Source organism: Streptomyces sp. NPDC033221, from assembly GCF_055577005.1.
The window spans coordinates 1-57671 of sequence record NZ_JBVIQN010000018.1 but is presented as its reverse complement, the minus strand read 5'-3'; the positions used below and the strand labels follow the sequence as shown (position 1 = coordinate 57671).

Below are 57671 nucleotides of genomic sequence, written 5' to 3'. Positions count from 1 at the left end.
CACCGCCGACGACGTGGTCTGGTCACTGCGCCGGCTGCGCGGTACGCCCTCCGGGGCGGCCCGGCTGCCCGGCGTCACGGCGGACCACATCACCGCCGACGGCAAACGCACCGTCGTCCTCGTCTCCGACTACCCCAACGCCGAACTCCCCCTGCTCACCCGGCTGTCGACGTTCGTCCTCAAGAAGGACACCCCGGACAAAGAGATACCCAAGGCACCGGGTACCGGCCCCTTCAAGCTGGACTGGTACCGCGGCGGCAACGCCCGGCTGCTGCGCAACGCGGACTGGCACGGCGGCGCGGTCCACCTCGACGCCGTCGAAGTCACCATGTTCCAGAGCCCGCAGGCGATGGCGAACGCGATGCTGTCCGGCCAGCTCGACGTGGCCTCCAACGTCGGCGCCGTCGCCGCCCGTACGGCCAAGGCACGCCGGGACATCCGGATCGTCCGGCGCCCCGACGACATGGCCATGCCCATCGTGATGCGCACATCCAGCGGCCCGTTCGCCGACCCGAAGATCCGCGAGGCGATGAAGCTGCTGGTGGACCGCGAGGCGATGGTCGAACAGGTGCTGTCCGGGTACGGAACGGTCGCGAACGACATCCTCGGCACCGGCGACCCCGCCTACGCCAAGGACCTCCCGCAGCGCAAGCGCGACCTGGGCAAGGCCAAACAGCTGCTGGCCGACGCGGGGTTCGACTTCTCCCGTACGTACCGGCTCGTCACCACCGAGGACGTCGCCGGGCTCGCCGAGTCCGCCACCCTCTTCGCCTCCCAGGCCCGCGAGGCGGGCGTCCGGGTCGAGGTCGTCAAGCAGGAGTCCGGCGCCTTCTACGAGAAGACCTGGCTCAAGGGCGATTTCTACACCAACTACTGGGGCACCAACGACTCCGTGGTGTTCTTCGCCTCCAAGACGCTGACCACCGGGGCCGGGCAGAACGAGGCCGACTGGTCCGACCCGGCGTTCGACGCCGCGTACCGCAAGGTCATGGCCACCGCCGACCGCACGGCCCGCACCGCCGCGCTGCGCGACCTCCAGCGCATCGAACACGACCGGTCCGGCTACCTGCTGTGGGGCATGGCGGACGGCATCGACCTGGCCGCGCCGAAGGTGCACGGCCTGCCGAAGCTGCCCGGTTACGGGCGCGTCCAGCTCGAAAACGTCTGGCTCGCCCCGTGACGCAGACCGGCACCCGGCCCGCCGGAGCCACCACCCGGCCGGTGCCGAAACCCGCCGCGCGGCGCGCCGGAGCCCTGGCCGCGCGGGTGGGGGCCGTACTGGCCAAGCGCGTGCTGATGCTGGTGGCGCTGCTCGCGCTCGTCTTCGCCGCGATCGAGGTGCTGCCGGGGGACGCTGCCACGGCCACCTCGGAGCGCGGCGAGGGCGCCGCGGGCGTCGCCGCACGCCGCCATCTGCTCGGCCTGGACCGGCCGGTGTGGGAGCGCTTCCGGGACTGGATCACCGCGCTGCCCACCGGCGACCTCGGCACCTCGGCCCGCGGGCAGCGCGTCACCGACCTGCTCGCGGCGCCGCTGCCCAACACCGTCCTGCTGGGCGGCACCGCCTTCGTTCTGACCGTCCTCGCCGCGCTGGCCCTGGGCACCTGGGCCGCCGCCCGCCCGAAGGGCCTCGTGGACCGGGCCGTGGACCTCACCTCCACCGCCGCCTTCGCGCTGCCCGAGTTCGTGGTGTCCATCGGCCTGTTGCTGGTGCTGTCGCTGTGGACGGGGTGGCTGCCCGCCGCCACCGTCACTGGCGCCGACGGCACCCCCGCCACCTGGACCATGCTGGTGATGCCGGTGCTGGCGCTGACCGTTCCGCAGACCGGCTGGAACACCCGGATCGTCCGGGGCGCCCTCGCCGACCAGGCCGCGGCCCCGCACGTCGAAGCGGCCCGCCTGGACGGCCTGCCCACCCGGCAGGTGCTCCTCCGGCACGCGCTGCCGGGCGCCTGGCCCGCCATCGCCACCGGCGTCGCCACCTCCACCGGCATGCTGCTCGGCGGCACGGTCGTCGTCGAGACGCTCTTCAACTACCCCGGGATCGGCACCGTGCTGGCCGGGGCCGTCGCCGACCGCGACACCCCGGTCATCGCGGCCGTCGTCGCCTGCTCGGCCGTCCTGATCACCGCCGTCCTCCTGCTGGCCGACCTGGTACGCGCCCGCACCCTGGGAGCCCGCTCATGAGCACCGCCGCACTGTCCGCCGCCCGGTCCCGCGTCCGCCGCCTCCCTCCGCGCGTCCTGGCCCCCGTCGTCCCCGCCGTGCTGCTCGTCCTGGTGGCCCTGACCGGCCCGCTGTTCGCCGCGCATCCGGTCGACAAGCCGGTCACCGCTCCGTACGGCGAGGCGGGCACGGGCGGCGCGGCGCTGGGCGGCGACCAGCTCGGCCGGGACGTGCTCAGCCGACTGCTGCACGGCGGGAGCGCGCTGATCGGCAGCGCGCTCGTGGTGGCCCTTGTGGTGACCTTCCTGGCGACCCTGCTGGGCTGCTTCGCCGTCCTCAGCCCACGGCTGGGGCGGCTGGTCGAACGCGCGGCGGACACCGCGATCCTCCTTCCGCCGGTGCTGGGCATCATGCTGCTCGCGCTGGCCTGGCCCGACGGCGGCCGCCTCGCGATCACGGTGGCCGCCATCGTCCTGGGGACCCCGTACGCGGTACGGATCGTCGCCGGGGCGGCGGCGCCGCTCGCCGCCACCGGATTCGTCGAAGCCGCCCTGGCGAGCGGCGAACGCGCGGGGCATCTGGCGCTGCGCGAGATCCTCCCCAATCTGCGTGCCACCGTCCTCGCCCTGTTCGGCCTGCGCTTCGTCGACGCGGTGTACGTCATCTCCATGGCCGGCTTCCTCCAGCTCGGCCCCCGGCCGCCGGAGGCCGACTGGGCCCTGATGATCCGCGAGAACGGGCCCGGCATCCTGCTGAACCCGTGGGCGGTGGTAGTGCCCGGACTCGCCATCGGCCTGCTCGCCATCAGCGTCAACCTCGCCGCCAACGCCCTGGCACCCGCCACCGCGCGCAGGGCCGCCCTGCGCTGACCACCGGCCGCCCCGCGCCCGCGCGCACGCTCCCCGAGGACTCCGCCTTGACCAACTCCCCCGCGCCCGTCACGGTCACCGACCTCGAAATCGGCCTCGGCACCGGACCCGTACTGCTGCACCGCACCAGCCTCGGCCTGCGCGGCGGCCGGATCACCGCCCTCACCGGGCCATCCGGCTCCGGCAAGACGACGCTGCTGCGCGCCGTGATCGGCGAACTGCCACACGGCGCGCGCGTCACCTCCGGCCGTATCGACGTGCTCGGCCGGGACGTGCTCACCCTCGCGCCGGGCGCGCTGCGCACCCTGCGCCGTCGGCACGTGGCGTACGTCGGCCAGGACCCGGGCTCCGCCCTCAACCCCCGGATGACGGCCCGCCGCCTGATCACCGAACTGGCCGCCGACCCCACGCCCGAGGCCGTCGAACAGCTCATGGCCGAGTGCCATCTGCCCGCGCCGCTCGCCCATCACCGCCCCGGCGCCCTGTCCGGCGGGCAGCAGCGACGGCTCGCGCTGGCCCGCGCCCTCGCCCGGCGCCCCGAAGTCCTGCTGCTCGACGAGCCCACCGCCGGGCTCGACGCCGGTCTGCGTGACGAGATCACCGCGCTGCTGCGCCGGCTCGCCACCGAGCACGGCCTCGCCGTCGTCATGGCCAGCCACGATCCGCACGTCGTCGAGCACTGCGCCGACTCGGTCGTCACCCTGGCCGCCGGGACAACTCCGTACGGGCCCACGGCACTCCCCGCCCCGGGCCGCCCACCACGGAGCCCCGCTGCCACCGCCCCGGCCGAGGAAACCACGGCCGCCCCGGAAGGGCTGCACGTCGAGAACCTGCACGTCGCCTTCACCCACCGCGGCCACACCCATCACGCCTTGGAAGGCGCCGCTCTCCACATACCCGCCGGCGCCGCCACCGGCATCACCGGCCCGTCCGGATGCGGCAAGACGACCCTCCTGCGGACACTCGCCGGACTCCAGGTCCCCCGGGCCGGCACCCTCACCTGGCACGGCGAACCGCTGCCCGCACACGTCCGCAAGCGCAGCCGCGACCAGCAACGCCGCATCCAGTTCGTCCCGCAGAACCCCCTCGGCGCCCTCAACCCCGCACGCACCATCGGCGCCACGCTCACCCGCCCGCTCCGGCTCCACCGCGTCGTCACCGCGCCGGAGCTGCCCGAACGCGTCGGCAGCCTCCTCGACGCCGTCGGCCTGCCCGCCGGCTTCGCCCACCGCTACCCCCACGAACTCTCCGGAGGCCAGCGCCAACGCGCCTCCATAGCCCGCGCCCTCGCCACCGAACCGGACCTCCTGCTGTGCGACGAGGTCACCTCCGCCCTCGACCCGGCCACCGCCACCGCGGTCCTGGACCTGCTCACCCGCCTGCGCACCGAACGCCGGCTGACGCTCGTCCTGGTCAGCCACGAACTGGACCTGGTCACCGCCTACACCGACACGGTGCACCTCGTACGGTCCGGACGCGTCGTCCGTCCCGCGGCCCGCCGCGAGGACGCCGCCTCGGCGTGACAGGCCGCCCGCAGAGGGCTGTTCGGCCCGGCGAAAGGGCTGTTCGGCCCGGCGAAAGGGCTGTTCGGCCCGTGCCGTGGCGCTCCCCGGAGGGCGGATCCTGAGGACAGCCCCGGCCCCGGGGAAGTGCCGGTGCGGTGGCCCGTCCGGTTCGTCCGCGGGCGCCGGGCACCGCGCGGGAAGCGGAGGTGGAGCGGTGAGGACCATGACCGGGCGGCTCGGTGCGCTGCCGGCGGAACACCGTGAGCGGCTGATGGCGCGGGCGCGGGAGGTCTCCTTCCCGGCCGGCGTACGGATCTTCGAGGAGGACCGGCGGGCCGACCGCTTCTGGATCATCCGTACCGGTGCGGTCCAGCTCGACATCCGGGTGCCGGGCCGCCGCGCCGCGGTCGTCGAGACCCTGCACCCGGGCGACCTGCTGGGCTGGTCGTGGCTGTTCCCGCCGTACAGCTGGCACCTGGGCGCGGAGACGCTGAGCCCGGTACGGGCCTGGGAGTTCGACGCGGAGGACGTCCGGGCCCTGTGCCACACGGACCCCGCGCTCGGGCACGCGCTGGTGCTCCGGTACGCCGAGGTGATCGGCGACCGGCTGCGGTGCGCGCGTACCCGGCTGCTCGACCTCTACGGGCCGTACGGGAGCGGCGTGCGCTGACCACCTGTGTCCGGGCTCCGGGCGCCCGGAGCCCTGGCACAGGTCTCGTCCACCGGGGCCGGCGGATCCTCCTCACACCGCCGGCCCCGGTCCCGTCGCCGGCCGCGATGGACGGGTGTGTGGTGCACGGGCCCGGAATGCACAACCCTGGGGGGAGGAGCCCGCGCTGAAGGAGTCCGTGATGCAGGAGCCCGTGACGCCGGCGAACAGCCCCCGCACCGTCGGCGACGTGATGACCCACACCGTGATCAGTATCGGCCGTACCGCCCCGTTCAAGGAGATCGTCCGCACGATGGAGCAGTGGAAGGTCAGCGCCCTGCCCGTCGTCGAGGGGGAAGGCCGGGTGGTCGGGGTGGTGTCCGAGGCCGATCTGCTGCCCAAGGAGGAGTTCCGCGACCACACACCCTCGCGCATCGAGCAGATGCGCGTCCTGGACGCCCTGATCAAGTCCGGTGGCGTCACCGCCGACGAACTGATGACGGCCCCCGCCGTCACCGTGCACGCGGACGCCAGCCTCGCGCAGGCCGCCCGCACCATGGCCTGGTACCACATCAAACGGATGCCGGTGGTGGACGCCTTCGGCCGGCTCGAAGGCGTCGTCAGCCGCAGCGACCTCCTCAAGGTCTTCCTGCGGGAGGACGAGGACATCGCCGAGGAGGTCCGCCGGACGGTCGTCGGCCAGCTCTTCGCCTCCCGGCGGCAGCAGCTGACCGTCGAGGTCTCCGAGGGCATCGTGACCCTCGACGGCACCATCGGCGACACCTCGCTCATACCGGTGGCGGCGCGCCTGGTACGGGCCGTCGAAGGCGTGGTCGACGTCGACATGCGCCTCAGGGGCGACGGCCGGCCCTGACGGGCCCGGGGGCGGGCGGCGGAGGCCGTTCGCCCTACGAGGAGATGCTCGCCGAGCTGCCCGGCATGCAGGGCAGGGCGGGGAACGGCTGACCGGGCGCCACCTCCGGTCAACTCCGTGACCTGATCTCTCATCACTTCGCGGCGTGCCGCGCCGTCGTGCGCTTCGCGTGTCGTCACGCGTCGGTAATGCGGGCGTAGACCGACGCGCGTGCGGGGGTGTGCCCCGCGTGCAGAGAGACCGAGGTGGGCGAATCATGCATGGTGGCGCACGACTTTCACGTCGTCGTACCGCACTGGCCGGTGCCCTTGCGGCCGGGGCACTGGTCCTTGCGGGCTGCGGGAGCGGGGACGGCGGAGGGGCACGGACGGGAGGCGGTTCGGCCGCGGCGTCCCGCAGTGCCTCGGGCTCCCCGGCGGAGGCCGCGCACAACGACTCGGACGTGCGGTTCGTCCAGCGGATGATCCCGCACCACCGGCAGGCCGTGGAGATGGCGGAGCCGGCCGGCGCACGCGCCTCCGACCAGGAGACCAAGGATCTGGCCGCGGCGATCGCGAAGGATCAGGACGCCGAGATCGCCACCATGCGCGGGTGGCTGAAGGCCTGGGGCGAGCCGGAAGCGGGCAGCACGTCCGACCCCGGCGATCCGGGGTCCCCCTCCGCCGAACACAGCCCGCACGGCATGGACCACGGGCAGGTCGGGCGGGACGCGGAAGACATGGACGGGATGGTGTCCGACCGGGACATGGCGGAGCTCAAGGCCGCCGAGGGCGCCGGCTTCGACCGGAAGTTCGCCGACATGATGATCAGCCACCACGAGGGGGCGATCCAGATGGCGCGCAACGAGCGCAAGCTGGGCCGCGACGCGGGCGCGAAGCGGCTCGCCGACTCCATCGTGCGCAGCCAGTCGGCGCAGGTGGCTCGGCTCAAGGAGATCCGCGACCGGATCTCGCGCCGCTGACCTGCGGAATCGGCGTATGGGCCGGGTCTGCCCCGCTGCCGGATCGGCGGGGCCCGGCCCAGAGGGCTCAGGCATCCACCATAAGCAAGTGTGACACGCCAGACACTTTTCAGACATCACTTGCTGTTCATCCCCAGGACACCTTCATACTGCAACCAGTTGTTAGCTTACCGAGAAGTAGTAATCGCCTACATAAGTAGGGAGACGTACTTCATGACCACCGATATCAGCGCCGCCGAGGTGAAATCCTCCACGAGCGACTTCTGCACCTACGCCGAATCCATCCTCGACGTACTGGCGGAAACTCCGGACCGCCCGGTCGTCACCACGGCGGACGGCCGGGAGGTCACCGCCGGGGAATTCCGCGACAGCGTGTACCGCATCGCCCGGGAATTGTCCGGCTGGGGCATCGGGCGCGGCAGCACCGTGTCCCTGCTCTCCGGGAACCGGCCGGAGGCCCTCACCGCGCGGTACGCGGCCAACCTGCTCGGCGCCCGGGCCGTCTTCCTGTACCAGGGCATGGCCCCCGAGACGCTCGCGCACATCGCGGAAAGCGTCGACACCGCGCTGCTGCTGATCGACCCGGACCTGCCGGACGCCGCCGAGAGCCTGCTGGCCCACGTCCGGCCCCCGTACGTCCTCACCTTCGGACCCGGCCCGCACGGACAGGACCTGCTGGCACGCGCCGCGCGGCACGACCCGCTGCCCGTACAGAGCGCTGCACGTCCCGAGGACGACTGGTGCATCCGCCACACCGGCGGGACCACCGGTGTCCCCAAGGGCGTCCGCATGTCCCACGGCCCCTACAAGGACATGCTCGCCTTCGGCTCCATCGGCGCCGGCGCGCCGCCCCGCTTCCTGGCCTGCACCACCCTCGCCCACGTGGCCGGCAACATCGCCGACGCCACCTTGCTGGCCGGCGGCTCCGTGGTCCTCCAGCACTCCTTCGACCCAGGCGAGGTGCTCGCCGCCGTCGAACGCGAGCGGATCAGCCACCTGTGGCTGCTGCCCCCGCTGATCTACCGCCTGCTCGACCACCCCGGGCTGGCCACCACCGACCTGTCCAGCATCCACCGGATCAGCTACGGCGGCTGCGCCGCCTCACCGACCCGGCTGCGGCAGGCGCACGAGACCTTCGGCGCGGTCCTGTTCGGCGGTTACGGCCAGTCCGAGGCGGGCCACGTCACCGTCATCGGCCCGGACGAGCACCGGACCATGCCGCGGGACGGGCAGGCCACGGTCGGCCGGGCCGTCCCGGGCGTCGAGGTCGCCATCCACGACGAGCAGGGCGCGCCCGTACCCGTCGGGGCGGTGGGCGAGATCCGGGTACGCTCCGGCCAGGCCATGACCGGCTACTGGAAGCAGCCCGAACTCACCGCCGAGGTGCTGCGCGACGGCTGGGTGCACACCGGGGACCTGGGCTACCTCGACCACCAGGGCTATCTGTACATCGTCGACCGGCTCAAGGACATGATCATCGTGGTGGGCGGCCATGTGTACACCAGCGAGCTGGAGGACCTGCTGCTCACCCACCCGGCCGTCGCCCACTGCGCGGCGTTCGGCGTACGCCGCGCGGACGCCGGCGAGGAGGTGCACATCGCGGTCGTGCCCACGCCGGAACGCCCGCTGGACCTGGACCAGCTGCGGGACTTCGTCACCCGGCACAAGGGCGAGATGTACGCGCCCACCGGGATGCACCTGGTCACCGAGATCCCGCTGACTCCGGTCGGCAAGCCCGACAAGAAGCGCATCCGGGCCGCACTCGGCGTGTGACCGGGCCGTGCGGGCCCGGGCCGGTCCCGGCCGTCTTTCCAGCGGAGGGCCGGGGCCGGGAAGCGCCGGCCGGAATTGACGCCCTTCAGCACTCCTGTGCATTACCGGGACCGGACTCCGGCTCTGAATTCGCCGCCGTATCCGGCTACGGCTCCGGCTACGGCTCCGCGAGAAAATCAATGATCGCCGCATTCACCGGTTCCGGATTTTCCAGGTACCCGAAATGGCCGCACCCGGGTATCTCGGTGTACCGGGCGCCGGGAATGCACGCGGCCACTTCCTGCACCAGCCGCGGCCGGACGATCCGGTCGTCCCCGAATCCGACGACCAGGCACGGACAGTCGATGTTCCGGTACGCGGGCCGCCGGTCCGCTATCACCTGGAGGCCCAGTTGCCCGCGCATTCCGGCGTGGCCGGCCGTCGCCGTCATCTCGAAGATGTCCAGCCAGCCCCGGAGCCGGTCCGGATCGCCGAGCGTCTCCCCCGAGAGGTACTGCAGGGCCTGGACGTAGGCCAGGTACCGGGGCGGCAGCGCGGTCCCGCTGTCGCACAGCTCGATCTCGGCCGCCGTCATGGCGCGGATCAGCGCGTCCGCCCGGCCGATGGTCGCCATCAGCACGGCCTTGCGCACGAGTCCGGGCCGGGCCACGAGCAGTTCCTGGACGACGATCGAGCCCAGTGAGAAGCCCACGACGGGGCACGGTGCCGGGCTGACGTGGCTGATGAGGCCCGCGAGGTCCGCCGCCATGTCGTCGAGGGTGAAGGGCTGCCCGGAGCGGTCGTTCGGCGGGAGGCCCCGGTTGTCGAACGTGATCACCCGGTACCCGGCCGCCGTCAGGGCGGGCACCTGGTGGGCGCGCCACACCCGCCCCGGCGCGCCGGTCCCCGTGACCATCACGACCGGCTCCCCGGCACCGTACTCGTCGTACGCGAGAGTGATTCCGTTGGTCCGCACCACCGGCATGGGCCCGCCCCTTCGTCCGCCTCATGACGCGTCCCTCCATCAGAGCAGTTCCGGCCCGGGGTGTCCGGCTCTCCGGGCAACCGCCCGGCGGTTTCGCCGGAGCCGCCCGGCATGACGATGCCTCGATGCGCCGGACCGACCTCACGCCGGATGATCGCCCTCGCCGACGGGCACCGGCCTCCCTCCGGCCACGGCACCACGGACTTCGTCGAGGGCGACTTCCTCACCACTGAACTCCCCTCCCCTGCCTACGACTTCATCTGCTCGGTCGCCACGGTCCACCACATGGACTTCGAAGCGGCCCTGGCCCGGATGCGCGAGCTGCTGCGGCCGGGCGGCGTACTGGTGGTGGTCGGCCTGGCCCGGGACGAAACCGTGGCGGAGCGTGCCGTGACCCTGGCTGCCGCACCGGTCGTACGGGGCACGAAGGTGCTGCGCCGGGCGGCCGGGCCCGCCGGCATGCCGATCGCCGACCCGCTGATGTCCTACGGGCAGGTGCGGGACAGGGCGCGGCGGTTGCTGCCCGGTGTGCGCTACCGGCGGCATGTGCTCCGCCGCTACTCCCTCACGTGGGGAAAGCCCGGCCGCTGACGGCCCGTTGGCACCGCGCCGCGCTCCCGTCCGCACCCGCTCTCATCACGCCATTCCGTGGCCGCCCGACCCCTTGTGCCGTGCCGCGCAAGCGCTTCCCATGTCAGCAGACACGAAAAAGCCGTCCTGCTGACCGTCGCCGGTCGAGAGAGGCTGTCGTATGCGGAGCGTGGGTGTGGAAGAAGAGCTTCTCCTGGTGGACCCGCACTCGGGGAAGCCACGTGCCGTCTCCGGGACCGTGCTGGCCTCGACCCCGCCCGATTCGACCTTGGAGAAGGAGCTGCACCGTGAGCAGCTGGAGATCGCCACCCGGCCCAGGCTGCTGATCGAGGATCTGGCCGAGGAGGTCGGACGCTGGCGCGGTGAGGCGGCGCGGCAGGCCCGCCGGGCGGGTACGGAACTGGTGGCCCTGGCCACCTCTCCGCTGCCCGTCGTGCCGTCCCTCAACTTCGACGAGCGGTACCAGCGGCTGGAGGAGGAGTTCGGCCGTACCGCGCAGGAACAGCTCGCCTGCGGCTGCCACATCCATGTGTCCGTCGAGTCGGACGAGGAGGGTGTGGCAGTGCTGGACCGTATCCGCCCGTGGCTGCCGACGCTGCTGGCCCTGAGCGCCAACTCGCCGTTCTGGCAGGGCGAGGACACCCGGTACAGCAGCTACCGGAGCCGGGTGTGGGGCCGCTGGCCGTCCTCCGGTCCGGTGGAGCCGTTCGGCTGCGCGGAGAACTACCACCGGCGGGTGCGGGAGCTGCTCGCGACCGAGACCCTGCTCGACGAAGGCATGATCTACTTCGACGCCCGGCTGTCGCGGCACTACCCCACCGTCGAGATCAGGGTGGCCGACGTCTGTCTGCAGTCCGACGACACGGTGCTGCTCGCCGCCCTGACCCGCGGTCTGGTGGAGACGGCCGCCCGCGCGTGGCGGGCCGGTGAACCGCCGGACCCCGCCGGGATCGGCCTGTTGCGGCTGGCGACCTGGCGGGCCGGCCGGTCCGGGCTGTCCGGCCGTCTCGTCCATCCGCTCACCTGGACACCGGCACCCGCCGAGGCCGTGGTCCGGGCCCTGCTCGACCACGTCGGCGAAGCGCTGGAGGACACCGGCGACCTGGGGCTCGCCAAGGAGCGTCTGGACACCCTGATGGGCCGCGGCAACGGGGCGTACATCCAGCGCGAGTGGCTGCGCCGTACGGGCAGTCTGCGGTCGGTCGTCGCGGAATGTGTGCGGCGTACGACGCTGTGACGTGCGCCGTACGGCCGGGCCTGTACCCGTCCTGTGGTCCGGGCTGCGGTCCCCTTTCCGGTGGCCTGCGGTCGGGTCTTCGGTCACCCCCGTGGTCGTACCGTGAAGACCGCCGCCCGCCCCCGGCCGAGAATCGGGGTGGCCCGTTCCCGCCGACGCCGGAACCGGCAATCATCGAGAGCGACGGAGGCGAGATGCTGACCGGTAGCGACCGGCTGGACCCCGGTACCGCGGCGGGCGCGGACTGGGTGGGCGCGCACATCTTCTACGACACCGGCCAGGACGCGCTGCTGACCGACGGTGTCCGCCCCCTGGTCGCGCGGCTGACCGCCGACGGTCTCGTGCAGCGGTGGTTCTTCCTGCGGTACTGGGAAGGGGGACCGCACGTCCGGCTGCGCCTGCTGCCTGCCCGTACGACCGACCGCGCCGAGATCGAGCACACGGCGGCCCGGCGCATCCGCGCGTTCCTGGCGGCGAATCCGGCCCCGGACGTCGTGGACCGGTCGCGCTTCGCGGAGGTCTCCGAGGGGCTGGCCGGCCTGGAGGGGCGGTCCGGCGAGGAGCGGCCTGAGGAGGTGCGGCCCAACAACACCCTGGAGTTCGTGCCGTACGAGCGGGAGCACGCGGACTTCGGGTACCGCACCGCCATCGCCGCCGTGGAACGGCACTTCCACGACTCCAGTGAACTGGCCCTGTCCGTCGTCGGCACCGGCGCGACCGTCGAACAGCGCGCGATGCTGGCGTTCGACCTGGTGGTGGGGGTGTTCGCGCTCTGCGACGAGGTACGCGACCGGTGGGCCCGGCACGGCGGCCCGCCGCTGCCCTTCGGCAGCGGTCCCGAGGCCGCGGACGTCGAGCCGCGGTACCGCGCCCAGCAGGCGCGGCTCCAGGAACGGGCCCGGCGCGTCTGGCGTCTGGCGACCGCGCCCGAGGACGCGCTGACCGGCCCGGGCGCGGACCATCGCGCGTACTGGATGGCGTCCCTGCGCCGGCTGCGGCACGCACTCCACGAGGTGGAGGACGCGGGCACCTTCACCAACGACTGGCCGGCCTCGCCGCTCGCCGGGCCGCTCGACCTGGCCGCCACCGCGCACCCGGCCACGAGCCTGGTGCTGCTGCGCAGCAGTCACCTGATCAGCAACCGGCTCGGGCTGACCCTGTGGCAGGAGAGCCAGCTGCGGTTCCTCGTCGGCCGGGTGCTCGCCGAACTGCCCGAGGCGTTGACCGTCTCGTGAGCGGGGCGGCCCCCGAGTGGCACAGCGTTCATGTGCACCATCACGACGAGAGCACCGAGCCCGCGCTCGTGCTGCACGCCGTCCGCCCGGCGTTCGACGCCGTACGCGCGTCGGTCAGCGGCGCCTGGTTCGGCCGGCACTGGCTGCGCGGCCCGCACCTGCGGCTGAACTTCCGTACCACGGCGGAGGAGTGGTCCTCCCGCGTACGTCCGCGGGTCGTCGACGTGCTGGAGACGTACATTCGCGAACACCCCTCCACCGCCCGGCCGGACGAGGCGGCGCTCGCCCCGGTGCACGAGCGGCTGGCCGAGCTGGAGATGGAGACCGGGCCGCGGCACCCCTGGGTGCCCGACAACACCGTGCTCGAACAGCCCTACGACCACCGGCTGCCGGTGCTGGGGTCGATGCGGGGCAGCGAGGTGCTGGCCGGGTTCCTGAGCGACACCAACGACCTGGCGTTCGCGATGTACGAGCATGTCCGGGACGGTGGCGCGCTGTCCGTACTGGCGCTGGACCTGATGTGGACCACCGCGTCGGTCGCGGCCGTTCCGTTCGACGAGGACGGCGCGCCGATCGCGCGCGGCTTCCTGTCCCTGCGGTCGCACGCCGACGCGTTCCTGTCCCGCACCCATGATCCGGCCGGCTACCGTGCCGCCTTCGACGAACGCTACCGGCGGCAGGCCGGCGCGCTGTCCGAACGGCTGCGTACGGTGGAATCCGTCCTGTCCGCAGGATCCGGCACGCCCGGCGCTCCCGTGCCCTTCGTAAGGGAGTGGGCCGAGGCCGTACGCCGGTGCCAGCGCATCGCGTATCCGCTGCTGGAGTCGGGCGAGCTGACGCTCAGCGGCGCCGGCCTGGCCCCCCGGCTGCCGACCCGGCAGCTCAGCGACTTCCACCGGCTCCTGCAGACCGACCACGGCCATGCGGGCTTCCTCCGCGACGACCACTGGTTCGCCTCCTTCCGGCTGGTGGTGAACTACCTCTACATCCACCTCAACCGGCTCGGCCTCAAACCCGTGGACCGCGGCCTGCTGTGCCATCTCGCGGCGAGCACGGTCGAATCGGTGCACGGCGTCACCGCGGAAGACGCCTTCCGGCGCCACGTCGTCTCCGCCACCGGAACGGGAACGGACACCCCCGCGTGGTCCCGGCTGAGCAAGGAGTGGGCCGAGGGAGCGGGCGGGGCGGGGTGACGGCGGCGCCCGGCGGGCCGCGCGCAGCTGCCTACGCGCGTTCCTGTGCGTATGCGCTCAATTGCGGTAGTTTCCCGGCGGTTTCCTCGTCGGCGGGCAGACAGGAGACCAAAGTGGCGCCCGGCGTGTCGACCGGCGTGAGCTTGGTGTAGTCGAAGGCCAGCCGCCCCAGGCGCGGATGGTCGAAGACACGGCGGGCGGGGCGGAACTCCGCGATGTCGTGGGTGTCCCACCAGCTGCGGAACTCCTCGCTGCGCTCGCGCAGGTCGGCGGTCAGCCGGGCGAACGCCGGGTCGCCGGCGTGCCGGTCGGCGCTGGCGCGGTACTGCTCCAGCAGCGTACGGGCCTGGCCGGGCCAGTCGGTCAGCAGCGTACGGACCCTGGGCTGGGTGAACACCAGGCGGAGCAGGTTGCGTCCGGGGTCGCTCCAGCGGGCCGGGTCGCCGATCAGGCCCGCCTCGGCGCGGTTCCATGCCAGCAGGTCCCAGTTGGCCGCGACCGCGTAGGCCGGATACGGATCGAGCGCGTCCACCAGCCGCTGCAACGGCCCGGCGCCGGGCCGGGCCGCTTCGGGAGCCGGCAGCGGCTGCTCCGCCAGCGCGCACAGATGGCGCGCCTCGGCCGGTGACAGGCGCAGCACCCGGGCCAGCGCGTCCAGCACCTGGCGGCTCACGGTGATGTCCCTGGCCTGTTCAAGCCAGGTGTACCACGTGACACTGACACCCGAGAGCGTCGCGACCTCCTCGCGGCGCAGGCCCGGAGTACGGCGGCGAGGGCCCGCCGGGAGGCCGGCGTCGGCGGGTGCGACGCGGGCGCGGCGGGAGCGGAGGAACGCGGCCAGTACCCGGCGCCGTTCCCGGCCGTCCGCCGTCCCTGGCCCGGTCTGCGTCGCTTCGCGCCCGCCCATGCCCGTCCGTTCCCCGCCCGTTCGGCCTCGCGTGGTCCACCGGCACGCCGCCGGCCGCCGGGGCTCCGGAGCGCAAGGGGGTACCGCGGCCACCAGCATAAGCGGCCTCTGTATCGCTCACCGCGCCCGGACCAGGGTCGGGGGCATGAAGCTCACCGAACCACCGGCCGCGCGGCCCGTAACCGCCGCACCCGCCGCCCCCGCCGGGCCGTCCCCGTGGCGTGCCCTGTCCGTCGTCCTCGTCGGCGTCTTCGTGGCCGTACTGGACACGTTCATCGTGCTCGTGGCCACTCCCGCCATCCAGCGGGATCTGCACGCGTCGGACGCGGACATCCAGCTCGTCCTCGCCGGCTATCAGCTCAGCTACGCCGTCGCCCTGATCACCGGTGCCCGGCTCGGTGACCTGTTCGGCCGCAGACGATGCTTCCTGATCGGCATGGCCCTGTTCACGCTCGCTTCGGTGGCCTGCGCGGCCGCACCCGGCGCCGGTGCGCTGATCGGCGCCCGGCTCGTCCAGGGGCTGGGTGCCGCCGTGATGTCCCCGCAGGTCTTCTCGACGATCCAGGTGCTGCTGCCGCCGGAGCGGCGGGCGCGGGCGTTCGGCGTGCTCGGCGCGGTCATCGGTACGGCGGGGGTGGCCGGGCAGCTGCTCGGCGGTGTGCTCGTCGGCGCCGACCTCTTCGGTACGTCCTGGCGTCCGATCTTCTGGGTCAACGTGCCCGTCGGTCTGCTGACGCTGGTGCTCGCCGCCGTCCTGGTCCCCGAGTCGCGGGCCCCCGAGGGCCGCCGTCTCGACCTGGCGGGCACGGCCGTCCTGACACCCGCGCTCTTCCTCCTCGTCGTGCCGCTGGTCGAGGGCCGCGCGGCCGGCTGGCCCCTGTGGACCTGGCTCAGCTGGGCCGCGGGAGGACTCGCCCTCCTCGGCTTCGCACGCGTCGAACGCCGCGTCGAGGCACGCGGCGGCTCCCCCCTCGTACGGCTGGGCCTGTTGCGCGAGCGTGCCTTCGCCGTCGGGATGGTGCTGGTCCTCCTCGCCTACTTCGGCATCAACTCCTTCTTCCTGGTCCTGTCCGTCACCCTCCAGGACGGACTCGGCCTGGGCACCCTGGCCGCCGGTCTGTGCTACCTGCCGTTCGCGGCCGCCTTCTTCGCGGGCAGCGTCGTCGCCGGGCGGCCGGCCCGCCACGGGCGGCGGCTGTTGCGGGCCGGGGCCGTCGTCCTCGCTCTCGGCCACGCGGCCGCCATCGCCGTCGTCCTGCGCTCCGGGGCGGCGCTGACGGCCGAATCCCTCGTCGTACCGCTGCTGGTGATCGGTACGGGCACCGGTGTGCTGGTCACGCCGCTGCTCAACGCGGTGCTCGCGCGCGTGCGCCCGGCGGAGATCGGCATGGCCTCCGGTGTCCTGTCGACCGGGCAGCAGGTGGGCGGCTCGGTCGGCGTCGCGGCCGTCGGCGTCATCTTCTACGGCACGCTGGGCGGCGCCGCCCGCCACGACCCGGCCGCGTACGGACATGCCCTGGCCGCCGCCCTGTTCTTCAGCCTCGCCTTGGCGGTCGCCATAGCGGTCCTGCTGCGGTTCCTCCCGGCCCGGAACGAGGGCGCGTGAGCCGTGGCCACCCCGGACACACCCTGTGGCAAGATCCGGACGCAGTACGCACCGGTTTCGGCGACGGAGGGACCACCATGTTCGCGATATCCCTGGGTGACGACGGGGCGCAGCTGTGCCCCCTCGAACCGTGGCAGGCCGAGGAGTTCCTGGCCCACATCGACCGGGGGCGGGAGTTCATCGGGCAGTACAACGGACTGCCGGACGTCGTCACCGACCTGGCGTCGTGCCGTGCGTTCCTCCAGACGTACGCGGAGAAGACCGCGGCCGACACCGGCCGGATGTACGGCATCCGGGCCGACGGCACACTGGTCGGCGCGGTCTTCTTCCGCACGATGAACGTGACGCAGGGCAGGGCCGAGGCGGGCTGCTGGCTGGAGCCGTCCGCGGCCGGCCGGGGGCTGGTGACCCGGGCCGTCCGCAAGCTGATCGACTGGGCCGTGGAGGAGCGCGGCATCCACCGCGTGGAGTGGGTGGTGGCGTCGGGCAACGCGCCCAGCATCGCGGTGGCCCGGCGGCTGGGGATGACGAGGGACGGCACGATCCGCGAGAGCTACCTGTACCGGGGCAAGCGGCACGACGAGGAGATCTGGTCGGTGCTCGCGCCGGAGTGGCGGGCGGCCCGCCGGGCGTCGTAGGCGCGTGGGCAGTACCACGGGGGTTGTACACCTGAAGGCCGCGTTCAAGCGGTTCGCCGACAGCCTCTGGTCCCGCGGGCTTCGCGGGTGCACGGCGACTGACGCCGTCGAGCGGCGCGCCCCGGTGGCGTGCCGCTCGTCCGGCTGCGCGGTGGCAGGTCCGGCCGGGGCGTCGTTCAGCCGAGCAGGCGTACCGGTGCGCCCGCCAGGTACGCCTCGATGTCCTCGACCGCCTGGCCGTAGTACGTGCGGTAGTTGTCCCGGGAGACATAGCCGATATGGGGTGTGGCCAGCAGCCGGGGCGCCGTGCGCATCGGGTGGCCGGCGGGCAGCGGCTCGATGTCGAAGACGTCGATGCCCGCGCCGGCGATCCGGCCCTCGTGCAGCGCGGCGAGCAGGGCTTCCTGGTCGACGATGGCCGACCGGGACGTGTTGACCAGGTACGCGGTCGGCTTGAGCAGGGCCAGTTCGGGCGCGCCGAGCAGACCCCGGGTGCGGTCGCCCAGCGCCAGGTGGACCGAGACGAAGTCGCTGGTGGCGAGGAGTTCCTCCATGCTCGCCGCGAGGCCGGTGCCGATTTCGTCGGTCCGTTCCTTGGTCAGGTTCCGGCTCCAGGCCACCACGTCCATGCCGAAGGCCGCACCGATCCTGGCGACCCGGCTGCCGATCTTGCCGAGTCCGAGCAGGCCCAGGCGCCGGCCGTGCAGGTCGGCGCCGACCGTGGACTGCCACGGGCCGCCTGCGCGCAACGCGTTGCTCTCGGCCACCACACCCCGCGCCAGGCCCAGGAGCAGCGCCCAGGTCAGCTCGACGGGCGGCGTGGACGCACTCGCCGTGCCGCACACGGTCACCCCGTGCTCCGCCGCCGCGGCGAAGTCGATCACGGAGTTGCGCATCCCCGAGGCGACGAGCAGCCGGAGCCGGGGCAGCCGGGCGAACAGGGAGGCCGGGAAGGGCACCCGTTCGCGCAGGGTGACGACGATGTCGAAACCGGCCAGTGCCTCGGCCAGTTCGTCCTCGGTGGTGAAGTGCCGGGTGAAGGAGGTGACCTCCACGCGGTCCTGGACGGGGGTCCAGTCGGCGGCCGTCGTGGCGATGTCCTGGAAGTCGTCGAGCACGGCACAGCGCAGGTGCATGGCGGTCGTCTCCGTAGGTGCGGTACATGGCGGCGCCCGGCCCCCGGGAGCACACGGCACGATGATCACACTACGGTGGGCGGCGGCACCTGGGAACGGGGGGCCGATCAGTCCCGTACGACCTTGGCTGCTCGGCGTGGTCCGCTCCCGGTGCCCGGCACGGTCCGGCCCGTACCGACGGGCCCGGGCCGCGGAACCTCGCAGAAGGAGACCATGAACGACATCGCAGACTTCAGCAGCGTCCCTTCCACCACCCTCGCCGATCTCCTCGGCCGCGGGCAGGTCATGGACGCCGGTATCCGCCCTCTGTGGTCCCCGGTCCCGCGCGTCGCCGGACCGGCGTTCACCGTGCGGTGCCCTCCGGGCGACAACCTCATGCTGCACGCGGCCGTCCACCGCGCGGCGCCCGGTTCCGTCATCGTCGTCGAGTCGGGCGACCTGGACTACGCGCTGGCGGGCGGAAACGTCTGTGCGGTGGCGCAGCGCCACGGTGTCGCGGCGATCGTGGCCGACGGGCTGATCCGTGACCTCGCCGAGGTACGGGAAGCGGGCTTTCCCGTGTTCGCCCGTGGTGTCATCCCCATTCCGGGGTCCAAGGCGGCCGTCGAGCCGCTCAACGGCCCGGTGCGGTGCGGTGGCGTGACCGTGCGCGCCGGCGACATCGTGGTGGCCGACGAGGAGGGCGTGGTGGTCACTCCCGGGGACCGCCGCGAGCAGGTGCTGCGCGACGCCCGGGGGAAGCTGGCCAAGGAGGCCGCCGAGACTCTCGACGAGTGGGAGGCGGCCCACCGCGCCCGTATCGACAAGATTCTGAGCGAGCAGGGGTTCACGGGCTGATCGAAGGTGCGGTGAGCCGGGTGCCGGGGTCGGTGTGTGAGGGACCCGGGGCGCTCGGGAAGCCCCGTACCGCCCCGGCCCCCGTCAGCCGCCCGCTCCGCCCGCGGTCTCCTCCTCGCCGACACGCCGGAAGGAGAGGTGCGCCACGGAGAGCCCGCCAGCGGCGAACAGTTCGCGCTCCTGGCTCAGGTACTGGCGGGTCCGCTCGGCCACCGACGTCCCCCAGCGGGCGTCGATGGTCTCGCCGGCGGCTCGGGCGCGCGCGATCCAGACGTCGAGGGTCCGTACCCAGTCCTGGCGGTGGGTCCGTACCGACCACGGTTCCCACAGGCCGTCGGCCGCGGCCAGGACGTTCGGCAGGGCGGGCGGTGACCCGGGCGGCTCCCCCATGTCCGCCAGCTTCTGGCTGCCTGCCTGGACCTGTTCCGCGTCCATGCCCCGCGGGCCCCTGATCACCACTTCGAGAGCGAGTCCCGCGCCCGTTCTGGTCCACCGGTGCGTACGGCGGAAGAAGTCGCGCAGCGCGCGCACCTCCGCCTTCCGTCCCGGCGCCCACACACCGGCGAGGTATTCGATCATGCTGATGCTGACCACCGCGTCGAAGCGGTGGCGCGGCCGGAAATCCGCGTAGTCCAGACAGTCCACGCTGACGCGCGGGGTTCCGCGGCGCCGGATCTCACGGCAGTGCGGTGCGCTGATCTCGATCCCGTGGGCGGACCGTACGCCCTCGTGCCCGACGAGATGATCGAGCATCCCGCCGAAGCCGCACCCGATGTCCAGGACGTCCATTCCGGGCCGTACCCCGGCCAGTTGGGCGATCGTGCGGAGTTTGCGCCCCTGGGCGCGCTCCAAGTCGTCGTGTTCCGCCGCGGGACGGTCCGCGCCGCCGGGCGCGGTGTCCGTGCCGTTCTCCTCGGGGTCCTCCCACAGCGCACAGCTGATCGTGGGCCTGCTGTCGGTCCAGGCCCGGAAGTACTCGGCGTCCACCGGGGCGGCGCCTTCGCCTCCGGGGCTCTCGTGCCCGGATGCCGCGGGCTGCGGGGATGTCATCGTCCGCCCCTCCCTTCGTTGCCGGACACGGGCCCGGCGGGCTCGTCCTCGACCGTCCAGCGGACCGGCACCGCAACCGGCAGCGTGACGGCGTAGTAGCGGTGCCATTCGATCGCGTCGGCGGGCACGGCCAGGCGCAGATCGGCGGTCCGTCCCAGCAGCACGCGCAGCGTCTCGGCGGCCTGCATCCGGGCGACCGGCCCGCCCGGACAGCGGTGCCGGCCGTCGCTGAACCGCAGGTGCGGGCCGGGCGGCCGGTCGATGTCCAGACGGTCCGGATCGGGGAAGACCCGCGGGTCCTGGTTGGCCGCGTCGGTGGAGACCAGGACCAGGTCGCCCTCCCGGACGAGGACGCCGTCCAGCAGCACGTCCTCACGGGCGATGCGGGGCAGCGCGTCCCCCAGGAAGACCGTCCAGCGCAGCAGTTCGTCGACCGCCTGCGGCAGCAGCGCCGGGTCCGCCCGCAGCCGGTCCATCACCTCCGGGTGGCGCATCAGCCCCACGCTCGCCGCGCCGAGGAAGGTGGCCGGGTTGCCGAACTGGGAGATGAGGAGGAAGACGAAGAGGTCGGCGACCTCGTCGTCGCTCAGTACGCCGGACGCGTCGCTGAGCGCGATCAGCCGCCCCAGCAGGCCCTTGCCGCTCGCCCGCAGCCCGGGGAGCTGCTCCAGCATCCATGCGAGGACCAGCAGCCAGCTCTCCGGCACCGCGAGCTGGCTCTCCGGCCCGGTACGGAAGGTCATGAAGATCGTGGCGTTGTCCGGGCAGCCCTCCGGGTCCAGCCCGAGCAGCTCCATGGTGAGCGCGCGGGAGAGCGGCATGATGAACCCCTCGACCAGGTCGCCCGGCTGCTCCCCGGCCAGAAAGGTCCCGAGCAGACCGGCGGCCAGCTCCTGTACGCGGACCGGCGTCAGGAACCGCTGGTGCGGGCCCACGCCCCGGAAGAGTTCCTGGAGGAGTCCCGCGTTCTCGCAGTGGGTGCGGATGTCGGTGACCGTCAGCGGCGGGATGAGGGGGTCCTGCCGGGGCGTCCAGGGGTCGGAGGTCAGGGTGAGGCTGAAGCGGCGGTCCCGGAGCACCGACCGTACTTGCTCATGGCTGCTGACCAGCCAGGCGTCGGTGCCGGTGTTGGTGCGTACGCGCCGGATCGGGCGGTACGCCACCGACTCGGCGAGTTCGGGTGCGAGCTGATCGCCCCGGAAGGAGAAGGGGTAGCGGGCGGGTCTTCCGTCGTCCGGCATGGGTGCTGCTCCTTGTCTCGGCCCGGCGGGTGTGGGGAGGCGGGGTGGCGCCCGGGAAGGCAGGGCGGGGCCCGGGCCCTGCGGAAGGGGGGAACGTCGGCGCGTCAGGTCTGGGCGGGGCCGATCGCGGGGGCCTCCGCGGCCGGGTCCGGCGGCAGGGCGGCCAGCCGCAGCGCGTCGTCCACGGACTTGGCGTGCTGGACGAGCTGCCGGTCGGCGTCGGAGACGAACCCTTCGTCACGGGCGTGGTCCAGCATCCGGCTGAGGGGGGTGAAGAAGCCGCCGCCGTCCAGCAGCACGATGCGCTTGTGGTGCAGCCGCAACTGGGCCCACGCGGTGATCTCGAAGAGCTCCTCCAGCGTGCCGTAGCCGCCGGGGAGGGCGAGGAAGGCGTCGCTCAAGGAGTGCATCAGGGCTTTGCGTTCGTGCATCGAGTCGACGATCCGCAGCTCGGTCAGGTCCCGCCGCCCGTACTCCCGGTCCATCAGGGCCTGCGGAATCACCCCCGTGATGCTGCCGCCCTCGGCCAGGACCGCGTCGGACAGCGCGCCCATCACGCCGACGCCGCCCGCACCGTAGACGACGCGGACACCGCGCCGGGCACACGCCTGCCCCAGCCGTGCGGCGAGCCGGCCATGGGCGGGCCGCACGCCCGCGCCGGCGCCGCAGAACACGCACAGGCTCTTCAGTTCCGGTGTCATGCGATCGTCCTCTTCTCTCCTCCGGTGCGGACCGCCCGCAGCAGCCCCGCCGCCGCGGGCGGGGGCAGCAGACCGGCCAGGCGTGCGGCGGGGTCGACGAGCAGGTCCCCGTCGGCCGGGCCGGTGCCGGCCGCGGCCACTTCGATGCCCAGGAAGTCGGCGATGTAGCGCAGGAAGGCGAGGGCTTCGGGCGGGAGCCGGTCGTAGCGGGTCAGACCGCGGGTGCGGGTGCGCCAGCCGGGCAGCCAGCAGTACAGCGGGCGGCACCGTTCCAGGTACGCGCGGTCCGGTACGAACTCGCCGTACTCCCCGTTCGGCAGGAGGTAGCCCACGCACACGCCGATACGGTCGAAACCGTCCAGGATGTCGAGCTTGGTCACCACCACGCTCGTGTAGCGATTGAAGCCGGCCGCCCAGCGCGCGTGGGCGAGATCCAGCCAGCCGCACCGCCGGGAACGGCCGGTGGTGGTGCCGAACTCCTCCCCGGTACGGCGCAGCCGGTCGCCGAGTTCGCCGGCGTCCTCCGTGACGAAGGGCCCGTTGCCGACCATGGTCTGATACGCCTTCAGCACGCCCACCCGGTGGCCGACCAGCGAACCGTCCAGGCCGGTGCCGCTGGTGACGGAGTAGAAGGCGGTGGGCGAGGTCGTCACGTACGGGTACGTGCCGTGCTCCACGTCGAGCACCGGCCCCTGGGCGCCCTCCAGCAGGACCGAGTAGCCGCCGTCGACCGCGGCGTCGAGCAGCGTGACCGTGTCCGTCGCCAGGGACAGCAGCAGGTCGCGGTGCGGCTCCAGCCAGGCCAGGTCGGCGTCGACGTGGCCGGACGGCAGACCGAAGAAACGTACATTCTGCTCGATCCTGCGCCGCAGCAGATCCGGGTCCCGCAGGTCGCGCACCCGGATGCCGATCCGGTTGGCCTTGCTGACATTGGCCGGGCCGATGCCGCGCCGGGTGGTGCCGATCACGTCCGAGCAGCGTCCGCCGCCGCTCTCCTGGCGGCCGTCGACGAGCCGGTGCAGCGGCAGGACGAGGTGCGCGCGGTCGCTGACCACCAGCCGTCGGCGCAACTCCGGTACGTGCGGGGCGAACGAAGCGATCTCGTCGGCCAGGGTCTGCGGGTTGACCAGGACGCCGTTGCCGATGACGCCGAGCACGCCGGGGTGGCGCAGGCCGGAGGGCAGCAGGTGGTTCTTGAAGGTCCGTACCTCGTCCGCCGTGCTCTTGAAGACCGTGGTGTGCCCGGCGTTGTCACCGCCCTGTACACGGACGGCCAGCTGGTGGGCGGGCGCCAGCCGGTCCGTCATGGCGCCCTTGCCACCGTCGCCCTGCTGCAGGTCTCCCACCCAGGTGATGTGCTGCCGGTGCGGAGGCGGGCCCGCCGTCCGCGTCAGCGGGGCCAGCAGCGCGCCGCGCCGCGCCTGCCGCGAAGCGAAGAGGGCGGGCCACTGGGCCCGCGGGTCACGGGACGGCGCGCGCTCGTCGGCGTCGTCCGGCGGCCGGGAAGGGCGGCCGACCGGCGTCGGGCCGGGGCAGGGTGCTGCCGTCGACTCCTCATCAGGCATACGGGGCCTCCACGGGGTGGTACGAGGACGGGGGTGCGCGAGGGTTCGGCGGGGCGGGGCCGGGCCGGTGCCGGGGCGCTTCGGAGCGGGGAGAGGGGCCGGGGCCGGTACTTGTGGGTGCCGATGCCGGCATGGGCGTAACGTGCGCTACCTGCGGTGACCGGCCGACGGCACATGCCGGTCGGGCAGCGGCGGGTGCGGCGCTGGTCGGCTGCCGGCGTTCCGCCGCCGGTCCGCCTCCCGCACATGGACACGTTCGCCACCATTCCTGCGCATCCAGGGCTGCCCGCAAACCCGTGTCCGGGCCACGCCACCTCCCGCGGCGGGGCGCACGGCGGCGCGGCCGGTGGTACACCGCTCATGATGGGCTCGCGTTTGCTCACCGAAACGTTCCGCATCATCCGCAGGAGTGAACAGCGACGGCGGATTGCTGGGTAACCCGCTAGTACACCCGCTTTCCCCGGGTGGCACGGGGCTCGGCGACGGGGGCGCACGACACGGGACCGGGCCGGCCGCGCCTCGGCGGCTGCCCGCCGGCGCACCGGCCCGGACGCTTCCTCCCGGGCCGGCGCCCGCCCCCCGCATTCCCCGCCCGCGTTCCTCTTCCGTTCCTCCCGTACACGATGGGGTTGATCAGGCATGTCCCTCGCGGAACCGTCCGGCCGGCCGGGCCGGCCCGCGCCGTGGAACGACACGGCGACGCCGTACCCGCGCGACCGCTGCCTGCACGAGCTGTTCGAGGAGCGGGCGCTCGCCGCGCCCGGGGCGCCCGCCGTCCGGCACGGCGCCCGCACTCTGACCTACGGCGACCTGAGCAGGCACTCCGACGCCCTCGCCCGGCGGCTGCTGGCCGCCGGTGTCCGCCCCGGCAGCGCCGTGGGCGTGCTGGGCGGCCGGTGCCCCGAGGCGCTGGTGGCGTTCCTGGCCGCCGTCAAGTGCGGCGCGGCGTACGTGCCGTTGGACGACACGTATCCGCCCGCGCGGTTGCGCGCCATGGCCGAGGAGGCCGAGGTACGGGTCGCCGTCGCCCTGCCGGGCAGCACGAGCCGGGTGCGCAGGCTGCGTGCCCGTATCGAGGGCGATCTCACCCCGGAGGCTCCGGGTGCGGACGACCCGGCCGGGCCTTTCGCGCCGCCGGGCGTCGCCGTCACCCCGGAGGACTGCGCCTATGTCATGTTCACCTCCGGCTCGACCGGCCGTCCGAAGCCGGTGGCGGTCCCGCACCGCGGCGTCGTGCGCCTGGCCGCCTCCGGCTCCTGGCTGTCCCCGCCCCGGGCCGGGGAGCGGGTGCTGCACGCGTACAGCTGCTCCTCCGACGCCTCGACGATCGAGATCTGGACGGCGCTGCTGTCCGGGGCCTGTCTCGTCGTCGCGGAACGCGAGCAGTTGCTGTCCCTGGACGCGCTGGAGCGGCTGCTGCGCGAGGCGGACGTGGCGGTGGCCTTCCTGACCGCGGGGGTACTGCACCACGTGGCCCGGAACCGGCCGGAGGCGCTGCGCGGCCTGCGGTTCGTCTCGGCGGGCGGTGAGGCGCTCGATCCCCGGCTGTGCCGCCGCGTGCTCACCGCCTGCCCGGGGATCACCCTCGTCAACTTCTACGGTCCCACCGAGAACAGCGTCGTCTCCAGCGCGTACGTCGTCCGGGACCTGCCCGCCGACGCGGCCACCGTGCCCATCGGGCGGCCCTTTCCCAACTCGACCTGTTACGTGCTCCGCGACGACGGCACGCCCGTGGGGCCGGGGGAGGAAGGCGAGCTGCTGGTCGGGGGCGACGGCATCGCCCTCGGGTACCTCAACGACCCGGCGCTGACCGCCGAACGCTTCCCCGACGATCCTTTCGACCCCCGGCCCGGCGGGCGCCTGTACCGGACGGGCGACCTCGCCCGGTGGCGGCCGGACGGCACGCTGGAGTACCGGGGCCGCCGCGACCGGCAGGTCAAACTGCGCGGCTTCCGCGTGGAGCTGGACGAGATCGAGACCCGGCTGCGCGCGCACGAGGCCGTCGCCGAAGCCGTCGTGGAGCTCGACGGGGAGGGGGCGCACGCCCAGCCGGTGGCCTTCGTGACACCGGCGCGCCCCGGCGAACGGGTGCCGGTCGAGCAGGTGCGCGCGTACGTGGCGTCCTGGCTGCCCGCGCCCGCCGTACCGGCACGTATCCACGTCCTGGACCGCTTCCCCGTCACCGGCGCGGGCAAGGTCGACCGGCGTGTCCTGGTCGCGCGGACGGTGGTGCCCGCCGCCCGCGACGAGGCCCGCCCGCACGACGCGGTACGCCCCGGACCCGGCCGGGAGGGCTTCGGCCCGTACCCGGCCGAGCGCGCCGGGCAAACGGATGCGACCGGGAACGGCGACGCGAACGCAAACGGGAAACACCCCTCGCACGAGGCGGATACGGAGGCGGCCGGGAGCGGCGTGACCGAGGACGGCTCCGGACTCCAGAGCGTGCCCGGGGGCGGCCCCGGGCTCCTGAACGCGACCGAACACGGCCCCGAACTCCTGAGCCTGCTCGCCGCCGTCTGGGAACACATCCTGCGCGTCCGCCCCACGCCCGCCGACAGCTTCTTCGACCTCGGCGGTGACTCTCTGCTCATCGCCGAAGTGACCACCAGGACGATGACCGCGCTGCGCATGGACGCGGCACACGGCACCTTCCTGGTGCGCAGCCTGCTGCGGGCGCCGACGCTCGGCGCGTACGCGGCGGCGGTGGACCGCGCGCTGCGGGCGGGCCGCGCCGGGTGCCGGGCCGGTCCGGCGCCCGCCTCGGAGGCGGACTTTCTGCACGAGGCGCGCCTCGGACTGCGGCTGCCGCCGGTGTGCGGCCCCCTCCCCCGCTGGCGCGACCCGGCGCGTGTCCTGGTCACCGGAGCCACCGGCTTCGTGGGCGCCTTCCTGCTGGACCGGCTCGCCCGCGTCACCCGCGCCGAACTGCTGTGCCCCGTACGGGCGCGGGACGCGGCGCACGCGCGGCGCCGGGTGTGCTCCAACGCCGCGCGGTACGGCCTGCACACCGCCTCGTACGAACAGCGTCTGATCTGCTTCCCGGCCGATCTGGCCGCCCCGCGCCTGGGCCTGACCGAGGAGCGGTTCGGGCAACTGGGCGAGACCGCCGACCTGATCCTGCACGCCGGGGCGCACGTCAACTTCCTCTACCCGTATGCCGCGCTGCGGCCGGCCAACGTCCACGGCACCAGGGAACTGGTGCGGCTGGCCGCCGTGCGCCGCGTCCCCCTGCACTTCCTGTCCACCATCGCGGTCCTGGCGGGCTTCGGTACCGCCGGAGTGCGGCAGGTGGCCGAGGACACGCCGCTGGCCCACGCCGACCATCTGACCATGGGTTACGCGGAGAGCAAGTGGGTGGCCGAGCGGATGCTCCGGGAGGCGGCCGGGGCGGGACTGCCGGTGGCGGTGCACCGGCCGTACGAGGTCACCGGCGAGCAGCACACCGGCATCTGCAACACCGAGACGGCCATCAGCTCCCTGTTCCGCGTCATCGCGGAGACGGGGGTGGCGCCCGATGTGCCGCTGCCGCTGGACTTCGTACCGGTCGACCACCTGGCCGCCGCCGTGGTGCACCTGGCGACCCATGAGCCGGCCGACGGCCGTACGTACCACCTCACCAATCCGCGGCCGGCCCGCCTCGCCGACATGCTGGCCCGTATGCGGGCGGCGGGTTACGAGATCGGTGAACTCCCTTACGACGCATGGGTAGCGGAACTGGTCCGGCATGTGGCGCGCCATCCCGGCAGTCCCACGACCCCGTTCGTCTCGCTCTGCGTGGACCGCAGCAACAAGTCCGACATCAGCGTGAAGGAGATGTACCTCGATGACGTCTTCCCGCGGCTCGGACGCGCCAACACCGAGCGGGGCCTCCGGGACAGCGGACTGCGCTGCCCGCCCACCGACGCCGCTCTCCTCGACCGTTACCTCGCCTTCTTCCGTTCCAGCGGCTTCCTGCCGCCGCCGCTCCCCCGCGACGGCACCTGAGCCGCCCGGCGCCCGCCACGGTCTCCCGCACGACGTCCTGGCCCGCGACGTGGCCTCCCCGGCGCTGGTGGACCTCTGGTCGCCGGAGCGCAAGGTGGTGCTGGAGCGGCACTTGTGGCTGGCCGTGCTGCGCGCGCAGGCGGCCGAGGGCGTGCCGGTGCCGTCTGCCGCCACGGCCGCGTACGAGCGGGTGGTGGACCAGGTGGACCTGGCCTCCATCACGGAGCGGGAGCGCCGGACGCGGCACGACCTCAAGGCCCGTATCGAGGAGTTCAACGCGCTCGCCGGCCACCAGCACATCCACAAGGGCCTGACATCCTGCGACATCACCGACAATGTCACGCAGGTGCGGGTACGGCTGTCGCTGGAGCATCTGTACGGCCGGGCCGGGGCCGTCGCGGAACTGCTGCACCGGCGAGACCGCGCCGCCCCGGTCGCGCACGAACTCGGTACGGCCGTCCTGCGGCTGCGGGCGCTGGCCACCGGCTATCCGCTGCGGGGCATCAAGGGCCCGGTCGGCACCGCCCAGGACATGCTCGACCTGCTCGGCGGCGACCGGGCGGCACTGGCCCGCGTCGAACGGCGCGTCGCGCACCACCTCGGTTTCGCCCGGGTCGTCGGCTGTACCGGTCAGGTGTACCCACGCTCCCTCGATTACGAGGTGCTGACGGCCCTGCCCGCCCTCGCCACGGCGGCGGCCCGGGGCGGCGACCGGCGCGTGCCGCCGTGGGACCGCGTCCACGAACTGGCCGTACTGCTGCGCGGGTACATCGTCATGGCCGCGGAGGTGACCGGCGAGCAGTGGCACGAGGGCGACGTGTCCTGCTCGGTCGTACGGCGGGTCGCGCTGCCCGGGGCGTTCTTCACCGCCGACGGGGTGCTGTCCGTACTCGAAGGGTGGTGCCGCGAGGGTACGGGCGCGGCGAAGGACACCGATCACCGCGGGACCCAGTCGGTCCACTCGAACCACTCGGATCACCGAACCCGCTCGCCCCACTGAACCCACTGGACCCGCCAGGAGCGCACTGCGCCGACCGGCATCCGGCGTTTCAGAGTCCGTCGGCGCCGACCCAGGTGCGATTTTCGGCCACGCCTGCGACGAAGGTGTCGAGCTCCGCGAGCGAGACGAAGTCGTTGGCGAGGAGGTCGTCATCCGTGATCCGCACCGCGAACTCCCCCTCCAGGAACGACATGAGCTGGATGTAACCGAACGAGTCGATGACGCCCGCCTCGAAAAGGTCGGTCTCGGCCGCCACCTCGCCACCGAATTCGACGAGGAAGCGCTCTTCGATGAACTGCTGGATCTTCTGCGTTCTGTCCATTCTCAACTCCTGTTTCCGTGGGGGGGAAAGCGGGACGACGGCGGCCCGGAACGCGGCGCGAAGGAGGCCGCGGATGCCGTCCGGGCTGCTGCGGCGCCGGGGCCGGCGGCAGGCCGGCCGGGCCGCGCGACCGTGTACGTTCGAAGGCGAACAACGCGTTGCCGGTGCAAAGCGCGGGCTGGGTGGAGTGTGTCTGTGACCGCAGTCCGCCAGGCCGTCACGGCAGGGCGGGACGAGGTCGTACGGCAGGAGGGCGCAGGCGCATGGGGTCGGACCGGGATGCCCTTTCGCGGACATCCGCACCCGTACCGCGGGACTGCGCCCCGTGACCGGGGAAGGGAGTCACGAGGCGCACGGCGCCTCTCAGGCGGTCGCGGGCCGGCGGCGGACCGGCGGGCCGGTGTGGTCCGCGCCGCGGTGTGCCGGGCGGTGGTTGTCGGGTCCTTCTGTGTGCATGGCGTCCCTGTTCGCGAGGTGGTCACCGGTTCGGTGCGACGCACCCGCCCGGGTCCGGCGACGGGGTTCGGCCCGGCCGGTGGGCGGCTGGCGGCCATCGTGCGTCAGCCCCCTTGCGGGCCCCTGGTCCAGACGCTGTTAAACGCTTGCGGACACCCTGCGGCGGCTTTCCGCTTCCTTGTCGTTCGCCTTGCCGATCACTTGCCGATGGCTGGTTGCCGATCTTTTGAACGTCTCGCCACATATGCCATGATCACTTTCCGGATGGACCCGGTTACAGCCCGGCACGCCCCCCTCGCACCACCGCCGGCGTGAGAACGATTGGGACCGACATGACACCCGACACCCCGCCCCCCACCCCCCTCCCGGAACACGCCGATCCGGCCGGGACCGCCGGGCCCCGTCCCGGCACCCCCGAGCCCGTACTGCGCGTCCTCGGCCCGATGTCGGCGCAGCTCGACGGCGCGGACCTGCCCCTCGGCCCGCCACGCCGCCGAGCCCTGCTGGCGCTGCTCCTCATACGCCTGGGCAGAGTCGTGCCCACCGAACTGCTCATCGAGGAGCTCTGGTGCGAGGGACCGCCGCGGCACCCCGTCGCCACCCTCCAGAGCCACCTCTCCCACCTGCGCCGGGTGCTCGCCCCGGCGGCGGGCCAGGGCCCCTCGTCCGTCCTGCGCTACCAGGCACCCGGGTATGTGCTGCAACTCGCCCCGGAGCAGGTGGACGTGTTCCGCTTCGAGCGGATGGTCACCGACGGGCGCCAGCTCCTGGACCAGCGGGACGCGCCCGGCGCCCGCGACCTGCTCACCGAGGCCTTGGAGCTGTGGCGCGGCACGCCCTACACGGAGTTCGGCGCCGAGCCGCCCCTCTCCGACGAGACCGCCCGCCTGGAGCAGGTCCGGCTCAGCGCGCTGGAGTCCTGCGCGGAAGCCCGGCTCACACTCGGGGAGGCCGAGGAGGTGGCGGCCGACCTGGGCCTGGAGGTGCGCCGCCATCCGACCCGGGAACGCCTCGTCGGCCATCTGATGACGGCGCTGTCCCGCCTGGGGAGGCAGGCCGAGGCGCTGGAGGTGTACGAGCGGACGCGCAGTCACCTGCTGGAGGAGTTCGGCGTGGACACCGCCGCCGAACTCCAGCGGGTGCACACCGCCATCCTCCGTCAGGAGCTGGACGACGGCGGCCCCGCGCCCCGCCCCACGCCCGCTGCCACGCCACCCGCCGTCGACTCGCCCGGCTCGCCCGGCCCCTTCGACTCGCTCCGACCGGACGCCCTCCCGGCACAGCGCCCCGCGCCGGACCCAACCACACGTCCGGAGGACTCCGCGGCGGCGCAGGCCCCTGCCACGAGAGCGCACCGGCCCGCCCAGGGCTCCGATACGAGAAGACCGGACCGGACTACGGCAGTGGCAGGGCCGGCCAGAGGCGCGCGGGCGGCAAGTCCGCAGCGGGCGACCGGCATCGGCCGGACGTCAGCCGCCACGGCACCTGCCCCGGCACCCGTCCCGGAAGGCCCCTCGGGCCCCGAAGGGGCAGCGGCCCCCTGGCCGTTCACCGGGCGGGACCAAGAATTGCACCGCCTGGTCACCACATCGGCCGGCGCGGCCACCGGCCAGGGGCACGTGGCCTGCGTACTGGGCGCCGCCGGAGTCGGCAAAACTCGTTTGCTGATGGAACTCGCCCCGGCGCTGGAGGCCTCCGGCGACGCGCTCGACGTGGTGTGGAGCCACTGCTTCCCGGGCGAGGGCGTACCGCCGTACTGGCTGTGGTCACAGGTGCTGCGTCACCTGTCGGCCACCCGGCCGGACGCCTTCCTCGCCGCGACCGCGCCCTTCGACGCACTGCTCGCGCCGGTGATGCCCGAGCGGTCGGCCGGCCCCGGCGGGCAGGCCCCCGAGGACGACTGGGCCCAGGCGCGGTTCCTGACCCACGACGCGGTCTGCGAGGTGCTGCTCACACTGGCCGCCGAACGCCCGCTGGTCCTGCTCCTGGAGGACCTGCACTGGGCGGACGCCGCCTCCCTCGACCTGCTGCGGCTGCTCGGCACCCGCCGTCAGGGGCACCCGATCAGCATCGTGCTGACCGCCCGGGACTTCGAGGCCGACTCCGACGCCACGATCCGCCGGATGCTGGCGGACATCCTCCGCGGCCCCAGGACCGAGACGCTGCGGCTCGGCGGGCTGCCCCGCAGTGCCGTCGCGGCCCTGGTGGAGGCACAGGCCGGGCGCGGGGTGGGCGCGGACGTCGTCGAGGTGCTGCACGAGCGCAGCAAGGGCAACCCGTACTTCGTCATGCAGCTGCTGTCACTGCTCGGCGACGTGCGACGGCTGCACGACACGGACGCCACCGACGTCCTGCTGGCACAGGTGCCGACCGGGGTGCGCGAGGCGCTGCGCCAGCGGTTCGCCGCCCTGCCGGAGCCGGCTCTGCGGGTGCTGCGGCTGTGTGCCGTCATCGGCACCGAGGTCGACACGGACCTGCTGCACCGCACCGCCACCGAGGACGAACCGGTCGCCCCCGCCCTGGAGGCGGCGATCCGGGCGGGCCTGCTCGGCGAGGACCCGCACCACCCCGGGCGGCTGCACTTCGTGCACGCGCTGGTCCGCGAGACGCTCGTCGACGTGCTCGCGCGCGACGAACGCCACCGGCTGCACGCCCGGGTGGCCGAGTCGCTGTCCGGGCGCTGCGGCGGGCAGTCCGGGGACGACGAGTGCGAACGCCTCGCCCACCACACCTGGCACGCACAGCACGCGTTGCCCGCCCGGCAGGCCCTCCCCCGGTTGCTGCGCGCCGCCGAGCAGGCCGAACAGCATCTGGCGTACGAGAAGGTCGAGACGTGGCTGCGCCGGGCCGTGCACCTGGCCGGTCTGCTGCCCCGTGACGACGCGTCGGCCCGTGCGCTGGAGCAGCGTCTGTACATCCAGCTCGGGCAGCTGCTGGCCACGGTCCGCGGTTACGGGGACGCCGAGGCGGAGGCGGCGCTCAGCCGGGGCCGCGCCCTCGGGTCGGTCACCCGCGCGCCGGAGGACCCTTCGGTGCTGTGGGCGCTGTGCTCGGCGTTCCTGGTCACCGGCCGTTACGACGAGTCCCGGCAGTTCTCCCGGCTGCTGCGGGACATCGGCAACCGTACGCGCCATCCCGTGGCCCTGCTCGGCGCGGCGTACGGCAAGGGCGTCGCGCTGCACGTGCGGGGCCGGCTGGCGGAGGCGCTCGCGGAGCTGGAGCGCAGCGTCGGACTGGCGGATCGTTTCGCCCGCGAGGGCCGCACCCTGGCCCGTACCTTCCAGCACGACCCGCGCGTCTCCTGCCGCTCCTACGACACCTTCACCCACTGGATCCTGGGCGACCGCGGCACGGCCGCCTCCCGCCGCTGCCAGCTGCAGAGCCTGACGGCGTACGAGAGCAGGCCCTCCGACCGGTCCTTCGCCCTGTACGTGAACGCGGTCATCGCCGCCTGGGAAGGCGACCCCGACACCGTGCACGCCTCCGCCGCCGAAGGCGCGCGGGTGGCGGAGGAACACGGGCTCCTGTACTGGAAGGCGATGCTGCGCCTGACCGAGGGCTGGGCCCTGACCCACCTGGGCCGCGACGAAGCGGGCCTCGACCTGATGCATGCCTCCCTCGCCGAACTCCGCCCCTCCCGCTCCCATCTGCGGCTCCCCCTCCACCTCGGCCTGCTGGCCCAGGCCCAGCACCACGCCGGCCGCCGCGACGACGCCACGGCCACCCTCCGCAAGATGCTCGCCGTCATCGAACACCGCCGCGAGCACGTCTACCTCAGCCCCGCCCTGCCCACCACCACCCTCCTGCACGACCTCATCGGCCCGCACGTGACGGACACCGTCCTCGGTCACTGAGAGCCTGCCTGTGGCGCGCCGGACTCCCCCGGCCGAGGCGCGTGCCGGGCCGGCACGTGGGGCGGGCGCTGCCGGGCGGCCGCCTCGACACGGCTCCGGCGGCTGGGAGAATGCAGGCACCGCGCGCGCTTGTCAGGGGGATGAGGTGCTCGCAGCGAAGATCCTGGCACGGGCAGGGACGGGGCATCACCTGCCGCGTGGCTGGCTCGTGTACGCCACGGCGGTGCTGTGCGGGGCGGCCGCCGCCGGCCTGGCGAGCATCTGGCTCCCGAACACCTTCGCGGCGAGCATCGGGGTCGCGGTGGTGGCGGTCTCGGGGCGGATGGCCGACCAGATGCTCCCCGAAATCCTCCGCACCGCGGCCCTCCGCGCGTCCTGGCCGGACCACCTGCTGGGCGTACGCAACCAGCGCCTGCCCCGCGTCGCGGACATCACCGACCCGACAGCCGTGGGAGTGCACCCGGCGGGCCCCGCCTCCCGTGACGGCACCGGCCCCGGCGCCCAGCCGGGCTACATCGAGCGGGACACCGACCGGGACCTACGGGACCTCGTGTCCCGCGGCGGATTCCTGCTGCTCATCGGCGAGTCCACGGCCGGCAAGACCCGCTCCGCCTACGAAGCCGTACGCGCCGTCCTGCCCGACCACGCCCTCGTCCGGCCGCTCTCGCGGGCCGCCGTCCCGTGCGCGCTCCAGGCCGCGCGGACACGGAAGCGGTGTGTGGTCTGGCTCGACGACCTGGAGAACTACCTCGGCCCGGACGGGCTCACCGAGGCGGACGTACGCCGGATCACCGGGGTGCCCGGACGTTCCACCGTGCTGGTCGCCACCATGCGCACGGAGGAACACCGGCGGTACGACACCAGGGAGGGCAGCCGGCTGACGGGCGCCGACCGCGACCTGTGGCGCGCCGAGCGGTCGGTGGTCCACCTGGCCGTACCGCTGCGTATCGAACGGCGGTGGTCGCCGGGCGAATGCGCGCGGGGGCGGGAGTTCGCCGCGGACCCCCGGATAGCGGGCGCGCTCACCTCGTGCGACCGGTTCGGTGTGGCGGAGACCCTGGCCGCCGGTCCCGAACTGCTCGACGCCTGGCGGGACGCCTGGTCCCGTGGCGCCAACCCCCGGGGCGCCGCCCTGGTGGCGGCGGCCGTCGACTGCCGGGCGGCCGGAGTGCGCAGACCTGTCCCACTCGCCTGGCTGACCGCCCTGCACCAGCCCTACCTGGACGCCCGCGGCGGAGCCCGTCTGCAACCGGAGACCGTGGACGCCGCGCTGGCCTGGGCGTGCCAGCCGACCCACGCCACGAGCAGCCTGCTCATCGACGAGGCGCCACTGGGTTACAGCGTCTTCGATTACCTCCTCGACGCGCCCCGCCAGGAACCCGTGCCGGATCACGTGTGGCGGTTCGTCATTCCCCGCGCCGCTCCCGACGAGGCGTACGCCCTCGGGCTCACGGCGCACCGCGCCTCCCGTTTCGCCCGCGCCGAGGAGGCGCTGCGCCGGGCCATGGCGCAGGCCGTGCCCGGTGCGGACTTCGCGCTCGCGGTGACCCTCGGCGACTCGGGGCGGCAGGACGCGGCGGTACGGTCGCTGCGCCGCATCCTCGCCCAGCGGGAGCACGCGTCCGGCGTGAGCGCGTCCGACGTGTTCGCGGTGCGGCACCAGATCGCCTACTTCACCGGGGAGAGCGGCGACCAGGCCGCGGCGGCGCACCAGTTCGCGCGACTGGCCCGGGACGCGGACGCCGTCCTCGGCCCCCGCCACGCCGACACCCTGTCCGCCCGGCGCCAGCACGCGCACTTCACCGGCGAGGCCGGGGCGCCCGCCGAAGCCGTACGCCTGCTGCGGCCGCTGCTGGCCGACCACGCGCGGCTCCTGGGGGACGATCATCCGCACACGCTGGCCACGCGGCGCAGCATCGCGTGGTTCACCGGCCTCGCGGGCGCGGTGCCGGCCGCGTCGGCGCAGCTCGGCGCGTTGTTGCGGGACGCCTCGGCGGCGCTGGGGCCGGACGAGCCGCACGTCCTGGCGATCCGCGGCGCGCTGGCCCACTTCACCGGTCGTTCCGGTCGGCCCGAGGAGGCCGCGTGCCAACTCGCCTCCCTGCGCGACGACCGGGAACGCCTGCTGGGCGCGCTCCACCCGCACACCCTGGTGACCCGGCAGCAGCTCGCGCTCTTCACCGCACAGGCGGGACGCCGGGCCGAAGCCGTCGGCCAACTGGAGGGACTGGTTTCCGACATGTCCGGGGTTTTCGACCCGTGCCACACCCACCGCCGGTCCGCTGAAAGCGCCTTGCGACGCCTGCGGGACGGCGGACCGGTCTGGCCGCGCGGTGGCGGCTGGGCGTAGGGGGCTGCCGGGGCTTCCGGCGTTCGACTGTCAGTCATCGGCTGTCATCTGTCAGCTGTCGCCTCCCAGTCGGCTCCGCAGTGGAAGCAGGCCGTCCGTTCCGGGCCAACACGCCGTACATATCCGCGACTTCCAGACATCTGTCCCCATTGGGGGTTGTGAGGCACCCGGGAACCATGACACTCATGTGCACGGGAGTGCTTCGTGGGCTGCCGCACCGGAGTCCGCGCGCCGGTGCACCGCGCGCGCCCGGCGACGCCAACGCGCCGCCGACTCCACGACGTTGCGCAACGCCGGACGCACCGCCGCGCCCGGCAACGGCAGCTGCCCGAGAAAGCCCCCGGAACACACCCGGACGAACTCGGATGAGGAGAACACCATGCACTTGTCCAGACGCTGGAAGACGACGGTCTGCGGCATGGCCGCCGTCACCGGTCTCGCCCTCGGCACGGGAACGGCCCAGGCCGTGCCGATCGGCCAGACCATGACCGGCAAGATGACCTACTACAACGACAAGGGCTACGGCGCCTGCGGCACGTACATCGACGCCACCTCCCAGGACCTGGTCGCCGTCTCCGCCTCCTGGTGGACGTCGCCCAACCCGAACAACGACCCGCTCTGTTCCGGCGTCAAGGTGCAGGTCTCGTACAACGGCAGGACGATCACCGTGCCGGTCAAGGACAAGTGCCCCTCCTGCGCCCCGGGCCACATCGACCTCAGCCAGGCCGCCTTCCGCAAGCTGGTGCCCGCGGGCACCGACATGGTGCCGAGCGTCACCTGGAAGTTCGTCCGCTGAACCGGCCGCGGCCGGCCGTCCCGAGCTGACGGCGCCGACCGGAGCGGAGCGGGCCCGACGGCCACCGGCGCGTCCGTCGTCGGGCCCGCGGCAGGTTCTGCCGACAACGCAAACGGCGGCGTGCCCTGGTCGCGTACCGAGGACGGCCAGTGGTACCTCCACCTGTTCAGCTCCGAGCAGCCGGATCTCGACTGGAGCCACCCGACGGTACGCCAGGAGCACGAGGGCGTGCTGCGCTTCTGGTTCGAGCGCGGCGCCGCGGGCGTACGCATCGACTCCGCCGCACTGCTCGCCAAGGCCGACGGGCTGCCCGACATGCCCCGCGACGGCGGCCCGCACCCCTTCCACGACCGGCCGGAGCTGCACGGCATCTACCGCTCCTGGCGGCGGCTGGCAGAGGAGTACGGAGCCGTGCTGATCGGCGAGATCTGGCTGCCGGACACCGAGCGCTTCGCCCGCTACCTGCGCCCCGACGAGCTGCACACCGCCTTCAACTTCGACTTCCTGACCCGCCCCTGGGACGCGGCCGAGCTGCGCGCGTCCATCGACCTCACGCTGGCCGCGCACGCGCCCGTCGGCGCCCCCGCCACGTGGGTGCTGGCCAACCACGACGTGACCCGTACGGTCACCCGCTACGGGCGGGCCGAGGACACCGGCTTCGCCTTCGAGCGCAAGCGCTTCGGGGTCCCCACCGACCTCGCCCTGGGCACCCGCAGGGCGCGCGCCGCCGCGCTGCTCACCCTGGCTCTGCCCGGCTCCGTCTACCTCTACCAGGGCGAGGAACTGGGTCTGCCGGAGGCGGAGATCCCGCGTGCGCAGATCCAGGACCCGATGCACGCCCGTTCCGGCGGCGTGGCCCCCGGCCGGGACGGCTGCCGGGTGCCGCTGCCCTGGAGGGCAGACGGCGACGGCCCGGCCTGGCTGCCGCGCCCGGCGGACTGGACGCACTACGCCGTCGAACGGCAGGCCGGCGACCCGGAATCGATGCTCGCGCTCTACCGGACCGCGCTGCGCCTGCGCCGCACCTTCCGGGACGCGGGCCCGCTGCGCTGGCTGACCACGGACGCGCCGCACGTGCTGGCCTTCGCGCGGACCGTGCCGGGCGGCGGCACCGTCCTGTGCGTAGTCAACTTCGGCACACCGGCCGTGAAACTCCCCGAGCACTCCGACTTCCTGCTGGCCAGCGGCCCCTTGTCCCCAGGGGGCGCGCTGCCGCAGGACACGGCGGTCTGGCTGCGGGCCTGACCCGGACCCGGCCGCCACCCTCTCCCCACAGAAGGGAACGTCATGGGCACCACATCCATCACCGCGATGCGCGAGCCACAGCGCACCCCATCACGCGCAAGAGCCTGGCGCCCAGCGCTGGCCGTCGTACTCAGCACCGGATTACTGCTCTCCAGCTGGCAGGCAGCCTCCGCCATGCCCCTGCCGGACAGCAGACCGAACACCGGGGCGACCGGCGCAAGCACCACAACCGACCGCGGCAGCACCACAACCGACCTCGGAGCGACCCGCCGCCTGGACCGGATCGAGTTCAAGCTCCCCGGCGCGGCGCGGCAGGTCCAGCTCCAGGGCTCCGCCAACGGCCGCGACTTCGTCGAACTGTCCGACACCCGGGTCCGCAAGGGCAAGGTCACACTGCCGCTGGGCGGTACCCCGCTGCGCTACGTCCGTGTCGTCGGCGCACACCGGGTCGATGACCTCGCCGTCCACAGCGCGACGTCGGGCGACACCACTCCCCCGCCGACCCCGGACGGCATCCGGCTGGACGGCGCGACACTGAGCTGGGACCGCGTACCCGGCGCGTCCGGATACGACGTTTACGCCGACGGCCGACTGCGCGCAGGACTGCCCGCAACAGCTACGCGCTGGAAGGACACCACGGCGCCCGGCGGCACGCAGCAGCACACCGGCTACACCGTGCGGGCCCGGGACGCGGCGGGCAACCAGTCCCCGGACAGCCGTACGGCCACCCGTACCGTCGCAGCAGGCAAGGGCTCCACACGCGCCGCCTTCACACCACCAAGCACAAAACCCCACCCCCAGCCCCAGCACACCAAAGCCACAGCCGGCGCCACCATGCCCTACACCACCGTCGAAGCCGAGTCCGGCACCACCGGCGGCGGCGCGCAGGTGGTCGGCCCCAACCGCAAGATCGGCGACCCGGCGGGCGAGGCATCCGGACGCAAGGCCGTGACGCTCAAGCAGACCGGCCAGTACGTCGAGTTCACCACCCCGGTCGCGACCAATACCCTGGTCACCCGCTTCTCCATCCCGGACGCACCGGGCGGCGGTGGAACCTCCGCGAAACTGAACGTCTACGTCAACGGCCAGAAGACCAGGCCCCTCGACCTGACCTCCAAGTACGCCTGGCTGTACGGACCCGAGGCGGCCCCGGTCAACGACCCGGGCGCCGGCCCCGCCCGGCACATCTACGACGAGGCACACCTCGACCTCGGCCGCACCGTGCCGGCGGGCAGCAAGATCCGGCTCCAGAAGGACGCCGACAACACCTCCTCGTACGCCATCGACTTCGCCGACTTCGAAAAGGTCTCCGCAACACCGAACCCGGACCCCCAGGCGTTCGTCCAACCCGCCGGCTTCGGTCACCAGGACGTGCAGAACGCGCTGGACAGGGCCCGGATGGACACCACCGGCAAGATCAAGGGCGTCTATCTGCCGCCGGGCGACTACCAGACGTCCAGCAAGTTCCAGGTCTACCTCAAGCCGGTGAAGGTGATCGGCGCCGGCCCGTGGTTCACCCGTTTCCACGCCCCGGCCGGCCAGCAGAACACCGACGTGGGATTCCGCGCCGCCGACGGCGCCGACGGCTCGACGTTCGCCGGCTTCGCGTACTTCGGCAACTACACCTCGCGCATCGACGGGCCCGGCAAGGTCTTCGACTTCCGGAACATCTCCGGCATCACCATCGACACCATCTGGGCCGAACACATGGTCTGCCTCTACTGGGGCGCCAACACGGACCGGATGACACTCAGGAACAACCGCATCCGCGACACCTTCGCCGACGGCCTGAACATGACCAACGGCTCCACCGACAACCTGGTGACCAACAACGAGGCCCGGTCCACCGGTGACGACTCCTTCGCCCTGTTCTCCGCGCTCGACTCGGGCGGCGGCGAGCAGACCGGCAACGTCTACGAGAACCTCACCTCCAAACTCACCTGGCGCGCCGCGGGCCTGGCGGTCTACGGCGGCCAGCTCAACACCTTCCGCAACATCCGCGTCACCGACACCCTGGTCTACTCCGGCGTGACCCTCTCCTCCCTCGACTTCAACCTTCCGATGAACGGCTTCGGCCCCGGCCGCACCACGCTCGAAAACCTCAGCATCGAACGCGCGGGCGGCCACTTCTGGAACGGCCAGACCTTCCCCGGCATCTGGCTCTACTCGGCATCGAAGCCCTTCCGGGCGATCCGGGTGAACGGCGCCCGGATCACCGACCCGACGTACCACGGAATCATGTTCCAGACGAACTACGTCGGCCAGCAGCCGCAGCACCCGATCGAGGACACGGAGCTGAACGACGTGACCGTCTCCGGCGCGAAGAAGAGCGGCGATGAGTACGACCACCGTTCCGGCTTCGGCATCTGGGCCAACGAACAGGGCCCGGCCGTGGGCCGGGCGACATTCCACAACCTGACCCTGCGCGACAACGCGGAGAACATCCGCAACACCACGTCCACGTTCAGAATCAGCGTGAACTGACGCGCCCCGCCGGGTGCCGGGCCGCCGCGCATCGGCGGAACGCAAAGAGTGCGGGGCGGCCTTACAGCCGCCCCGCACCGGGCATCGAACGCCGGACCGCCCGAAGGTGGCGACGCGTCAAACGGTCAACGTCAGTCGTTGACGCAGGTGTTGCCGAAGGTCGGGTTGAGCAGCCCGACGACGTTGATGCTGTTGCCGCAGACGTTGACCGGCACGTGGACCGGGACCTGCACGATGTTGCCGGACACGACGCCCGGCGAGTTCAGCGCGGCGCCCTGGGCTCCGGAGTCGGCAGTCGCGAGGCTCGCGCCGCCCAGGAGGACGGCGCAGGTTCCCGCGGCGGCGACGGCAGTCTTGATAACACGCGACATGGAAAGTTGCTCCTCGTACCTTGAGAAAAAGGGGACAGGCGGCCTGGCGGAGGGCACCCGGTGCCCGCCGCCACGGCTGGTGGGCCGCCGACTCCAATCAACCCGATGCGGCGTCGTTTGTCGCGAAGAACGGAAGGTGTTCACTCTATTTAGGGTGAATCGAATCAGCGTATTAATTCCTTGTGCCAGGAGCCCGTCGGGTTTCGGGTAGCCTTTCGCAGGGCCGGTCCCGGATGGGGTCGGGCAGCTGTACGGGCCGGGCCCCGGCACATCCCGCTCACTTTCCCGGTGGCGGCAGCACGATGGGATTCTCGCCGTCGACTATCTGCCGCGCCCGGTGGGTGATGTGCTCCTTGTATTCGGGGCGGGTCAGGACGTGGAAACGTTCCTCGCGAATGGCGCGTACCGCCTCGGCCATGCCGCGGCCGATGCCGCTGGCGGCGCCGGTGATCACGGCGGTCCTGCTCCTCAGCTCGTCCGTGTCGCCTCCGATGCGCGCCGCGCCCTGCCGTGTCAGTCGAGTGTGCGGCGTACGCACTCGGTGACCACGCCCCGCAGGCTGCCGGTGCCGCGCAGCAGCTCCCGCTGCACGCGGGCGCCGTTGCCGGTCTTCAGCAGGGTGGCCAGCGCCTCCTGGGCGTGCATGAGGTCGCCGCTGTCCTCCAGGGCGTCGCGTACGTGGTCGAACAGGGCCCGTACGACGGCCTCGGCCGGTGACGGGTGCATCGTGACGGGGTGGATCAGCTCGCCTTCCAGACCCGACCGGGCGGCCCGCCAAGCCGCCAGGCGCAGCATCGCGACGGTGTGGTGCGTGGGCGGGACGCCGTCGTGCCACTGGCGTACCGACGTCTCCACCAGGCCACGGGTCAAGGTGGCCAGCAGCACGGTGGTCGACGGGTCCAGGCACACGTCGGCGACGCGGGTTTCCACGGTGGGGTACGAGCGGGACAGGCGCGCGTCGAAGTAGACCATGCCCTCGTCCTTCAGTACGCCGCTGGCCGTCATGTCGCGTACCTGCTCGTGGTACCGGTCGGCCGAGCCGAACACCTCGACCGGGCCGGCCGAGGGCCACCGCCCCCAGACCCGGTTGCGGTAGCTGCCGTACCCGCTGTCCTCGCCCTGCCAGAACGGCGAGTTCGCGCTCATCGCCAGCAGGACGGACAACCAGGGCCGCATCCGGTCCAGTACGGCCACGCCTTCTTCGTCGGAGTCCACGGAGACGTGTATGTGGCAGCCGCATGTCAGCTGTTCCTGCGCGGTGAGCCCGAAGTGTTCCGCGAGCCACTGGTGGCGCTCGCCGCTGCCTATGGTCGGGTTCACCTCCAGCGGTGAGGTGGCCAGGGCGGCCACCGACGCCCGGACGCCTTCGGCGTGGCGCGCGGCCTCCGCCCGCCAGCGCCGGATCTCCTTGGCCAGGTCGCCCATGTCGGTCTGCGGCCGGGTGGCGAATTCCAGCTGCTGCCGGTGCAGCTCGCTTTCGAAGACCTCCTCGTTGCCCAGCGGGTCACGCGAGGCCGCCGCGAGGACCGCCGCCGACAGGGCGCGTGGCTCCCCGGTCCGCGCGTCCACCAGCAGCAGTTCCTCCTCCACACCCACACTGCGCACGTCGTCCACCCTTTCTCCGCCTCCGGGGTTCCGCTCGCGTACCCCGGCCCCGGCCGCTCACGCCCCGTGACGTTCCCGGCGCCGGTGATGCGGCCGGGTCGCGGTGGCGGTCAGCCTACGGCCGGGGCCCTCGGTGACGGTGCATGCGGACGACGGCGTACGCGGGTCACGCCGAACGGGCGCCCGTCAGCCCGTCGGCGGTCAGCAGGTCCTCTCCGTAGAGGTCCCGCAGCCAGTTGGTCCGGTAGACCGTGTCGAGGTAGCGCTCGCCCAGGTCGGGGGCGATGGCGACGGCGGTGAGGCGGTGCGGCTGCCGGGCGAGCCAGCCGGTGGCGCCGCTGACGACGGTGCCGGTGGAGCCGCCGAAGAGGAAGCCGCGGCCGGCCAGGCGGTGGCAGGCTCGGATGGTGTCCCGCTCCTCCACCCGGATGACCTCGTCGACGTAGGACGCGTCGAGCAGGTGCGGCGGGACGCTGGTGCCCAGGCCGGGGATCATCCGGCGGCCCGGTGCGCCCCCGAAGGACACCGAGCCGACGCTGTCCACCGCGATGACGCGCACCGGGCGGTGCCAGGTGCGGAAGTAGCGGGCGCAGCCCATGAGGGTGCCGGTGGTGCCGGCGCCGACGAACAGGACGTCCAGGTGCGGGAACTGGCGGGCGATGGCCGGTGCCGTCCTGCGGTAGTGGGCTTTCCAGTTGTCGGGGTTGGTGAACTGGTTGAGCCAGACGTAGCGGTCGTCGGAGGCGGTCAGGTTGCGTACGTAGGCGATGCGCGCGCCGAGGAATCCCTCGCCGGCGTCGGGTTCGGTGATGACGTGGACCCGGCTGCCCAGCGCCTCCATCATCCGGCGGGCCGACAGGTTGCAGCGGGCGTCCGTCACGCACAGGAATCCGTAGCCCTTGCTCGCCACGATGATGCTCAGCGCGACGCCCAGGTTTCCGGACGAGGACTCGACCAGGGTGGCTCCCGGTGTGAGCACTCCGTCGCGTTCCGCGGCCGCGACCATCTCCGTCGCGGCCTTCAGTTTGATCGATCCGGCGAAGTTGAAGCCCTCGCACTTCAGGTAGAGCGGCTGCCCGAACGTCGCCCGCAGGTCGACGTAGAGGTCCTCCTCGTTGAAGTCCAGCGGCAAGGATATGACTGGCACTTTTCCCCCCTCGTTCCGCAGTGCACACAGTCGTTCATCCGGGCCGGCGCGGCCGGTTCCTCTGTACCGGCGCCGCGTTCATCCGTACCGGCGTAATTCGTGGAAGAAGCCGTCGATGAGGTGCAGGCCGCCGGAGCGGGCCACTTCCTCGTGGACGAAGGCGCCCACGGCCAGGTCGAGCACCCCCAGTCCGAAGGGCGAGAAGACCACCGTCCGGTCCCCGGGTACGCGCACCCGGCCGGCCAGCACGTCCGCCAGCGTCCCGGTCAGGAAGTCACGGCGGCCGGTGAGCTGTTCGGCCAGGTGGGGTGAGGTGCCGGCCTTCAGGCAGTGGTCCACGTCGTCGACGATGTTGGCCGCGCCGAGCACGATCTCCGGGGCCAGGTCGCGCAGCGATATGTGCAGCACCAGCGGGTGGTGGGCGAACCACGACGGGTCGCTGACGTGCGGCCGGGCGGCGACGGTGGCGAAGACGACGAGATCGCTCGTGCGGATCAGCTCTCCGGGGTCGGTGTGCAGGGTGACGCGGGCCGGGGCGGTGGCCGGTGTCTGCCGCGGGTTCTCCTCCGCCGCGGTCTCCAGGTACGTACGGAAGCCGGCCGCGCTGTCGGCCGACACGTCGTACAGCCCGATCGTGTCGAACCGCCAGCCGGTGGCGGCGAGGAAGGTGTGGATGTAGCGGGCGATCAGGCCGGTGCCGAAGAAGCCGACGTGCCGGGGGCGCGGCCGGCCGTGGCTGAGCCGGTCGGCTGCCGCTGCCGCGGAGGCCGCGGTCCTGGTGGCGCTGATGATCGAGCTCTCCAGGCAGGCGTACGGGTACCCGGTGGCGTGGTCGTTGAGGATCAGTACGGCGGAGGCCCGGGGAAGGCCCGCGGCCACGTTCCGCGGAAAGCTGGAGATCCACTTCAGGCCGTCCACCGGTGTGGGCCCGCCGAGGGAGGCGGGCAGCGCGATGATGCGGGAGTCCGGGCGGTCGGGGAAGCGCAGGAAGAAGGACGGCGGGTTGACCGTGTCTCCGGCGCCGTGCCGCCGGTAGGTGGCTTCGACCAGCTGGACGATCTGCCGTTCGCGGCCTCGCAGGGCGTGCTGCACCTGGGCGCCGGAGATCACCGCGAAGGGCGGCACGGTGTGCGGCCGGTCCGGTCCTGCCGTGGTCCCGGTGGGTCGGGCGAGGGTCATGACGCGATCACCTCCGTTCCGGGGACGTGGGCGGTCAGGTGCACCGCGTCGGTCATCCCCACTAGCACCTCGCGCTGTCCTTCGTAGGACTCCCTGCTGTGTGCCGTACGGACGTTGTCGACGAGCATCAGGTCGCCCGCCTGCCACGGCTCGCGCGCGGTGTGGGCTTCGTAGACGGTGTTGAGGAGCTGTACGACGTCCTCGCCGATCGGGTCGCCGCCGCCGTAGCTGGTGTTGAATGGCAGCGCGTCCGCGCCGTACACGTCGGTCAGGTACTCGCGCACCTCGGGGTCCATCGTCCATGCGCTGAGGAAGGCGATCTGGTTGAACCAGCAGCGGCGGCCGGTGACCGGGTGGCGTGTCACGGCGCCGCGCCGCTGACGGGTGCGCAGGCCGCCATCGGGCTGCCAGGCGAAGTCGATGGCGTGGCCGCGGCAGTAGCGTTCGACGGTGCGGCGGTCGTCGGTGCCGAACGCCTCGGTGAGGGAGGCGCCGATCTCGTCGTTGTAGTTCCTGGTGAGCAGCCAGCCCTCGTGGGCGAAACGTTCGGCCAGCTCGGCGGGCAGCGCGTCCAGGACGGCCGCCGCGTCGGCGACCGCGGTGGCGCCGCCGCTGTCCGGTGCGCTGAGACAGGCGAAGAGCAGCAGGCCGGGGGCGGCGAGGGTGTAACTGAGTTCATGGTGCATGCACATCGGCTGGTAGGACGGCCATTTCGCGGAGGAGTACACGCCGTCGGCGTACTCCCGCCGGGGCGCGAAGGCCTCCCGCTCCGTGAGCAGGCCGGTGGCCAGGTGCCGGAAGACGGCACCGGTCTGGTCGGCGTCGCGCAGCCCGAGGCCGCGCACCAGGACCGCGCCGTGTTCGACGGCAAGGGCGCGCAGGGTGTCCCGGTACCCGGCGGCCCAGCTCGCCGCGTCGCCGGTCGGTTCGGCCAGGAGGACCGGGGGTGTGCCCGGTAGCAGGTTCAGATCGAGCGGCGGGGTGGCGGGCGAGCGGGGCATGGGAGGCCCTTTCGGTCGGGGTGTCGGGCGGCAGGTCGCTTCGGGATCTCCGGAGAGGTCCGGGGCCCATCGGGAAGGGGCCTTTCGGGAGGTCTCGGGGCCCTTTGGAAAGCCGCGGGGGCTTCGGGATCCATCGGTTCAGGACGGCGCGAGGAGTTCGACGGCGCGCAGGACCGCACGCGCCGTATCGGCCGGCCGGGTGCGCGGGAAGTAGTGGCCTCCGGTCGTGAGGGCGTACAGGTCGATGTGCTCGGCCAGCAGTCCCCAGTCGCGGTACCGGCACCGGAAGCGCGTGGTGCGCGGGTCGTCGGCGGCGACGACGGCGGTGACCGGGGTGGTCAGCCGTACGACGGGGGAAGCGGCCAGGGCGTCCGTGAAGTAGTCGTGTGCGGCGAGGCGGTCGCGTCGGCAGAGGGCGCCGAGGCGTTCGCCGTAGGGGGCCGGACGGAACGAATCGGTACGGCCGCCGCCCTCCGCGATGAGACCGTCGGCGATCTCGGCGTCGCTCCGTCCCGCCAGTTCGCCGACGGCGGTGTGCCCGCCGTGGCTGTCGCCCGGCAGTCGCGCGGCGATGAACAGCCGCCGGGCCGCCGTACCGCGTGCCTCCAGTTGCCTGGCCGCCTCCACGGCGTACGCGGCTCCCGAGGAGTGGCCCCACAGCAGTGGCCCGGTCAGGCCGCACCGGTCGATTTCGGCGACGATCTGTTCGGCGGCCTGCTGGACGAGCCGCGCCGGTGGCACGGACGGGCCGGCCACAGCTGCCGCGTCGGGACCGGGCAGTTCGACTCCGTAGACGGCTCGTCCGCTCCCGCGCAGCGCGTCGGCCAGCGGCTGGAAGGCCGCCGCGTCGCCGCCTGCCCAGGGGAAGCACACCAGGGCACCGTCGTGCGCGCCCTCCGGTCCGGCCAGCCGGTGCAGCAGCTCCGTACGCGGCTGGTCCCTGCCGTCGAGTACGGCGGCCAGGTCGGCGAGTACCGGGTGCCGGGTGACGTCCTTGAGGGAGACCGCGCGGTCCAGGCTGATCGCCAGTTTCACCGCGGCCAGCGAGGTGCCTCCCCGGTCGAAGAAGTGGTCCAGGCGGCCGATGCGGTGCCGCGGTATGCCGAGTGTCGCGGCCCACGCGGTGGCGAGCCGCCGTTCGGCGGGCGTCCTGGGGGTGTGGCGGTGCCCGTCCGCGTCGTCGAGTTCGGTGGCGAGTGCGGCGAGGGCCTTGCGGTCGATCTTGCTGTTGGCGGTCAGGGGCAGCGTGCCGCCACGCCATTGGAAGGCCGACGGCACCATGTACGCGGGCAGTGACCGTGCCAGCCGGCTGCGCAGCGCGTCGGCCGCGAGGGCCCGCGGACCGCAGTAGAACGCCACCAGGCGGGCGCCCTGGCCGGTCCGTTCGGTGACGATCACGGCGCCGTCGCGCACGCCGGGCACGCGCAGCAGGGCGTTCTCGACCTCGCCGAGCTCGATCCGGAAGCCCCGCACCTTGACCTGGGCGTCCCGGCGGCCGAGGAACTCCAGTTTGCCGTCGGGCCGCCAGCGCCCGACGTCACCGCCCTGGTAGAGGCGTTGACCCGGGCGGTGCGGGTCGGTGCCGAAGCAGGCGCGGGTGCGTTCGGGATCGTTGACGTAGCCGCGGCCGACGCAGACGCCGGAGAAGACGATCGCGCCGGGCGCGCCGAGCGGAACCGGTGCCAGGTGCTCGTCGACGACGTACTGGCGTACGTTGCCGACGGGCGGGCCCAGCGGGACCCGGGCCCCGTCGGGGGCGCGGCGCATGACCTCGTGGTGGGTGTCGTCCGAGGTCTCGGTCAGTCCGTACGCGTTGACCAGGGCGGTTCCGGGCCGGACGGCGAACCAGCGCTGTGCCAGCTCCGTCCTCAGCGCTTCGCCGGTCGCGGACACGTACCGCAGGTCGGGCAGGTCGCGCGGGTTGCGCTCCAGGTAGGACACGACGGCTTCCAGGTAGGACGGTACGAGCTGGAGCACGTTCACCCGGCCCTCGGCGATCCGGTCGACGAACCGGGGGACGTCCAGGATCGTCTCCTGGTCGACCAGGAGGGTCCGGCCGCCGACGAGGAGCCCGGCGATCAGCTGCCACAGCGAGATGTCGAAGCACTGGGGCGCGGTCTGCGCGACCACCTGGCCCGCGCCGATCTCCAGGTCGTCGATCTTGGCGTAGAGGTGGTTGAGCAGGCCCGCGTGCTCGCACATCGCGCCCTTGGGCTCGCCGGTGGAGCCGGAGGTGAAGTAGATGTAGGCCAGTTGGCCGGCCGGGACGCCGATGCCGAGGTTGTCCGCGGCGTCGGCGTGGTGCTGCTCGGCGTACGCCGTGTCGACGGCCAGGCAGCGCACCTCGGGCAGGGTCTTCAGGGCCTGGTCGAGGGTGGTGGTACTGCCGTGCTCGGTCAGGACGAGGGCGCAGCCGGCCCGGGAGAGGGTGGTGGCGATGCGGTCGGCGGGGAAGTGCGGCTCGATGGGCAGATAGGCGCCGCCTGCTTTGAGGACGGCGAGGACGGCGGCCAGCCAGTCGAGGTTCCGCTCGGTGACCACCGCGACGACACCTTCGCGGCGCAGGCCACGGACCAGCAGCGCCCGGCCGAGCTGGTTGGCGCGGGCGTTGAGCTGCCCGTACGTCCAGCTCCGGTCGCCCTGGACGGCCGCGACGGTGTCGGGGTGGGCCGCCGCCCGCTGTTCGAACAGTTCGTGTGCGCGGTGGTCCGGCAGGTCCCGGCGAGGTCCGGCGAGTTCTTCGAGCTGGTGGCGGAGTTCGCCGGCGGAGAGCAGGCTCTGCCGGGCGTGCTCGGTGTGCGGGTCGGCGGCGAGCAGGGTGAGGGCGGTGAGGTGGTAACCGGCGATCCTGGCGGCGCACTCCGCGTCCAGCGCGGCGGTGCGATGGCGCAGCCGCAGGGTGAGGCGCTCGTCGCGCAGGCTGTAACCCGTCGACAGGACGACGCCCTCGGGGAGCCCGCGACCGGCGTCGTGCGGATCGAAGGTCACCTCGAACAGCGGGCCCTCCCGTCCCAGTTGCCGGGCCAGCTCGTCGACCCGGAAGTCCTGGTGCGCCAGCAGCCGCGACTCGGCCCGGCGGGTGTGCAGCACCAGGGCCCGCCACGAGCCGGGGGCGGCCGTCAGTCGGCAGGGCAGCGGCTGTCCGCCCGCCATGGCGGCGTAACCGGTCGTGACCTCCGGTTCGCCGGTCAGCGCGGCGAGCACCTTGACGTGTGCCGCCAGCAGTACGGAGCGGAGCGGCACGGCCAGTTCGTCCGCGGCGCTCCGCAATGCCGTGACGAGGCCGGCCGGGACCGTTTCCCGGTGCTCGGCCACGCCCGGCACGGGGTGGTGCGTCCACCGGGGAACGGCGGTGAAGCCGCCGCCGTCGAGCACCCCGCGCCAGAACTCGCGGTCGGCTTCCTCTGCTGCCGTTGCCATCGCTCTTCCTCCGCTCTCAGTCCGTGCCCTCGGGGTGGTGCGCTGCCGGTGAACCGCCCGGCGGGGCGGGTGCGGCGGCCTCGCAAGGGTGCCGGGCGGCCAGGGCCCGGGGGGCCGGCATCTCCCTGGCGGGGTTGCCGCCCCACCGTGCGTGCGGGGGCATGTCCTCGCCCTTCATCAGGAAGGAGTCGGGCCCGAGCGCCGCGCCGTCGCCCAGCGTGACGCCGTAGTGGACGAGGGCTCCGATGCCGAGGGTGCAGCCGGCGCCGACGGTGGTGCGGTCGGATTTGAAGGTGCCGTCCTCCTGCGAGTGGCACTGGATGGTGCTGCCCACGTTGAGCGTGCAGTGGTCCCCGATGGTGACGAGGGAGCGTTCCGGCATGTCGCAGCCGTCGTCGTACAGCCGCCGTCCGAGCCGGACGCCCAGCGCCCGCCAGAACAGGCTCTTGAACGGGGTGCCGTTCAGGAAGCGCAGGGGCATCGCGTGAAGCTTCCAGAAACGTTCGTGCCGCCAGAAGTACGGCGTGTAGATCGAGCAGTACCGCGGCGTCTGGCGCCGGAACCCGGTGACGGCGCGTTCGACGCCCACCGAGTACGTGACGGAGAACAGCAGCGCGAGGACGGACACCGACGCGATCGCAGCCGCCCCGAACGTGTGGTACAGGTCGGCGGCGGCCCAGCCGAGCAGGGTGAGGACGTAGACCTGCGCCCACCGGGCCAGCAGGAACAGGCCCATCGTACGGAGGTTGTAGGCGTTCTTGGCGGCCAGCCGGCGCCGGAGCGCGTCCCCCTCCCGCAGGTGGTCGAAGGCGGTGTCCCGCTCGACGGACCGCGGGATCTCGAAGCAGGGCGAGCCGAGGAGGCCCACGCCTTCCCGCACGGGTCCGTCGAGGGGCACCGCGACCTTCGTCGCGAGGAGGCAGTTGTCGCCCGTGCGGCCCCCGGGCGGGTAGCAGACGGTGTTGCCGAGGAAGTTGTGCGGCCCGATCGTGACGCGGGAGAGCCGGAAGGAGGTCCGGGAGTAGTCCGCGTTCATGAGCGACAGGCCGTCGGCGATCATCGTTCCGCTGCCGACGGAGCTGAGGTACGGGGATTCGTGCTGCACGCCGGTGCCGAAGTTCGACCCCGTCTGCTCGACGCGGGAGAGGTCGTACCCGAGGCGTCCCAGGTAGCCGACGATGCAGGAACTGTCGCCGAAGAGCGTCGTGAAGAACTTGACGTTGGTCAGCCGCGCGATCGTGCGGTGCAGCGAGTAGTGCAGGCCGTACAGCCGGTATGTCCGGCCCGGTTCGATGGCGAGATGGAGCAGCCGGGGCACCGTGAACACCACGAGGAGGCCGGCGACCAGCAGGCCGAAGAAGAGCATCGCCGAGGCGGCCAGGGCCTCGCCGTAGAAGGACCAGCTCGTGAGGGCCAGCGCTCCCGGGTCCAGGAGTGCCGCGAGCTGCGGCACTTCGGCGAGCACCATGCCCAGGCCGCCGATCGCCAGCGGAAGGTACACGAGCAGGGTGGTCAACAGCTGGAGGGCGGCGTAGGTGACGCGCGGTGTGCCGCGGCCGGTGGCCGCGTCGGGCGTCCGGTGGCCGGTCTCCGTGCGCTGTGCGGGCGAGCCGTGCCAGTGCTCCCCGGCGGGCACGGCCTGATCCGTGTGGAGGGAGGAGGCGTGGCCCAGCCGGGCCCCGTCGCCCAGCGACGTACCGATGTCGAGCACCGTCGCCTCACTGACAAGCACGTCCGAGCCGAGGACGACCGTGCCGGTCCGGATCACACCCCCGTCGGCCCGGTAGCAGGTGAAGTACGCGTCCTTGCGGATGACCGTGCCGTCCCCGACGGTGAGCAGGTCGGTGCAGACGGGCACGTGCTTGGACAGGATCGTGACGTCCCGCCCGATCGTCGCGCCCAGCGCCCTGAGGTAGCCGACGTAGAGCGGTGAGCCGGTGAAGAGGACCAGCGGGTTGGCCTGGACCAGCGTCCGGACGACCCAGAACCGGAAGTACGCCAGGCTCCAGATACGTATCTCCCGCTGCGTCCACCGCCCGACGAGCACCCACTTGGCCAGGACCGGGAAGGCGCACAGCCCGGCGAAGCCCACGACTCCGAAGAGGACGGCCCGTACGTAGATGCCGCCGGCGTTCGGCGCGGCGGAGATCCAGTCGTAACCGTGGGCGGTGACGACGGCGGCGAGGTAGGAGTAGCCGAGGAACGTCAGGAGTTGCAGGGTGCCGCAGAGGACGTACGCGGGTGTGCCGACCGGGCGCGGGGGCGTCGGTGCGGCCGCGGCCGGGTCCCGAGGCGAGGGTGCGGCGGGGGTGCGGGGCGGGTCCGGGGGCGGTTCTGGGGGCGGTTCTGGGGTGGTGTCGACGAGCGCCGCCGCCAGGCTGGTGACCGTCGGGTACCGGTAGATGTCCCGCATGGACACCGACGGAAGGCCGGCGTGTTTCCTGACCCGGGCGCAGAAATGGGCCATGACCAGCGAGTCGGCACCCAGGTCGGTGAAGAAGTGGGCGTCGGCCGGGACGCGTTCGACGCGGAGGACGTCTGCCAGCACCCCGGCGAGGACGGCGGCGGAGGCGGCCGGATCGGCCGGGGCCGTTGTCACGGCTGTTTCCGCTGCGGTGACCGGTCCGGCCGACTCGGCTGACCCGGCTGCTTCGGCTGCTTCGGCTGGTGGTGCCTCGACGGATTTTCCCACCACGTGAGCTCCTCGGAGTGACGGCGTGGCTCGGTTCCGGACCCCCGGTGGATCGGGCCCCTCGCCCAACTGGGCGTGAACGGGCGGGTAACACCGTGAAAATTCACGTAACACCCGGGAGGACCACCACCGACCGGGCCGTGTGGCGGAGGCCGTACACCGTAGTGGCGCTACGACCTCGGCGCCCGTACCGCCGCTCCGGTCCCCGCCGCACCGGTGGTGCCGCACGGCTCACCCGCCGCCCGCCGGTCCCCATCGCCGTACACGACGCGCAGGTCGGACCCGTTACCGGCAGATGACGAAACCGCTTTCGGTTGTTTCACCGCCCGGCGCGAACCTATTCTCGCGAGCGGGGGGTGGCGCTTCGATGCGCCGCTGGGTTGGAGCGTCGAAGATGGTGTCGGCCGGAGGACCGAGGGAACTGCCCGCGCCGCTGACGACCTTTGTCGGCCGCCGCTGGGAAGCCGCCGGGGTCTGCGCGCGTCTGGAACGGAACCGGCTGGTCACGCTGACCGGCGCCGGCGGGGCCGGCAAGAGCCGGCTGGCCATCGAGGTGGCCACGAGTCTCGCGTCCCACTACCGGGACGGGGCGCGCTTCGTGGAACTGGCGGGTTTGAGCGAGCCGTTGCTGCTCGCCCACGCCGTCGCGGCCGGCCTCGACGTACAGGAACAGGCGGGCCGAACGCTGCCGGACGTCCTGACGGAGCGGCTCCGCGACAAGGTCATGCTGCTGGTGCTGGACTGCTGCGAGCATCTCGTGGAAGCGGTCGCGCAGCTCGTCCTGCCGCTGCTCTCCGCCTGCCGCAACTTACGGGTCATGGCGACGAGCCGGGAGCGCCTCGGCATCCCCGGCGAAGCCCTCTGGCCGGTCACGGGGCTCGCCACACCCCCCGCGCAGACCGGCGGGGACGACGTCATGGAGTACGACGCGGTGCGCCTGTTCGCGGACCGGGCCGCGGCGGTGGATCCGGGTTTCGCGGTCACCGAGGCGAACGGGGCGGCGGTGGCGGAGATCTGCCGCAAGCTGGACGGTCTGCCGCTGGCCATCGAACTGGCCGCGGCGCGCACGAACGCGCTCGACGCCGACCAGCTCAGCAGGTGGCTGGACGACCGGTTCCGGCTCCTGGCGTGGGAGACCCGGGCGCCGCTGCGCCGCCACCGGACCCTGGACAGTGTCGTCGAGTGGAGCTACGACCTGCTCAGCGAGCCCGAACGCACCCTGTTCGAGCGGCTGTCGGTGTTCGCGGGCGCCTTCACCCTGGACGCCGTCGAGGCCGTGGCCGCGGAGGAGGCCGGCACCGCCTGCCTCGGGGACCTGCTCCCGCGGCTCGTCGACAAGTCGCTGGTGACGGTCGTCCCCCAGCGCTCCCCGGCCCGCTACCGGCTGCTGGAGACCCTGCGCGCGTACGGGCTCGCCCGGCTGCGGCAGCGGGGCGGCCTCACCGCACTGTCCGCGCAGCACGCCGCGTACTTCCACCACCTTGCCGAACAGGCCTGGGAACGGTTCCGCGGCCCGCACCAAGCCGTGTGGCTGGACCGGCTCAAGGCCGAGCGCGACGACCTGCGTGCCGCCCTCGAATGGCTCATGACCTCCCGCGACGTCGACGGCGCGGTCCGTATGGCCGGAGCCCTCGCGTCCTTCTGGGACCTGCAAGGGCGCTACGCCGAGGGCCGTGTCTGGCTCGAACGGGCCCTGGGCGCCGACCACGGCGCCGCCGCCAAGGGCCGCGTACGGGCGCTGAACGGGCTGGGGCTGCTCGCGGTGATCCAGGGGGACCTGGAACGCGCCTGGCTCTCGTGTTCCGAGGCCGAGCACCTGTCACGGCGCGACGGCGATCTGCCGGGGCTGGTGTGCTCCCTGCAGTACCTCGGCTTCGGCGCGCTGCTGGTCGGGAATCCGGACAGTGCGGTGGAGACGCTGGGCGAATCGCTGAAGGCCGCCCTGAAGACCGACGAGCCGTGGCTGGTGGGCTGGTCGTACCTCTTCCTGGCCATGGTGGAGGTCACCCGGAGCGACTTCGCGCAGGCGGAACACCACGGCAGGACCGCGTTCCGCCTGCTGTGCGAGGCCGGGGAGCCGAAGAGCATCGCCTGGGCCGAACTCACCCTGGCCACCGCTTCGTGGGGCCTGGGTGACGTGCAGGACGCGCGGGCCCGTACGGGCGAGGCGCTGCGGCTGTTCCACAAGCTCGACGCCCCGTGGGGGCTGGCCGAGGTCTTCCAGATCACGGCCATGCTGGCCATGTCCCGCCACCACTACGAGCAGGCCGCCGCGCTGTTCGGCGCGTCGGACACGGCCCGGAAGAAGTCCGGCGCCGCGCTGCTGTCCTTCCTCAAGGGCTGGCGGGCGGCGGGCATCGCCAAGACCCGTACGGAGATGGGCGACCAGCGGTTCGAGGAGGCACGCGACCACGGGCGGCAGTGGGCGCTGGAGACCGCCGTACTGGCCACCGCGGCGGAACTCGGTACGGTCCCGCCGCTTTTGCCGCCCGCTCCGGCGGCACCGCCCCGCGCACCCGCGTCCCCCGCCCCGCCGCCGCAGCAGGCTTCGCTGCGCAGGACGGGTGACTACTGGGCGCTCTCCCACGACGGTCGTGTCGTCCATCTCAAGCACACGGTGGGGCTGGGCTACCTGGCCCGGCTGCTCGCCGAACCCGGCCGGGAGTTCCTGGCACGAGAACTGGCCGCGGCAGACCGCGGTACGGCACGCGGCGGTCCTGCCGTACCGGAGGGACCGGCGTCCCCGGGAACGGGTGACGCCGGCCCGGCCCTCGACGCCCGGGCCAAGGCCGCGTACCGCAGGCGGCTGCGCGAGCTGGCCGAGGAACTGGACGAGGCGGAACGTTTCCACGACACCGGCCGCGCCGAACAGGCCCGGGTCGAACTCGACGCGGTGACCGAACAGCTCGCCGGCGCCGTCGGCCTCGGCGGCCGCGACCGCCGGACCGCGTCCGACGGCGAGCGGGCCCGGCTGAGCGTCACCAAGGCCCTGAAGGCGGCGGTGAAACGCATCTCCGTCCACCACCCCGTGCTGGGGCTGCATCTGGAGCGCAGCGTACGGACGGGTGCGTACTGCTCGTACGCGCCGGACCCCGCCACCCGGATCGGCTGGGAGTAGCCCACGGACCGTAACGACTGCCACACGGCCCCCGCCAGGCACTCAAGAGCACGGGAACACCGCTTCCGCCCGCCCTCGCCCCTCTCCGGAGCCCCCTGCTGCCGACCACCGCCCAGGGCCCGTCCCCCCCCCACCCTCTCCAGCGCTATCGGGTCCACCGCCGACCGCGCGCAGGGCCCGTATCCTCACCGACGCGCCGTTCTGCGACGCCATGACCGTCAAAGGGCGGCGCCCCGCCCTCGCCCTGCTACTCGACATCGACGAGATATACCGCCACTGCGCCCTGTCCCTGCGCCGCGCCGGCCTGTGGCAGCCGAAAACCTGGGCCGCTTCCTCCGACTGAGCGGACGTCTGCGCAGGTCCGCCGGTGCGTGGCCGAAAGGTGACGGCCCACCAGGGGGGTATCACTCGCCGCAGGGTCACCCTTGGGGCGGTCGGCACCGTAACGGACTCCAGAGGAACGCGCGACGCCGTTTTCCCGGTACGCCACGCCGTTTCCGGACATTCTCTGAATAACGGCGTGGCGATGTTGGAATAGGTGTACTCGGTCTGGGCGCGGGGTGGTGTGGTGCGGGCCGAGGAGCTGTCATGTATTGCAGCCGGTGTGGTGCTCAGGTGATTCAGGGACCCGATGGCGGATGGTCGTGCAACTGTGGAGCGTCCGGATGACAGAAGCTGAACCAGGCCCGGGCGGCGCGGGCATCGGGGAGACGGCCGGGCGGTGGCCGGAGTACTTCACCACCGCGCCGTGCCCACGCTGCCAGACGGCCAACGACGGACTGAACGGCCGCTTCGCATGCGATGCCTGCGGCTACGCGTACTCCTTCCAGTTACCGACGTGAACAACAGGCCGGTCCCGGCCCGGGCAGGCCGTGCGTCCGCGCGACGGGTGCACGGCCGTACCGCGCTCGCGGTACGGAGGGCCGGTGCCGGGTAGGAGATGTATGTGGAATATGTGGTGGTGTTGCTGCTCGCCTCGGTGCTCATCGGCGGGATCGTGCTCTTCGTCATAGAGGCGGGCGTACGGCGCACGCGGTCCATGGCCGCGCGCGACGATCAGGAGATCAGCGAGTTGCGCCGTCGCTACGGCGAGGGCCGCTGGTAGACCCGCCCGGGCGACCGGGCGTTCCGCCGGGGTGACAGCCGGCGGGCGGCGGCGGGAGAGCGGTCCGGGCACCTTCCGGGGCCGGCTGCCGCCCCTCCGCCGCCCATGGCGGTGCTACCGGATCAGGCCACCGGAGCCGGGTACGTCGGGTACTCCACTCCCGAGACGTACTGGACGACACGGATGACCTGGCACGAGTAGCCGAACTCGTTGTCGTACCAGAGGTAGAGGATCGCGTTGTCGCCTTCGACCTTGGTGGCGCCGGCGTCGACGATCGAGGCGTGGCGCGAGCCGATGAAGTCGTTCGAGACCGCGTCCGGGGCGCTGGTGAAGTCGATCTGACGCCGCAGCGGCGAGGTCAGCGACACGTCGCGGAGGTGGTCGAGGACCTCGTCGCGGCTGGTCTCGCGGGCGAGCTGGAGGTTGAGGATCGCGATCGAGACGTCCGGCACCGGGACCCGGATCGAGCTGCCGGTGATCTTCGCCTGGAGGTCGGGCAGCGCCTTGGCGACGGCGGAGGCGGCACCGGTCTCGGTGATGACCATGTTGAGCGGCGCCGAGCGGCCGCGGCGGTCGGCCTTGTGGTAATTGTCCAGCAGGTTCTGGTCATTGGTGAACGAGTGGACGGTCTCGACGTGGCCGCGCAGCACACCGAACTCGTCGTCCATCGCCTTCAGCGGCGGGACGATGGCGTTGGTGGTGCAGGACGCGCAGGACAGGATCCGCTCGTCCGGCTTGATGGTGTCGTGGTTGACGCCGTGCACGATGTTCGGGACGTCACCCTTGCCCGGCGCGGTCAGGACGACCTTGTCGACGCCGGGGCGCAGGTGCTCCGACAGCCCCTGGCGGTCGCGCCACTTGCCCGTGTTGTCGATGAGGATGGCGTCCTTGATGCCGTACGCCGTGTAGTCCACCTCGGACGGGTCGTTGGCATAGATCACCTTGATCTCGTTGCCGTTGGCGATGATGGTGCTGTTCGCCTCGTCGACGGTGATGGTGCCCTGGAACTGACCGTGGATGGAGTCGCGCCGCAGCAGCGAGGCGCGCTTGACGAGATCCTGCTCGCCGCCCCCGCGGACGACGATGGCGCGCAGCCGCAGGCCGTTGCCGGAGCCGGCCTTCTCGATGAGCAGGCGGGCGACGAGGCGGCCGATGCGGCCGAAGCCGTAGAGGACGACGTCGCGCCCCTCACGGCACTCGATCTTGTTGGTCCCCGTGGCGCCCGCGACGGCCTCGGCGGTGAACTCCGCCGTCGACAGGCCGCGGTCGTCGGCCTTGTACGTCTCGGCGAGCCGGCCGATGTCGATCTGGGAGGGGCCGAGGTCGAGGGCGGTGAGGGCCTGCAGGAACGGGAACGTCTCGGTGATCGAGAGTTCCTCGCCGGCTATCTGGCGCGCGAATCGGTGGGTCTTCAGGATGCTGACCACCGACTTGTTCACCAGGGAGCGGCTGTGGAGCAGGATCGTGACGTCCCGCTCCCGGTGCAGCTTCCCGATGATCGGGATCATCGACTCCGCGATCTCCTCGCGGTTCTTCCAGTTTGTGAACGAGTCCTCGTTGACAGTCACAGGTCCATCTTTCGAGCTAGGCGGTGCTCAGATGCTAACCCCACCGCTCTTTCGTTGTTCACGGGGTGTGGGGTAGGCAACGCCGACCCGGTGGCCGATTAGGCAGGCTCATGACAATTTAGCTCGACAAATGGACCGATTTGCCGGATGCCGGCACCGAGCGTGGGGGGGGGGGGGGGGGGGAGGGAAGGGGGGGAGGAAGGGGGGGGGGGGGGGGGGGGGGGGGGGGGGGGGGGGGGGGGGGGGGGGGGGGTAAGGGAAAAGGCGAGGGGAAAG

39 protein-coding genes and 4 pseudogenes (1 of these 43 running past the window's edge) are annotated in these 57671 nt (G+C 72.8%); 26 read left to right on the top strand and 17 right to left on the bottom strand.

Annotated elements, in window-relative coordinates:
- From ACZ53K_RS23310 to ACZ53K_RS23275, 8 genes are all read left to right on the top strand, one after another.
- Positions 1-1180: the 3' portion of an ABC transporter substrate-binding protein gene (locus ACZ53K_RS23310; RefSeq protein WP_468840065.1), read on the top strand. Its footprint begins 362 nt before the window's first position; only the last 1180 of its 1542 coding nucleotides appear in the window; its start codon lies off the left edge, out of view; the stop codon is at positions 1178-1180.
- A gap of 116 nt (positions 1181-1296) precedes the next feature.
- Entirely contained in the window at positions 1297-2187 is an 891-nt protein-coding gene (locus ACZ53K_RS23305) for an ABC transporter permease (protein ID WP_468840062.1), read from the top strand.
- Positions 2184-3035: an ABC transporter permease gene (locus ACZ53K_RS23300; RefSeq protein WP_468839809.1), complete on the top strand. Its 852-nt coding sequence runs from the start codon at positions 2184-2186 to the stop codon at positions 3033-3035. The genes ACZ53K_RS23305 and ACZ53K_RS23300 overlap by 4 nt, the downstream gene beginning before the upstream one ends.
- Positions 3036-3082: 47 nt before the next feature.
- Positions 3083-4558 (top strand): ABC transporter ATP-binding protein, encoded by a 1476-nt coding sequence (locus tag ACZ53K_RS23295; RefSeq protein WP_468839806.1) that lies wholly within the window; start codon positions 3083-3085, stop codon positions 4556-4558.
- 205 nt (positions 4559-4763) lie between these two features.
- Entirely contained in the window at positions 4764-5210 is a 447-nt protein-coding gene (locus tag ACZ53K_RS23290; protein WP_468840059.1) for a cyclic nucleotide-binding domain-containing protein, read from the top strand.
- A gap of 181 nt (positions 5211-5391) precedes the next feature.
- Positions 5392-6063, top strand: coding sequence for a CBS domain-containing protein (locus tag ACZ53K_RS23285; protein ID WP_468839804.1), 672 nt, complete (start codon positions 5392-5394; stop codon positions 6061-6063).
- Positions 6064-6505: 442 nt separating this feature from the next.
- Positions 6506-7024, top strand: a complete 519-nt coding sequence (locus ACZ53K_RS23280) for a DUF305 domain-containing protein (RefSeq protein ID WP_468839801.1) — start codon at positions 6506-6508, stop codon at positions 7022-7024.
- A 213-nt stretch (positions 7025-7237) separates the two neighbouring features.
- Positions 7238-8797, top strand: a complete 1560-nt coding sequence (locus ACZ53K_RS23275) for an AMP-binding protein (protein ID WP_468839798.1) — start codon at positions 7238-7240, stop codon at positions 8795-8797.
- A gap of 157 nt (positions 8798-8954) precedes the next feature.
- Here ACZ53K_RS23275 and ACZ53K_RS23270 read toward each other — a convergent pair whose 3' ends face one another.
- Positions 8955-9761 (bottom strand): alpha/beta fold hydrolase, encoded by an 807-nt coding sequence (locus ACZ53K_RS23270; protein WP_468839795.1) that lies wholly within the window; start codon positions 9759-9761, stop codon positions 8955-8957.
- Between the two features lie 111 nt (positions 9762-9872).
- On the opposite strand from ACZ53K_RS23270, the gene ACZ53K_RS23265 reads away from it, so the two are divergent.
- The 4 genes from ACZ53K_RS23265 (at position 9873) to ACZ53K_RS23250 (ending at position 14017) form a co-directional block, all read left to right on the top strand.
- Positions 9873-10352, top strand: a complete 480-nt coding sequence (locus ACZ53K_RS23265) for a class I SAM-dependent methyltransferase (RefSeq protein ID WP_468839792.1) — start codon at positions 9873-9875, stop codon at positions 10350-10352.
- 160 nt (positions 10353-10512) lie between these two features.
- Positions 10513-11589, top strand: coding sequence for a glutamate--cysteine ligase (locus ACZ53K_RS23260; RefSeq protein ID WP_468839790.1), 1077 nt, complete (start codon positions 10513-10515; stop codon positions 11587-11589).
- Between the two features lie 194 nt (positions 11590-11783).
- Positions 11784-12824, top strand: coding sequence for a thiopeptide-type bacteriocin biosynthesis protein (locus tag ACZ53K_RS23255; RefSeq protein WP_468839787.1), 1041 nt, complete (start codon positions 11784-11786; stop codon positions 12822-12824).
- Positions 12821-14017: a thiopeptide maturation pyridine synthase gene (locus ACZ53K_RS23250; protein ID WP_468839784.1), complete on the top strand. Its 1197-nt coding sequence runs from the start codon at positions 12821-12823 to the stop codon at positions 14015-14017. Before ACZ53K_RS23255 ends, ACZ53K_RS23250 begins: the two co-directional genes overlap by 4 nt.
- Positions 14018-14048: 31 nt before the next feature.
- Here ACZ53K_RS23250 and ACZ53K_RS23245 read toward each other — a convergent pair whose 3' ends face one another.
- Positions 14049-14924 carry a helix-turn-helix transcriptional regulator gene (locus ACZ53K_RS23245; RefSeq protein WP_468839781.1) on the bottom strand — a complete coding sequence of 292 codons (876 nt, stop codon included), beginning with the start codon at positions 14922-14924 and terminating at the stop codon, positions 14049-14051.
- 145 nt (positions 14925-15069) lie between these two features.
- On the opposite strand from ACZ53K_RS23245, the gene ACZ53K_RS23240 reads away from it, so the two are divergent.
- The gene (locus tag ACZ53K_RS23240) at positions 15070-16530 is read left to right on the top strand and encodes an MFS transporter (RefSeq protein ID WP_468839778.1); all 1461 of its coding nucleotides are present in this window, start codon (positions 15070-15072) and stop codon (positions 16528-16530) included.
- Positions 16531-16607: 77 nt separating this feature from the next.
- Positions 16608-17168 carry a GNAT family N-acetyltransferase gene (locus ACZ53K_RS23235; protein WP_468839776.1) on the top strand — a complete coding sequence of 187 codons (561 nt, stop codon included), beginning with the start codon at positions 16608-16610 and terminating at the stop codon, positions 17166-17168.
- 176 nt (positions 17169-17344) lie between these two features.
- Here ACZ53K_RS23235 and ACZ53K_RS23230 read toward each other — a convergent pair whose 3' ends face one another.
- Positions 17345-18304 (bottom strand): D-2-hydroxyacid dehydrogenase family protein, encoded by a 960-nt coding sequence (locus ACZ53K_RS23230; RefSeq protein ID WP_468839773.1) that lies wholly within the window; start codon positions 18302-18304, stop codon positions 17345-17347.
- A gap of 213 nt (positions 18305-18517) precedes the next feature.
- Here ACZ53K_RS23230 and ACZ53K_RS23225 point away from each other — a divergent pair, with 213 nt between their 5' ends.
- Positions 18518-19141 carry an RraA family protein gene (locus ACZ53K_RS23225; RefSeq protein ID WP_468839770.1) on the top strand — a complete coding sequence of 208 codons (624 nt, stop codon included), beginning with the start codon at positions 18518-18520 and terminating at the stop codon, positions 19139-19141.
- Positions 19142-19225: 84 nt separating this feature from the next.
- Here ACZ53K_RS23225 and ACZ53K_RS23220 read toward each other — a convergent pair whose 3' ends face one another.
- The 4 genes from ACZ53K_RS23220 to ACZ53K_RS23205 form a co-directional block, all read right to left on the bottom strand.
- Positions 19226-20191 carry an SAM-dependent methyltransferase gene (locus tag ACZ53K_RS23220; protein WP_468839767.1) on the bottom strand — a complete coding sequence of 322 codons (966 nt, stop codon included), beginning with the start codon at positions 20189-20191 and terminating at the stop codon, positions 19226-19228.
- Complete coding sequence (locus tag ACZ53K_RS23215; RefSeq protein WP_468839764.1) at positions 20188-21432, bottom strand: cytochrome P450; 1245 nt, start codon at positions 21430-21432, stop codon at positions 20188-20190. Before ACZ53K_RS23215 ends, ACZ53K_RS23220 begins: the two co-directional genes overlap by 4 nt.
- 104 nt (positions 21433-21536) lie before the next feature.
- A complete protein-coding gene (locus ACZ53K_RS23210; RefSeq protein WP_468839761.1) occupies positions 21537-22133 on the bottom strand; it encodes an LOG family protein in 597 nt (198 codons plus the stop codon).
- Entirely contained in the window at positions 22130-23698 is a 1569-nt protein-coding gene (locus ACZ53K_RS23205; RefSeq protein ID WP_468839759.1) for an adenylosuccinate synthetase, read from the bottom strand. The genes ACZ53K_RS23210 and ACZ53K_RS23205 overlap by 4 nt, the downstream gene beginning before the upstream one ends.
- 639 nt (positions 23699-24337) lie before the next feature.
- On the opposite strand from ACZ53K_RS23205, the gene ACZ53K_RS23200 reads away from it, so the two are divergent.
- Both ACZ53K_RS23200 and ACZ53K_RS23195 read left to right on the top strand, forming a co-directional pair.
- Complete coding sequence (locus ACZ53K_RS23200; RefSeq protein WP_468839756.1) at positions 24338-27682, top strand: amino acid adenylation domain-containing protein; 3345 nt, start codon at positions 24338-24340, stop codon at positions 27680-27682.
- A gap of 37 nt (positions 27683-27719) precedes the next feature.
- Positions 27720-28565, top strand: a pseudogene (locus ACZ53K_RS23195) (lyase family protein); the annotation flags it as partial.
- A 166-nt stretch (positions 28566-28731) separates the two neighbouring features.
- Here ACZ53K_RS23195 and ACZ53K_RS23190 read toward each other — a convergent pair.
- On the bottom strand, positions 28732-29004 hold the full coding sequence (locus ACZ53K_RS23190; protein WP_468839748.1) for an acyl carrier protein: 273 nt from the start codon (positions 29002-29004) through the stop codon (positions 28732-28734).
- 788 nt (positions 29005-29792) lie between these two features.
- On the opposite strand from ACZ53K_RS23190, the gene ACZ53K_RS23185 reads away from it, so the two are divergent.
- The 5 genes and pseudogenes from ACZ53K_RS23185 to ACZ53K_RS23165 all read left to right on the top strand — a co-directional run.
- Positions 29793-33314, top strand: a complete 3522-nt coding sequence (locus tag ACZ53K_RS23185) for an ATP-binding protein (protein ID WP_468839746.1) — start codon at positions 29793-29795, stop codon at positions 33312-33314.
- A gap of 145 nt (positions 33315-33459) precedes the next feature.
- A complete protein-coding gene (locus tag ACZ53K_RS23180; protein WP_468839743.1) occupies positions 33460-35664 on the top strand; it encodes a hypothetical protein in 2205 nt (734 codons plus the stop codon).
- Between the two features lie 379 nt (positions 35665-36043).
- Positions 36044-36460 (top strand): cysteine/serine endopeptidase inhibitor, encoded by a 417-nt coding sequence (locus tag ACZ53K_RS23175; protein ID WP_468839741.1) that lies wholly within the window; start codon positions 36044-36046, stop codon positions 36458-36460.
- A gap of 3 nt (positions 36461-36463) precedes the next feature.
- Positions 36464-37705 (top strand): annotated as a pseudogene (locus ACZ53K_RS23170) (alpha-amylase family glycosyl hydrolase); the annotation flags it as partial.
- An 825-nt stretch (positions 37706-38530) separates the two neighbouring features.
- Positions 38531-40189: pseudogene (locus ACZ53K_RS23165) on the top strand (glycosyl hydrolase); the annotation flags it as partial.
- 131 nt (positions 40190-40320) lie between these two features.
- Here the strand turns inward: ACZ53K_RS23165 and ACZ53K_RS23160 are convergent.
- The 8 genes from ACZ53K_RS23160 to ACZ53K_RS23125 all read right to left on the bottom strand — a co-directional run bounded on the left by ACZ53K_RS23160 (position 40321) and on the right by ACZ53K_RS23125 (position 51607).
- On the bottom strand, positions 40321-40560 hold the full coding sequence (locus ACZ53K_RS23160; RefSeq protein ID WP_468839738.1) for a chaplin: 240 nt from the start codon (positions 40558-40560) through the stop codon (positions 40321-40323).
- Between the two features lie 277 nt (positions 40561-40837).
- Positions 40838-41014, bottom strand: coding sequence for a hypothetical protein (locus tag ACZ53K_RS23155; protein ID WP_468839735.1), 177 nt, complete (start codon positions 41012-41014; stop codon positions 40838-40840).
- A gap of 59 nt (positions 41015-41073) precedes the next feature.
- Positions 41074-42165 (bottom strand): glutamate--cysteine ligase 2, encoded by a 1092-nt coding sequence (locus ACZ53K_RS23150; RefSeq protein ID WP_468839733.1) that lies wholly within the window; start codon positions 42163-42165, stop codon positions 41074-41076.
- Positions 42166-42331: 166 nt separating this feature from the next.
- The gene (sbnA, locus tag ACZ53K_RS23145; RefSeq protein WP_468839731.1) at positions 42332-43312 is read right to left on the bottom strand and encodes a 2,3-diaminopropionate biosynthesis protein SbnA; all 981 of its coding nucleotides are present in this window, start codon (positions 43310-43312) and stop codon (positions 42332-42334) included.
- A gap of 78 nt (positions 43313-43390) precedes the next feature.
- Positions 43391-44491 carry a 2,3-diaminopropionate biosynthesis protein SbnB gene (gene sbnB, locus ACZ53K_RS23140; RefSeq protein WP_468839730.1) on the bottom strand — a complete coding sequence of 367 codons (1101 nt, stop codon included), beginning with the start codon at positions 44489-44491 and terminating at the stop codon, positions 43391-43393.
- Complete coding sequence (locus tag ACZ53K_RS23135) at positions 44488-45492, bottom strand: TauD/TfdA family dioxygenase (RefSeq protein WP_468839728.1); 1005 nt, start codon at positions 45490-45492, stop codon at positions 44488-44490. The genes sbnB and ACZ53K_RS23135 overlap by 4 nt, the downstream gene beginning before the upstream one ends.
- A 138-nt stretch (positions 45493-45630) precedes the next feature.
- Complete coding sequence (locus tag ACZ53K_RS23130) at positions 45631-48912, bottom strand: non-ribosomal peptide synthetase (RefSeq protein ID WP_468839725.1); 3282 nt, start codon at positions 48910-48912, stop codon at positions 45631-45633.
- Positions 48913-48928: 16 nt separating this feature from the next.
- The gene (locus tag ACZ53K_RS23125) at positions 48929-51607 is read right to left on the bottom strand and encodes a Pls/PosA family non-ribosomal peptide synthetase (protein WP_468839722.1); all 2679 of its coding nucleotides are present in this window, start codon (positions 51605-51607) and stop codon (positions 48929-48931) included.
- A 364-nt stretch (positions 51608-51971) separates the two neighbouring features.
- Here ACZ53K_RS23125 and ACZ53K_RS23120 point away from each other — a divergent pair, with 364 nt between their 5' ends.
- The 4 genes and pseudogenes from ACZ53K_RS23120 to ACZ53K_RS23105 all read left to right on the top strand — a co-directional run bounded on the left by ACZ53K_RS23120 (position 51972) and on the right by ACZ53K_RS23105 (position 55827).
- Positions 51972-54722, top strand: coding sequence for an ATP-binding protein (locus tag ACZ53K_RS23120; RefSeq protein ID WP_468839719.1), 2751 nt, complete (start codon positions 51972-51974; stop codon positions 54720-54722).
- 172 nt (positions 54723-54894) lie between these two features.
- A pseudogene (locus tag ACZ53K_RS23115) lies at positions 54895-55065 on the top strand (pyridoxamine 5'-phosphate oxidase family protein); the annotation flags it as partial.
- A 322-nt stretch (positions 55066-55387) separates the two neighbouring features.
- Positions 55388-55564: a hypothetical protein gene (locus tag ACZ53K_RS23110; protein ID WP_468839716.1), complete on the top strand. Its 177-nt coding sequence runs from the start codon at positions 55388-55390 to the stop codon at positions 55562-55564.
- Between the two features lie 104 nt (positions 55565-55668).
- The gene (locus ACZ53K_RS23105) at positions 55669-55827 is read left to right on the top strand and encodes a hypothetical protein (RefSeq protein ID WP_468839714.1); all 159 of its coding nucleotides are present in this window, start codon (positions 55669-55671) and stop codon (positions 55825-55827) included.
- A 122-nt stretch (positions 55828-55949) separates the two neighbouring features.
- On the opposite strand, the gene ACZ53K_RS23100 is transcribed toward ACZ53K_RS23105, so the two are convergent.
- Positions 55950-57395 carry a glyceraldehyde-3-phosphate dehydrogenase gene (locus ACZ53K_RS23100; RefSeq protein WP_468839711.1) on the bottom strand — a complete coding sequence of 482 codons (1446 nt, stop codon included), beginning with the start codon at positions 57393-57395 and terminating at the stop codon, positions 55950-55952.
- Between the last annotated feature and the right edge of the window lie 276 nt (positions 57396-57671).

Bases quoted from the DNA above. Each gene is read 5' to 3' on its own strand.
- ACZ53K_RS23305 (WP_468840062.1), top strand. From the start codon at position 1,297: ATGCTGGTGGCGCTGCTCGCGCTCGTCTTCGCCGCGATCGAGGTGCTG.
- ACZ53K_RS23300 (WP_468839809.1), top strand. From the start codon at position 2,184: ATGAGCACCGCCGCACTGTCCGCCGCCCGGTCCCGCGTCCGCCGCCTC.
- ACZ53K_RS23290 (WP_468840059.1), top strand. From the start codon at position 4,764: ATGACCGGGCGGCTCGGTGCGCTGCCGGCGGAACACCGTGAGCGGCTG.
- ACZ53K_RS23285 (WP_468839804.1), top strand. From the start codon at position 5,392: ATGCAGGAGCCCGTGACGCCGGCGAACAGCCCCCGCACCGTCGGCGAC.
- ACZ53K_RS23275 (WP_468839798.1), top strand. From the start codon at position 7,238: ATGACCACCGATATCAGCGCCGCCGAGGTGAAATCCTCCACGAGCGAC.
- ACZ53K_RS23270 (WP_468839795.1), bottom strand. From the start codon at position 9,761: ATGCCGGTGGTGCGGACCAACGGAATCACTCTCGCGTACGACGAGTAC.
- ACZ53K_RS23265 (WP_468839792.1), top strand. From the start codon at position 9,873: ATGACGATGCCTCGATGCGCCGGACCGACCTCACGCCGGATGATCGCC.
- ACZ53K_RS23260 (WP_468839790.1), top strand. From the start codon at position 10,513: ATGCGGAGCGTGGGTGTGGAAGAAGAGCTTCTCCTGGTGGACCCGCAC.
- ACZ53K_RS23255 (WP_468839787.1), top strand. From the start codon at position 11,784: ATGCTGACCGGTAGCGACCGGCTGGACCCCGGTACCGCGGCGGGCGCG.
- ACZ53K_RS23245 (WP_468839781.1), bottom strand. From the start codon at position 14,924: ATGGGCGGGCGCGAAGCGACGCAGACCGGGCCAGGGACGGCGGACGGC.
- ACZ53K_RS23240 (WP_468839778.1), top strand. From the start codon at position 15,070: ATGAAGCTCACCGAACCACCGGCCGCGCGGCCCGTAACCGCCGCACCC.
- ACZ53K_RS23235 (WP_468839776.1), top strand. From the start codon at position 16,608: ATGTTCGCGATATCCCTGGGTGACGACGGGGCGCAGCTGTGCCCCCTC.
- ACZ53K_RS23230 (WP_468839773.1), bottom strand. From the start codon at position 18,304: ATGCACCTGCGCTGTGCCGTGCTCGACGACTTCCAGGACATCGCCACG.
- ACZ53K_RS23225 (WP_468839770.1), top strand. From the start codon at position 18,518: ATGAACGACATCGCAGACTTCAGCAGCGTCCCTTCCACCACCCTCGCC.
- ACZ53K_RS23220 (WP_468839767.1), bottom strand. From the start codon at position 20,191: ATGACATCCCCGCAGCCCGCGGCATCCGGGCACGAGAGCCCCGGAGGC.
- ACZ53K_RS23215 (WP_468839764.1), bottom strand. From the start codon at position 21,432: ATGCCGGACGACGGAAGACCCGCCCGCTACCCCTTCTCCTTCCGGGGC.
- ACZ53K_RS23210 (WP_468839761.1), bottom strand. From the start codon at position 22,133: ATGACACCGGAACTGAAGAGCCTGTGCGTGTTCTGCGGCGCCGGCGCG.
- ACZ53K_RS23205 (WP_468839759.1), bottom strand. From the start codon at position 23,698: ATGCCTGATGAGGAGTCGACGGCAGCACCCTGCCCCGGCCCGACGCCG.
- ACZ53K_RS23200 (WP_468839756.1), top strand. From the start codon at position 24,338: ATGTCCCTCGCGGAACCGTCCGGCCGGCCGGGCCGGCCCGCGCCGTGG.
- ACZ53K_RS23190 (WP_468839748.1), bottom strand. From the start codon at position 29,004: ATGGACAGAACGCAGAAGATCCAGCAGTTCATCGAAGAGCGCTTCCTC.
- ACZ53K_RS23185 (WP_468839746.1), top strand. From the start codon at position 29,793: ATGACACCCGACACCCCGCCCCCCACCCCCCTCCCGGAACACGCCGAT.
- ACZ53K_RS23175 (WP_468839741.1), top strand. From the start codon at position 36,044: ATGCACTTGTCCAGACGCTGGAAGACGACGGTCTGCGGCATGGCCGCC.
- ACZ53K_RS23160 (WP_468839738.1), bottom strand. From the start codon at position 40,560: ATGTCGCGTGTTATCAAGACTGCCGTCGCCGCCGCGGGAACCTGCGCC.
- sbnB (WP_468839730.1), bottom strand. From the start codon at position 44,491: ATGACCCTCGCCCGACCCACCGGGACCACGGCAGGACCGGACCGGCCG.
- ACZ53K_RS23135 (WP_468839728.1), bottom strand. From the start codon at position 45,492: ATGCCCCGCTCGCCCGCCACCCCGCCGCTCGATCTGAACCTGCTACCG.
- ACZ53K_RS23130 (WP_468839725.1), bottom strand. From the start codon at position 48,912: ATGGCAACGGCAGCAGAGGAAGCCGACCGCGAGTTCTGGCGCGGGGTG.
- ACZ53K_RS23120 (WP_468839719.1), top strand. From the start codon at position 51,972: ATGCGCCGCTGGGTTGGAGCGTCGAAGATGGTGTCGGCCGGAGGACCG.
- ACZ53K_RS23110 (WP_468839716.1), top strand. From the start codon at position 55,388: ATGACAGAAGCTGAACCAGGCCCGGGCGGCGCGGGCATCGGGGAGACG.